This is a genomic window from Plantactinospora alkalitolerans, assembly GCF_015690345.1.
GTDB lineage: Bacteria > Actinomycetota > Actinomycetes > Mycobacteriales > Micromonosporaceae > Plantactinospora > Plantactinospora alkalitolerans.
Map to the genome: position 1 here is coordinate 1 of NZ_JADPUN010000377.1, position 57,671 is coordinate 57,671.

The window sequence follows — 57,671 nt, forward strand, 5'->3', positions numbered from 1 at the left end:
CGGCTGGGTGGAAGCGTTGGTGGTCGCGCCGGACAGATCCTGGCTGGCCAGCGCCAGCTACGACGGGACGGTGCGGATCTGGGACCCCGACACCGGCGGCACCCGCCACACCCTCACCGGCCACACCAGCGGGGTGGAAGCGTTGGTCGTCGCGCCGGACGGATCCTGGCTGGCCAGCGCCAGCCGCGACAAAACAGTACGGATCTGGGACCCCGACACCGGCGGCACCCGCCACACCCTCACCGGCCACACCAGCGGGGTGGAAGCGTTGGTCGTCGCGCCGGACAGATCCTGGCTGGCCAGCGCCAGCCGCGACAAAACAGTACGGATCTGGGACCCCGACACCGGCGGCACCCACCACACCCCCACCGGCCACACCAGCTGGATGGAAGCGTTGGTCGTCGCGCCGGACGGATCCTGGCTGGCCAGCGCCAGCGACAGGACGGTGCGGATCTGGGAGCTGGACACGGGAGGCAGCCGCCACACCCTCACCGGCCACACCCACTTGGTGCGGGCGTTGGTGGTCGCGCCGGATGGGTCCTGGCTGGCCAGCGCCAGCGACGACGAGACGGTGCGGATCTGGGACCCCGACACCGGCGGCACCCGCCACACCCTCACCGGCCACACCAGCGAGGTGGAAGCGTTGGTGGTCGCGCCGGATGGGTCCTGGCTGGCCAGCGCCAGCGACGACGAGACGGTGCGGATCTGGGACCCCGACACCGGCGGCACCTGCCACACGCTCACCGGCCACACCAGCGAGGTGATCGCGTTGGTGGTCGCGCCGGATGGGTCCTGGCTGGCCAGCGCCAGCTACGACGGAACAGCGCGGATCTGGGACCCCGACACCGGCGGCACCCGCCACACCCTCACCGGCCACACCGGCTGGCTGGCCGCGTTGGTCGTCGCGCCGGACGGATCCTGGCTGGCCAGCGCCAGCCGCGACAAAACAGTACGGATCTGGGACCCCGACACCGGCGGCACCCGCCACACGCTCACCGGCCACACCAGCGACGTGGAAGCGTTGGCAGTCGCGCCGGACGGATCCTGGCTGGCCAGCGCCAGCTACGACGGAACAGCGCGGATCTGGGACCCCGACACCGGCAAATGCGCCGGAGTCGCCAGAGTCGACGGAGGTCTAACAACCTGCACCTGGCTGCCAAACAACCAGACCATCCTCTGCGCCGACACGAGCGGATCCCTGCACGCGTACGACTTCTTGCTCACCTAAACACACGTTGGGCCCTGGGCTTCTCGACCAAGCCGCTCCGGGCCAATCAGCAGCACATACCAAAGATCAGGTACACAGTCATGGCGATGAGCGGGTGTCGTCTTGGATGATCGTTTGTGTATTGGGTCGATCGCTTTCCGTGATGACGCGCAATGATGCCGCAGCACATGCGGCGTCAACCGCCCCGACCACTGCGGCAACCACCGGAATACCGCAGTGGCGTGGGCACGTCCCAGTGATCGGGTCAAGACTCCGCTCCGCCGACCGCAGCGGCGCGTCGAGCAGCATGTAGTCGTCACCGAACTGGTGACGCACGTCGACCATCCACCATTCCAGCAGCGGGCTCGCTGCGCGGCGAGAAACCGATCCGCGTCAGCCGGCTTCGCGGTCCACACCGGACTCAGGAAGCGGATGAACTCGAACAACGCCGACCGATCACCGCTGACAGTGCTGTCGCAGATTCCCACGCCTACGCACGCGAGCAGATACTGATCCACCAACTCCAGCTCGTAGTCCGCCTCATCTTCGGCCAACCCGAGCCGACGCGCCGAACTCAACGAGAGCACGACAGTCAGACCACACCCCTCCAACGATCGAAGAGATTGGCAAGACGTCATAAAAATCGGAGCCAAGTCAGAAATCCCGACCATCAGTCAACCGGCCGCACAGTCGACGACCAACGTGAGATCGCCGCACTGGCCACCGCCTATACGCGCCATCCACTGCATCGACGGCAATCAACTATTGGTAGTTCCGGCAACCAACCCGCTGGAACTGGCCGAACCCGACGAGGAGGACGACCTGTGACTCTACCGACCGACGCCTTCATACCAGCACTCGTGCCGCCGTCACCGGCGCCCGGCCCCACACTCGGGCCGGGCGCCGATTTCATTCCGCCTCCTACCGGACCCAGGGCTGCCGTGGTCGACGCGGCGGTGTGGGCGGCACAGCGGCCGTGGTTGGCCGCTGTCGCCGCCGGCCTGCTCGCCGTATGGATCGCAGCCCGCAACCTGGTCGAGATCTGGCGGCACCGCCACCACACCGACGGCCCGCGGCTGGTCACGATCGCGCCGCCGCCCGAGGTCGACCCCCACAGCGCGAGTGCGTTGTGGGCGAACCTGGCCGGCGTGCTGACCCCGTCGCGGCGGCAACGCCTGCTCTACGGCGCGCCGCACGTCGTGTGGCAGTACACCTGGTCCGGACGGCAGCTGTTCATCTCGATCTGGGTACCCGGCACCGTTCCGCCGGGGGCGGTCGAGGCGGCGGTGCGGGCGGCGTGGCCCGGCTCGGCCACCACGACCGACGAGAACCCGCCACCACCGATTCCCCTGCAAGCGCACCGCGCCGCCGGCGGGCACCTGCTGCCGGTGTACGCGGAGTGGCTGCCGCTTTCCACCGACCACAACACCGATCCGCTACGCCCGCTGATGTCCGCCGGCTCCCAGCTCAAACCCGGCGAGTTCGCCTGCGTGCAGATCCTCGCGCGCCCGGCCACGCCACGGCGGGCGGCACGGGCCCGCCGGGCGGCCGGACGGCTGCGGGCCGGCAAGACGGCCGTGTCGGCGATCAACCCGGCCGCACCGGTGCTGTGGCTGCTGGACGCGTTCCTACCCGGCAGCGGGGGCACCGGCCGGACCACGTCGCCGGCCGCCCGTCGGGATCCCACCGTCGAGCGGGACGTGCGGGCGATCCTGGACAAGACGACGCACCCGCTGTGGCAAACCGGGATCCGGTACGCGGTTGCCATCACCAGCCGGCGTGCCGGCGCCGACCCACGAGGTCGGCTGCGGGGCATCGCCGACACCCTCGCCTCCACCTTCGCCATCTACTCCGGCCGTAACCGGCTCACGCATCGGGCCCGGATGCCGACGCCGGTGGCCGTTCTCGCCGCCCGCCGGCTCGGTCCGGGGTTCCTCACCTCCGCCCCGGAACTCGCCGCGCTCGCGGCGCTACCGCAGGACCTCGCCGTACCCGGCCTGGACCGGGCACGGGCCGCGTCGATGCCAGCGCCGGTCGCCGTGCCGGGTGGCGGGCGTGGGGTGAAGATGCTGGGCGACGCCGAAATCGGTGGCCACAGTGTGGGGCTGTCGGTGACCGATGCGAGGTATCACATGCATGTGATCGGTTCGACGGGCTCCGGCAAGACCACGCTGCTGGTCAACCTGGCCCTCGACGACATCAGGGCCGGTCGGGGCACCGTCGTCATCGACCCGCACGGCGATCTCGTCCTGGACATCCTCGATCGGCTTCCCGCCGACGTCGCGGACCGTGTCGTGCTCTTCGACCCAGACCAGCCCAACCCGCCGACGCTGAACCCGCTTGAGGGCGACGACCCCGATCTGGTGGTCGACAACCTGGTGTCGATCTTCGGGAACATCTTCGCCAAGGCGTGGGGTCCGCGGATGGACGACGTCATGCGGGTCGCGTGCCTGACCCTGCTGCGCCACAACAACGTGACCCTGCAGCACATCCCCCCGCTGTTGAACTCACCTCAGTTCCGGTCCGCGATGACGGTGGACCTGGACGACCCGGCCGGGCTCAGCGGTTTCTGGCAGTGGTACGACAGCCTCAACGACAGCCTGCGATCGCAGGTCATCGGCCCGGTCCTCGCCCGGCTGCGAGCCTTCCTGCTGCGCGACTTCGTGAAACGGACCATGCGGTACCCCAAGTCGAGTTTCGACATGGGGCGCGTGTTGGACGGTGGGGTGCTGCTGGTTCGGATCCCCAAGGGTGTCCTCGGCGAGGACACCAGCCGCCTGCTCGGCTCCCTCGTTCTCGCGCAGGTGTGGCAGGCCGCCACCGCCCGCGCCGCGATCGAACCGGACCGCCGCCGCGACGCCAGCCTCATCATCGACGAGGCGCAGAACTTCCTCACCCTGGCCAACTCGCTGGACACGATGCTGGCTGAAGCGCGCAAGTACCGGCTGTCGCTCGTGCTCGCCCACCAGGACCTGGCCCAGTTCCCCCGCGACCTGCTCGCCGCCGCATCGGCCAACGCCCGCAACAAGCTGTACTTCACGTGCGCGCCGGAGGACGCGAAGGTACTGTCCCGGCACACCGTGCCCGAACTGGGTGAGCACGACCTCGCCCACCTGGACGCGTACACCGCCGCCGCGCGTCTGGTCGTCAACGGCCGACAGACACCGGCGTTCACGATGAAGACCCGGCCGCCGAGGCCGGTTGTCGGTGAGGCAACCGCCATCCGGCAGGCAGCAGCGGCGGCGGTACCGAGTCAGGACACCAGCGCCGTCGACGAACTCGTCGAGCGGCTCAGCCGCAGACCCGACGACCGGCGGTCCCGCCCAAAGACGGACCGCGCCTGACGATCTGTCAGCCGGTGGCGTCACCCGGGTCGCGCACCGGCTCGTCACCAGGATCGTGACCGGTGACCGCCAGACACCCACAGCACAGTCCTGACCTGGGCTGTCAGTGCCGCACACGCCCCTGACAGACCCTCCGCACCAACCTCTCCACATCCAGACACCCCTCCCGATCGGGAGGGGACCCCATCCTGCCTAGGAGCAAACCGTGTACTCCCGTGTTCCATCCCCATCCAGCAAACCCGATCCGCTCGCGGTCTTCGGCCGTATCGTCCCCCGTGATCACGCCCTCCTCGGGCTGCTCGCCGAGCACTACCTACTGTCCACCGACCAGATCACCAGCGTCTTCTTCGATGCCCGTCGTACCGCCCAGCGCCGGCTCACGATCCTGCACCGCCTCGACGTGCTGCACCGGTTCGGCCGCAGCGGCGACGCCGGCCGCTACGGGTCGCTGCTCTACACCCTCGGCCCGATCGGACTACAACTGCACCCGACCGTCTACCACGACCCGGCTGGCACCAGCGGCAAGCCGTTGCGCAGCTCGGTGGAACGGGCCAAGCGGATCGCCGCCAGCGGCCAGGTCAACCACTTGCTCGGGGTCAACCAGTTCTTCACCGACCTGCTGGCCACTGCCCGGCACGACGATGGCCTCCGCCTTTCGCGGTGGTGGTCCGAGCAGCACGCCACCACCGTCTACGCCCAGTCCGGCATCCGCCCCGACGGGCACGGCGTCTGGACCGTCGGCGACCACTCCACCGGCTTTTTCCTCGAGCACGACAACGACACCGAAAACCTGGCGCGGGTCGTGGCCAAACTGCGCGGATACGAACGCCTGACGTCGTTCGGCCCCCGCTACCCCGTGCTGTTCTGGGTGCCCAGCCGGCGCCGCGAGGCCAGCCTGCTCGGCGTGCTCGCCGGGCTGCGCACCGCCAGCCCGATCGCGACCGCCGTCCACGGCCCGGATCCCGCTGGCCGAGTGTGGACCCTCGTCTCGGACCCCACCCACCGGCGGTACCTGCACGAGCTGCCCTCCGACCACGGCCCGGACGCCGTCACGAACCCGCAGCGCTTCGACGACCTGTAGGACTCACACCGCAGGTCAACAGCACTGGACAAACCAAACCGAGTACGGCTCCACAGGTCGACTACCGTCCGCGTCTGTCACCAAACAAGATCATCTGTGAGTGTCGTGAAATCTCACAGCGTTCGCACCGACGATGCTGATCCGGAGCCGGAACGTCTAACAGCACAGGTCAACCCCACTTACGGCGATCAACTCGCAGGACCGGCCTGACAGATCAGGTCGCTACCGTTCACGGCACCAACAACACCTCATATTTCTCCACCCCGGTTCGGTCCCACCTCGGAACCACCGCCGCACCTACTCGGTGCGCCACGCTCACCCGCCCACCCGGGCCGGTCGGCATCGCGCCGCGCGGCGACCCCAGGTCGCACCCAACCAACCCGCACCACACCTCTCCCGCAACCGACCCACGCACCCAATGGGCCGGTTATCTCCGCGCGCCCTGACGCGCCCACCCGAAGGAGGACACCCATGGGCAAGACTCCCCGCCCGGTCATCCGCACCACGGCTGTCAAGCCGAAGGCCACGATCCGCACCATGATCCTCTGCATCCCGGACGAGCTGCCCCGCGAGGCGCTGACCCCGCACCAGCTCGACCGCAACTTCGGCGTCCAGGGCACCCTGTCGTCCCAGTTCTGGGCCACGCCCGCCCTGCGCCTCTGGCAGCACCGGCAGATGATCAGCCTGCGTAAGGGCCGCCCGGCCTACTGCGCTGGCGGACCGGTGAGACTGCTCGACCTGGACGGCATGCTCCAAGCCGCTGGCATGGGGGCGGCCATCCGCCACCAGCTGTTCAGCCGGGTCGTGCACGGAACCCGCAACGCCACCCCGTGGCACGTCTACGAGTCCCGCCACCTGGCGGACCCGGACAAGTACCCGTGGGACAAGGCTGTGGCGGACTTCCACAACCAGCCCCGGGTCAACGCGATCCGGATGCACAACGCCGCCACGTACGGCGCTGGGCAGATCTCCCTCCGCGAGCTGGAGATGTACCAGGCCGGCTCCATGGCCTACCAGCACCACAGCGCGCTGACCGCGATCGCGGGCGACGCGCTGATCACCGCTGAGGGAGCCAAGCTGGCTGCGGCCAGCGACGCCATGGCCGACCGGGTGACCTACCTCGAACAGGCCAACCGCCTGTTCGCTGCCATCGGCCCCGACCAGCGACTGCTAGGGGTCGCGCTCTGACCGCGACACCGTCCGAGACCTGGAGGGGTCGATCATCGGCGCCCGCAAGCTCGCGCGTCCGCACCGCCTCTGAGCATCAACCGCATCACCTGGACCGGTCGAGCCAGCCACACCTCCCTCGCACCCAAAGGGACCCGTGTTGCTGCCCGTCCGGCTCCACCCCACCACCGCAGCCGAAGGATGCGCGCTGGCGCCTTATCGGCTCCGCCGCCCCATCTCAACGCTCTCTGAACAGGAGGGACCTACCAGCATGAGTTCGGTCTTCTGGTTCAAGCTCGTCGCCGTCCTGGACCTCGCCGAGCACGCCGTGGCCGCCACCGCGCACGCCGACCCAGTCGACGAGGAACCCACCGGCCCCGCGCTGCTCCTCGTCGCCGACGACGGCGTCTACTTCATGTCCAACGGCCTGCCGCAACCGCCACCGGGCCCGGACCAGCCGGCGGAATCCACCGTGCGGGCGGTGTTCGCCGAGCACCTCGGCCCGGAACAGCCGACCCACGACGGGGACGACCTACTGGTCGCTCTCCCGCTGTGCCAGCCCGGCGAACAACTCATCGAACAGCTCCGTACCGCAGCACGCACCGGAGCCGACGCCTTGGTCGTCACCCTCCTCGACGACCAGCTCGCCGTCACGGCCATCAAGACGCCAGAGGCCCCACACCTCGGCTGAACCCGCCGGCCGCCCCAGGCAGGGGTTGACCAATCGCGCCAACGGCCGGCGAGACGGCCGCCGTTTCCCTCTTCCGCGACCAAACGGCACCGATCCGGCACGCCTGCCCGGCCGAATACGCACGGATTACCGCGTACCCGGGCACGGCCGTACGGCCGTGCCCGGGTCCTTCTTGGGAGGACTCACAGATGGACTACATCAGACCCAACGCCGAGCAGCTCATCGAGGTGCTCACCGAAACTATTCGCCGGCACGACGGCAACCCCGTCATGCAAGAAGGTGTCCTGATCGACATCGGCGGCGCGCGTGTCCCCGTCGACTTCGTCGAGCTGATGGACATCACCGAGGACTGCCAATGGCCGGACTGCCACTGCGCCTACGGCCAGAAGAACCCGCCTGAGGACGCCCCCACCGAGGGCGTCCACTTCGCCGTCGTCATCGGCGGCGACTTTCCCTGATTACGACGGCGACGCCAGCGACACGCCGCCGTCGAGCCCCACTCTCCTCCCAATCACATCACCACTGCCCCGCGCCGTCCCCGGCGTCGGGGTCTCCCGCCTTTTACCTGATGAAGGGAATCCCCATGGCAACCAAGGTGATCTTCGTGGTCACGGACGACATGGACCACAGCAGGGACAACGTCGTCACCGTCCGCTTCGCCCTCGAAGGCCTCGAGTACGAGATCGACCTAGCCCCGCACAACCTCCAGCGGATGAGGGACGCATTCGGCCCGTACACCGAGGCCGGGCGCCGGCTCCCGAAGCACCCCGCCGCCCGGCAGCGCAACTCCGGAACCCGCGGCGGCCGCTCCGCCGACGCCAAGGTCCGCGACTTCTGGGCCACTCACCAGCGGCGGCTGGGACTACCACCGCACCGCAGCCGCGGCCCGATCCCCCCGAAGGTCCGCGAAGCCTACGCCGCCGCCCACTGACCCAATCCCTACCGCAAGGAGACCATAGACATGCGTGTCATCGCTCCGCTGCCGCGACCGGTCGGTGAAATCGAGCCCATCCCTCTGGCTGCGGCCACCGGCCGCGAGTCGGTGGTCGTCAGCTGGTGGCGGGAAATCGCCGCCGACATCGCTGCCTCCGTCGGCAGTGCCTTCGACAACGCCGAGTACCTGCTGCGGCCCTACCCGCACACCTTTGTGCCGGACTCGCTGTACAGCTCCTTCCTCATCGCAGGACGGACAGTGGCGATCTCGGTGCTGTGGGGCGACCTGTGGCGTGAGCCCGGATTCGGCCTCGCCATCGACGGTCAGCCGGTGCCCCTGGACACCACGAGCACCGCACGCCCGGCGGCCGTCATCGCCCACGCCGCCTGGCAATCCATCCTCGCCGCTACCAACCGAAGGGCTCAATGATGGGCCACCGTTTGTTCGCGGTCCTCGTCCGCGCCTCCGTCGCCGTGGCCACCATCGACGCCCACCTGGCCCGCCCGATGCGCCATCTGCTGCGCTCCGGCGCCATCGACGGCTACCGGCTCGGCGGACAGGTGACCGGAGCGTGGAACCCCGACTACAACCCTGCCGCCGACCCGGCGAACTGGCGTACCTGCGGAGCCTGCGACGGCACCACCCGCAGTGGGGATGTCGCGTGCGCAGTGTGCGCGGAAGCCGTACAGGCCGGCCGCAGGCCCGGCACGGTGGTGCCGTGGAGCTGCACCGATTGGGCCCGCTATCCGGGTGACATCGTCGCGCTGCCACGGCTGCTGCATCCTGGCTGGCGGTTTCCGCGAGGGCGCACGCCGATCGCCTGGGTCGACCTGGCTGGCGTCGTCTGGCTCGGCACCGACGAGGCGGTGCTCACTGGCACTGACACCGGACACCTCCCGCCGCGCCTTCGACGGGTCCTCGATGATCTGCGGATCGGTCGCCGTGACCCTGACCCCGGCCGATCGGCGCCACGGACCCGGCCCAGACCAGCCGACTTGGTCACGCCGTGGCGGTACTCCGGTCGAGCTCAACCGCAGGGGGCGCGTTTCAACCCGGCCGAGTGGTCTGTGGCGGTGGTCGATGCCCACTCCTGACTACCAGCCACCGCGGGGCAGCACCGCCGTGTTCTCCGGCCCGTGGTTGCGCTACGAGCCGGTGTCCGGCTTCCACCGCTACTACGAGGGCTACCTGGCGACGGTCATCGGCTGGTGGAACGGCGCCTTCGAGTTCAGCCTCGACCGCGATTCGGTGACCGCGCTTGCCCAGATGTTCGGCGCGATGGCGAACTACGTCGGCGGTGACTGGCGCACCGTCGACTTCGACGGGCGCACCCTCACAGTCGCCCTTCCCCTGTCCCTCGGCGGCGGCGTCCACCTCCTGCAGCCCGCCGGAGGGCGTTACCGGATCGGCTGGGGCCTGTCGTGGCTGCCGGTCGACCCGAGCCGCTGTGACCGCCTCTTCGGCCAGCCGTAGCCACACGCCCCAGCAGTTGGGGCCCCGCCCCGAGCCTCGACGGCGTCCCGAGATCCGGTCATCGCACTTGATCACGAGACGCCGTCGAAGCGTTCATCAGTGCACGCCAACACCAAGCAGACCGAACAGCAGCCAAAGGGGAGATCAGATGGACAACGAACCGGAACAGGCGGCGGCCAGCGCTCTCGACAAGGTCGCTGCCGCTTTGGCGGAACTCGGCCAGGAAACGGCCGCCGTCATCGCGGAGCGCGCCGGCGTGGGGTACTCGACGGCTACCAAGCGACTTCGTGTGCTGGAGGAAACCGGCCAGGCCGAGCCGTTCCGCGTCGACGATGGCCGCACGCTCTGGCGGCAGGCGGCAAACCCGGCCACCACGACCGACGCTGGCGGCGACCCGCGCCACGCACCCGCGCCAATCGACGACGATGCGGGCGTGCCTGAGGCGCCGCATGAGTCCCTCACACCCGCAGAAGAGACCGGCGCCGCCGCGGCGGCGGGACCGGACGACGAGTCATCCGACATGCGATCGGAGGCCGTAAGCCGCTCAACGCCGGACAGCGGCGTGGATCGGCCGCAGGCTCCACAGGATCCGCCGGGTCAAGCGGACAGCATCCCGAACGAGCCGGACGCGACCGAATCCGATGGTGAGAGCGATGAGGCAACCCCGGCCGGTGGCGAGGACTGCGCCGCTGTCGAGACAGTCGGTGAGGCAGATTCCGAGCCGAGCCCGGACCCGGCAGGCAGCAACGACTCCATCCCGCCCGGCAGCCCGACCGAGATTCCGAGCGCGTCGACCGGCGGGAAACCACGCCGGTCCAAGGGCAGCCTGCGCGGGGCGATCCTCGACGTGCTCGAAGCCCACCCGGACCAGCGGTTCAAGACCAGCGAGCTGTGCAAGGCCGTCGACAAGGCGAACGAGGGCAACGACTCGGCCAAGGCCAGCGCGGGCGCGGTTGTCAACGCGGTGCACAAGCTCATCGCAGACGGACTGGCCGTCCAGGTCGTCGAGAAGCCGGCGGCCTTCCAACTCGCTCCGCAGACCGACTAACCCGTTCACCCGGTAGCCCGGGGCGGGCGTTGAACTTGGCGGCTCACGCCCACCCCGGTGCTCCTTCATAGACAAGGAGCGACATCGAGTGTCTCACCTGAACTTCTACCTCACAGCAGCCGGCGGAGTCCTCGCCGGCCTCGCCGCTGCGGCGGCCCCGCTCCCCCGGCAACGGCGACTCGTCCGCCAACAGCGACATGCGCTGGCGACCCTCGAATGGGGCCGGGCCTACTGGCACCACCTTGCCACGCACAACGACACGACCGACCTGCCGAACCGGCGGGCCCTGCGGACCCACCTTGAAACCGCGTTCTCGTTCGGGGAACCGCTCGGGCTCGTCCTCATCGATCTCGACCGGTTCAAGCAGATCAACGACACCTACGGCCATGAGGACGGCAACGACCTGCTGTACGAGGTCGGCCGGCGCCTGGTCGACCTCGGGCCGGCGGTGGTCCTGGCCGCGCACCTGTCCGGCGACGAGTTCGCCCTGGTCGTTCACGGTGATGACACCGAGGTTGAGAATGCTGCCCAGGCGGCCCGCTGGCGCCTCTCCGACCGCCCGTACGGGATCGCCGGTCAGCAGGTGAGTGTGACCGCCAGTGTCGGCTATGCGGTCGCCGAACCGCACATGCTGCCCCGCGACCTCCTGCAGGCAGCCGATCAGGCCATGTACCTGGCCAAACGCACCCGCAGCGGCGCCCACCCCCACGATCCGCGTCACAGTACGCCTCCCGGCCGCGTCATCCGCTACCGCGACCTGCGGTAACACGCCCCTGTAACCAACTGGAGCCCTCGCAGGCCAATTGACCTGCGAGGGCTCCAGTTCGTCAAGGAGCCGATCGCCGCGACGTCCTTCGATCGTCGCGGCAGACGGAGACCACCCAAACACCTTCAGACCAAGGAGCAGCTGTGACCATACGAACCCCAGAGGAGATCGCCGCCCGGCTGCGGGCTGTCCGCGCCACCGGCACCGACCTGTTCGGCTTCTGCCAGGAAGTATTGGTCGAGGCGCTCGACTTCGGCCACGCCCGCCAGTTCCTTGACCCGGACATGACCGCACCGCAGTGGGACCAGCAGCGGTGGAGTCAGCACGCCGACACCGAGACGTACGCCCGCTGGTACCTGGAGTTCGCGATCGACAAGATCCTCGACCACCGTAGTGGCTCGGCCAGCCGCTCCGTGCAGAAGCTCGCGGAACTGGCCTGGCTGCTCGGCCGCGACGACCTCGTGACGGCCATGGACGACGCGGACTACCCGATGTACGGGGCACCCAAGGTCAAGACATTCGCCGACGGGCTCGGCTGGCCGTTCACCGACGCCATCGACGACCCCGAGCTGCGGCAGATGCTCGCCCGGATGGCCGCGGGCCACGAGTGCGACCCGGATGGCTGTGCATGGGGTTGCCGCGACTGACGACCGCCGCGCCGGGAGGCGCCGAGACGGCAGGCCAGCATGTGGGGTGGCGTGCTGCCCCGCGTCGCGTCGGTCAGCGCGCTGGGCCAGCATGTGGGGTGGCGTGCTGCCCCGCGTCGCGTCGGTCAGCGCGCTGCCCCACCCGAGCGCCGTCCGTTGGCTCCCGCCGCCCCCATCACCTGCCGCTGACGGTCACCGCGGCCGGTCGTCAGTCACCGTTCATCACGGCCACCCCCAAGTGGACGACTTGACCTTCATTGAGAGATGAGCGTCGATCAGACCGGTCATCGTCCGAGCCGGCTATCAGGCACAACACAGCCAACCCCGGTCGGACGGTGACCCCTGCCCGCAACCCGATGGAAGGTCACTCGCAATGTCCGCTCGGAGCCGATTCCGCCCGTCCCAGCGCGCCCTGGTACCCAGTGACGTCACCGATCCGCTGCTGTGGCGGCTCGCCGTCGACGTCCTCACCGCCCACCAACCCGGACCCGGTGACCGGTGCGTCAACCTGCAGTGCGTCAACCATGTCGGGCCTTGTATGGCGGCCAGGCAGGCACAACGGGCGATGCGTGCCGCGCGAGCCGCGCGACCGATACCCCTGTCGGTGCCGGCCGTCACTGGCGAACGAGCACCACGGCGGCCTGTCCGCGACTCCGGCGGTTTCATCGGCTGGTTCACCGCCGGCCTCGCCGCCACCGCCACGCACCTGCGATCGCGGATTCCGCAGCAGCTGCCGCGCCGAGTTCCCGGAGCAACCCTGACCGGCGCGTACGCGGCTTAGTTCCAGGCCCTGCCGGAATGACCCACCCATCCGACCCCCTGATCAGGAGGACCATATGACCTTGCGTACCGAGACCACTCTCGCCGGTTATGCCCGAGCCGCCGTCGAGATGAAGACCCGCATGCACGAGTACTGCACCAGCACCGCCAGTGGCGAGTACACCCGGGCCTTCCTCGAATCCCTCCGCACCGGTCTCCCCGAAACCGATCACGCCGACGACGCCCATGTCGACCAGGAACTTGTCGACGTCATCAACCGCGCCAGCAGCGCGGTATGGGCGCAGGGCGAGGCATACGTACTCGCCCCCGCCATGACCGCCATCGTCGCCGCAGCGGCCGAAGCCCTCGATCTCACCGGCGATCTCCTCACCGCCGACGCCGCCCCCACCGACGGTGGCGTGCTCTTCCTGCCCGAACCGATCTACCACCGCAACCTGGGCGGCCAGGTCAGCGGAATCGCGGCAATCACCTGGGCCACCATCTCCTCCCCTAGCGGACGGTCATGGCTGATCTGCGGCTGGGCCGACCGGAACGACCCCGAGGATCCCCACGCCGCCCGCATCCAGGGCTACGCCCAACAGGATCGGACCCTGCTGTCGCGGCTCGGCCCGTACATGATGACGAAACTGGACATGCTGCCGATCGCGGCGCCGGTACCCGCCCTCGAACCTGCGGACAGCGACGACCCCGACCGCGACTGGGAAACAGCACCCGACGGGCGGTACATCCTCGCCGACACCACCGCCCGCACCCACGTCTGCGCGGCGATCGCCTACGCGTTCTGGTGCATCCAGGCCCAACCCCTTGCCGTCGCCGCGCCCGCCCCGCTGGACCGGCCCGCCCGCCGCCGCGCCGTGCGCGCCTCCATCGTGCACGACACCCGCGTCGTGATGCTGCGGCGCACCTCCACCCTGACCGAACCCGGCGACGGACACGCCCGGTGGCACTACCGCGTCCGGTTCGTCGTACGTGGCCACTGGCGCCGCCTCATCGACAAGCACGGGCAGGCGTACCGAATCTGGATTCACGCCTCCATCAAGGGACCGGACGGCGCGCCGCTGCTGCACGGCGAGAAGGTCGCCGTTCTCGCCCGCTAGCCCCAATGCCGGGTAGTTAAGCGTGGTGGTGATCGGTCAAGAGGGCGTGTTGGTGCGGATACGGGCAGCGGGACTCCGGTAGAGAGGTACGTCCGCCAAAGACATGCCTCACCACCGGGAGTCCCGCTGTTGGTTCAGTCTGTCATTACGCGTGTGGTCCGGGTCGCGGCAGGTCCGTTCGCGCCGGGTCATCTGGGTGAGCTGACCCGGCAGGTGCCGTTCGAGATGATCGATGCGGTTCTTGCTCAAACCCTGTGTACTCAGCGGCGAGTTCGGGATCTGCCCTCGCGGGTGGTGGTGTATCTGCTGCTCGCGGGTTGTCTGTTCGCCGAGTTGGGGTATCGGCAGGTGTGGCAGCGCCTCGTCACCGGCCTGGATGGATTGCCGGTCGCGGATCCGAGCGAGGCCGCGTTGACCAAGGCCCGCCGCCGGATCGGCCCGCAACCGTTACGAGCGTTGTTCGACCTGCTTCGCGGCCCGGCGGCCTGTCTGGCTGGGCCGGTGCGCTGGCGTGGGCTGCTGGTCTGCGCGATCGACGGGACCACCTTGTTCGCGGCTGACAGCGCGGCGAACCTGGCCCGGTTCAGCAAACAGCGTGGGGGTCGCACCGGCGGATCGAGCTATCCGATGCTGCGCCTGGTCACGATCATGGCGTGTGGCACCCGGTCGGTGATGGACGCGGTGTTCGGGCCGATCACCTCCGGCGAGACCACCTATGCCAAGGATCTCCTGGCCCGGCTACCCGCTGGGGTGCTGCTGCTGGCCGACCGCAACTTCGCCGCCGGGCACCTGCTCACGATCGTGACCGGCCGTCACGCGCATCTGCTGGTACGGGCCAGGACCGGCCGGGGCGGGCCGAAACTGCCAATGCTGCACCGGCTACGCGTCAACGCCCGCACCGTCAAACGAGCGATCTCCAAATACAACGCCCGCGGCCCGAACATCGACCGACGCACCTACCAGGCCACCACCAGCCTCACCATCCTCGCCGGACCCACCTTGACGACCAGCCCAGACCCTTAACTACCCGGCATTGCCGCTAGCCCAGCGCCCCGAACCCGAAGAACACCGACGACCGTGCGGCCCACCACGACCGCGCGGTCGTCCCCGTGCCCATACCTCGACACCGAATCCAACCCAAGGAGACACGACCCGTGGGAACCCCCTGCTACGTCGGCACCGCCGACCCCGCCCAGCCGACCATCGTCCGCGTCCGCTACGTCCTCTTCGACGGCTACCCCTCATCGCTCATCCCGCAACTGCGCGCCATCTGGGCCAGCACCGCCCGCCGTGACACCAGCGCCCTCATCGACGCGGTCCTCGCCCACGACTGGGAATACCTCGGACCCGACCTCGCCTCAGGCATCCAGCCCTTCCCGAACCAACATCGGGTCGCTGGAGTCGGCACGACGCTCGACGACACCAGCGCGGAGCCGGTCACCGTCTTTCCGCTCAGCTGTGCCAGCGACCTCGTGGCCTCCTGGATCTATCTGATCAACGCGGCTGACGACACCGTCGCCGTGTACAGCGGCGACGGCGAACCCGTCGGTGTCCACAGCCTCGGCTAACCCCGTAATCAGGAGGACCAACCCTCATGCCCGGTCACGCCTCTCGCCTCGTCCAGCGACACGCCACGCCTGGCCGCGCCACCGCCGCGCGGCCCTACCGCGCCCGCCACCTCGACCGCCGGGGGTCGGGATGAAGCTCCGATCCCTGCTGTCACTAGCCGTGGCGCTCGTCGCCATGTTCATCCTCTGCGCCGGCGGTCTCGGCGGATTCCTTCGCGGCAGCGCCGCCGCCGGTTGTATCCCCGTCACCGCCTCGCCGACAACGTCAACGTCCCCATTCAAGCCGCCCACCGTCTGGCCGGCCATCGGTGACTGGAACAGCGACCAAGTCGGCAACGCCGCCACGATCGTCACCACCGGCGCCCGTCTCGGAGTGCCAGCCCGCGGATGGGTGATCGCGGTCGCCACCGCCATGCAGGAAAGCACCCTGCGGATCCTGGTTGGCGGCGACCGCGACTCGGTCGGGTTGTTCCAGCAGCGCCCCAGCCAAGGGTGGGGCACCCCGGCCCAGCTTCAGGACCCCGTCTACGCGGCCGAGAAGTTCTTCGGCGAGTTGGCCACGATCAGCGGCTGGCAGACGATGCCGCTCGCCGAGGCCGCCCAGGCCGTGCAGATCAGCGCCTTCCCCGACGCGTACGCGAAATGGGAGGTACCTGCCACCCAGCTGGTTACCGCGATCGCCGACGCCGCCGGCCTACCCACCGACGGCATGGCCGGGTGCGGGGCCATCGGCCCGTGGACCCAGCCGGTACTCGCCCCTGTCGGGTCGGAGTTCCGCAGCTCGGACCGGCCCGGTCACGACGGCGTCGACCTGAGCGCTCCGCAGGGAACCATCATCCGCGCCGCGTCCGCCGGCACCGTCCGCACCGTCCGCTGCGACGCCTTCTACGAAAGCACGGGCGCCGAATGGGGCTGCGACCGCGACGGCCACCCCGAACTCACCAAAGGCTGCGGCTGGTACATCGACATCGACCACGCCGCCGGTCTGCTCACCCGCTACTGCCACATGGACCAACGCCCGATGGTGACGGTCGGGCAGGCGGTCGCCGTCGGCCAGCCCATCGGCGTCGCCGGCTCCACCGGCCACAGCTCGGGCCCGCACCTGCACTACGAGGTGCACCAGAACAGTGATGCGAGCGCGAACGGCGCGATCGACCCGGTGCCCTTCATGGCCGCGCAGAACGCCCCGCTCGGTCAAGTGAGCTGATGTAGTTCCTCAAATAACATGGCCCATTCTCCAAAGAGCTGTCCACGTTTTGGCCCATGGGACATATCAATGAGAAGATAAGTCGACTCTCGGCTGACATGGCGAATCTCAGTGGATCAACGACGCGCGGCGCGCGTTGCCGGCACTTGAGCCGCGCGACTGACGGCATTTGAGGATGTCGGTCGCCAGCCGGGCTGGCCGCCTTGCCGATTCAACTCTCATCCATCTCGTTAGTTGTTGATGACCGGCCACGCCCCGTCGGCCGACGGGCGTTCGTTGTAGCTACACCTCGCGACCAGAGGCTCGTCCGGAACAACTCTGCAAGCGCTCGGACGAGAACGGCGCGCTCACCTGGTTTACTGTCTCGCAGAACGATCATCAACGCGACGATTTTGGCAATCGCATATATCGCCGCACAAAGGCTGCTAATCAATACAACCGTGTTGCTGACCAGCCCCATACCCGTTCCTCCGGCAAGTGAGCACCACCAGCGCAGGCACCGGAGAGGTGGACGCGCTGTGGGCGTTACGGACAAGTCGGAGGTCTCTTCCATCGGTGGGGGCTGGCCTTGCTCACACCGACCAACGGCACCGGGCCACGTCTCCCTCATCAGTTCGGCGGCCGTGCTGACGACACCGTCGCGGGGAATACTCCCCTCCTGTGTCACTGATTGTCTCGCACTTGCGCCGCCTCCGTCATCTGTGCCGTCTCGGTCCCACTCACCGCCGGGTGCCTGCCCCTATAGATATGGGCAAAAGCCGCACGGCCCACCCGCACAACCACCGTGATAGCAACCGCGATGCCGCCGCTCGCAACAGTCACGCAGCCGCTGGAGCACCTGCCTGACCTCGATGAAGCCGAGGATGCAGCCGGTCCGGCGCCGCTGAGCAGGAAGTAGAGCTGATGCAGGCCCATCACTGCGGACACGTTGGCCTGAAGACCATGTAGGGCTCCTCGGTGATGCCGAAGATGGCCGGAATCGAGTCGAGCGCGAGGATGAGGTGGGTCGTGCCGATCGCGGCCGTCACGAGGAACAGCAGGGTGAACGTCCGCCGCCCTTCGCCGTTGACTGTCGTGAACCGGCCGTTGCCGTAGTCCTGCCGCAGGGCCGATCGCGGTGTAGATCAGGAAACGTGCCGAAGAGGTAGAACACCCAGGCAAACTGGGAGATCAGCGCCGCCCGCCGCGATGAACGCGCCCCCGGCATTACCAGCGCCAGGTGACGCCGATCAGCAACACCTGCTGCTGGTACGTCCGCGGCACCGCGAACCAGCTGATGATGATCACCAAGACGAACAGGTTGTCCACCGACAGGCTGTACTCGGTAGCCAGCCGGCGCAGAACTCACCTGCCGGTCTGACCGACCGTCGCTCGCACTTGATTCACTCGCACTCGGCGTATGAAAAGCGCACGACACGACACCAGGGTCCTACGCGCAGTTCACGGACAGCGGAGCGGCTGCACCCGCCTGAAACGCTCCGCCGTCGCCATGGCCCGCTCCGGCCTTACAGCAGCAGCCACGGCACTGGTCATCGAGCGCACCACGCTGCTGGGGTAACAGCCGGATCAGCGCCACGGGCGCCAACCGGTAGCGCTGCCGTCAACGACCGGCAGCGTTCCCGACAACCCTGCCAAACCATCTTTGGCCCTCACTCAACCCAGCTGCCTTGCCAGCAGAAGCGGCCAGAACGCTGAGAAGAACGCCCGGGACACAACGGCGAGAAGACCAAGCAGACTCTGGCCAGCACCTCTGATCGGGACAACAAGAACGAGAACCTACAGCTGACTGGCTGGCGTCCAACAAATAGCGCACCAGTCATATAACGCACGTTCCCGGCAGCCGCCCGCCTGACCGGCCCGTCACCATCCCCGATCCCCGCTCAACCCGAGCGGCCCCATCCACAGTGGGTTTCCAATAAGGAGCAACCCGTGAGCACCGACGAGGATACGGACCAGGAGGAACTGCTGCAGCGCCTGCTTCAGCATTTCCTTTCCAGCGACGACCTCAACGAACTCTGCGCCGATGCCGGCCTGCCCGTGCTCATCGACAGCAACGGACAGCCGGTGTACGTGCGGGAGGCCGTCTCCTACGACGACGCCGGGGTCATGACCCTCAACCGCGGTGTGGTGATCCGGCTGTCCGACGGCGGCGAACTGCAACTCACCATCGTCACCTCCCGCCACCCCGTGAGCCCGGTCCAGATTCGCCCACCCGGCACCCGGGCCTGAACCGCAGGCCGCGGGGCGTCGCAGCGCCCTCCGGGCACCCCGATCCGGGTGCCCGGCCACCAAGCTCGCCAGCCGCACGCTCACGTGCCGCGAAGCGCCGGAGACCGGCGCAGTCATGTCAGCAATCCGCACCCAAGCAGAAGGAGGCACCACCATGTCCTACCAGCCGGGCGACCCCATCGCCCCTGAGCACACGAGCGGACCGTGCCTGATCGGCCAGCTCGACGACGACGGACACAGCGTCTCCGCCGTCGCCATCACCGACCATTCCGACCCCCACCACGTACTGCCGATTCTGCGGAGCATGCTGGACGCCGCCGCCGGCGACATCCAGATGATGACCGAGCAGATCATGACCCACGGCTGGATCTCCCTCGATCCAGCTCACCAGCTGGCGGATGCCGCACCAGCGTCGGCCGAGCTTCCGCGGCTCCGTTTCGGCCTGGACGAGGCCAGCGTGCCGCCGCACGCCGAGTGGCTGTACCTGCTCGGTGATGGTGAACCGACGGTCCTGGTCTACGAGGCGACCGTGCACGGCACCTGGGCATGGCACAGCCGCCACTGGCTCCCGGCGCCCGGTGACGCGCCGCTGCCGACCGGGCTCGGCATCGCTGGAGACCTCGCCACCGGGCATGGTGACCACGAGTGGCGGCCCGCGACGATCGGTCTCGCCGGGCTACACACCGCCTGGCGGGCCGAGATCTGCTCCACGGAATGGGCGCGCGGGGTCATCGTCGCTCGCCTCGACCGGGAGGTGCTGCGCGACGTCATCGACGTGACGAGGCAGTGGAACGAGGGGCGGCTACCCGGTTCGGGCCTGCCCTCGCTGGCCCTCGTCGAACACGTCCTGATCGTTCTGTGGTTCGACGGCTCGGGCCACGAGCAGACGCAACAGATCATGCCTGGGCTCCGGCTGCGACCCGACGGAGCCGGCTACGAGATGGCGCGGCGGATGCTGCCGGACATCGACGTTCACTACGTCATCGGTCAGCACGTCCTTCCCTGGGTCCTGCCCGCGGAGGAACGGCCCGGGTACCGACGCGACGAGTTGCGCAACGGCGTCCCGCCCATCCGGGAGTGGGTCACCGAGACCGGCGTGCACACGGCCTACCCACCCCTGCGCGGCTATCCGCTGTCGCTCATCGCCTCCGCGTTGGCCGACCTCGCCGACGACGGGCCGGCGGCAGTGGCCAGTTACGACCACCCGCACCAGGTCTGCCTGATCGCCGGCAGCCACGCCCTCGTCGTCACCCCCACCGCCTGGAACGGCCGATCGCACGTGACCTTGCCCCGCCCGCTCGGCGGCACCTGGACCGCCGATCCGCTGGTCCCGGTCTTCAGCCCGTGGCAGGTCGCCACCCGCTGCGGGATCCTCCGCAGCCGCAACCACTGACCCACCCACCAAGGCAGCAACAGCCGGCCATCGGCCCGACGCTGACGAGGGCCCCCTCACCGACCTCGCCGATCGGCCCGTCGCCCGCACCATCGTCGCCGGGTTCTCCAGCCCTGGCTGCTGACCGCACCTCCGGCCGCCGGCTGAAGCCACCCGCCGGACTACCGCACCACCGCACGCGCACCACCCGGCCGTTGCCCGGCCGACCCGCGCACACCGCGCACCCCGGGCACGGCCGTAGAAGGCCGTGCCCGGGTTCCCACCCCCTGCAGAAGGGAACCCCATGGACTCGAACCTCGCTCCGACCGCTCGCACCAGCGGCGTCGGAAACCGCCGGCTAACCGTCGCCGTGATCGGCGGCAGCCTCACCGGCCCCGTCACCGCTCTGCTGCTGCTGCGCGCCGGCATCGACGTCACCGTCTACGAGGCAACACCAGTGTCCGCCCCCCTCGGTGGCGGACTCATCGGCCTGGAACACATCGCACTCGACGTGCTCGACCGTCTCGACATCCCACAGCGTGACTTCGTCGCCTACGACTCCGAGACGATCCGGCAAGTCGCGGTCCGCGACCGGCAGCCCACGCACACCGTGCTGCGCACCTACCCCGGACGGAACACCACCTGGCCCCTGCTGCACCGCGCGTTGGCCGCCCGGCTCCCCGCAGGCGTCCTGCGCAAGGGAATGAGGGTCACCGGCCTGACCCACCACGCCGGTCCCCCTATCCTGCACTTCGCGGACGGGCAGACTGAGCCGGCCGACCTGGTGGTGTTCGCCGACGGCCGGTCCTCGATCGGCCGTCGCCTCCTGGACCCGGACCGGAAGTTGCGCTACGCCGGCTACGTCGCCCACCGCGGCATCGCGACCAGCATTCCGCAGCCCGACATGCGTGACTTCGTCCGGATGGAGCCCTGTCCCGGCGTTCAGTTCAACGTCGCCCCGGTCCCCGGCGGCTGCGACTGGACGTTCTACCTCGGCTGCACACCGGCCACGTACGAGCAGCACTTCGGGGCCGCGCCCACCCGCCGAGTCTTCGCCCTGCCACAGCACATCACCCCGGCCGCCCGCGCCCACGTCGACGAGCACGCCGACCATCTCCTCCCGCCCGACCACGCGGCGGTCGTGCACGCCACGGCCACCCGCATGGCAGTGCCAGTTTTGGACATCGACCCGCCCACCCGCATGGTGTGGCCAGTCGGCGACGGGCACGCCGTTCTGCTCGGCGATGCCCTCGCACCAGTGCGCCCGCACACCGCCCGCGGCGCCAACAACGGCATCGAGCAGGCCGCCGGCCTGGCCGCCGCGCTCACCCAGCACCGCCGGTATGGCGCCAACCTGCCCACCGCCCTGCACGGCTGGCAACGCCGACATCTGCCCACCGCAGTCGCCGCCGTACAGCAAGGCCCCGTCATCGGCGACAAGCTCGGCCTCGGCGCCCGATAGGGCCACCGCCTGCCGTGGCCAGAGCCCCACCGCCCCACCTACACATTCAAAAATAGACCCAGGTCACCCCGCCCGCGCATGAGCGCGCAGTCAGCGCTGAAGAACCTGCGGCATGCGTAGTGATCGGCGACGAACTCGCAACAGCAACTTCGTCGAAAACGAGTGAAGGTTCCGTGGCCATTGGGTTCAGTGAGTCGGTCCGGACGTCTGAGGTGCTCACTGCGGCATCACACTCCCCGGACGGTAGTTTACGAAGCATGAAGTTTTATTCGCTTCCTGCCGTCGCGATTGCAACGATCCTCCTCGCCGGTTGCGGCAACAGCGGCGATGCACCAGCACCCCAGGGTCCGGCCCCGCAGTCCAGTTCGGCCCCGCCGGCGGCGCCTACCGCGAGGACCCCGGCGGCCGCAGACAGTTCGCCAGTCCCGCCCGAGAAACAGGGCCCGGCCCGGCTCAAGATCGGCCAGACATACACCGGCGCCGACGCGGAAGTAACCATCCACTCGGCCAAATTCGGTGGACGTGCCGACTCGGAGCCCGACAAGGGCAAAGTGTGGGTGCCGGCCGACGTGAGAATCTGCAACACCACCAAGGGCGAGGACCTGCCGACCCCGAGTTGGAGCTCCTGGCAGCTCAAGACCACCGACGATTACGAGCTACAGCCTGCCGACATCACTCCCAAGCCAAGGCAGCCCGCCCTGCCTTACTCCGCCACACTGCTGCCGAAAGACTGCGTTCGCGGCTGGCTCACCTTTGAGCTAGACAAAAAAAGCAAAATCAAGGAGATCCGCCTCATTGAGGACCAGCTGTTCGGCCCAGGGCCAGCCATCGCGATCTGGAACTAAACGGACACGTGCTTCGCCAACAGCGAGGGCGACTACTTTTTCGGACCCGTCGGCGCGCACGCCGACGGGTCCGAGGAGGCAGAGCTTGTCCTCGTCGACGTGGACATTGGGTCGGGGCATCTCACCGGGCCGACCTTCTACTTGACGGTGGACACGCCAAGGCGGCCAACCAGCTAATGAGCGTCGGCTACACGGCTTGCGTCGGTCTGGCTTTAGTCAGTTGGACACTTGCCGGAACGCGGAGCCCTTCGCTGTCCGCGCCTCTACTTTCTCGATAATGCGGTCGACGACCCTCGACGAATCTTTCCACTTCATCGCGAGCCGATCGTGGTCCATGCCGTGCTCCGCGACGATGTCACGCAGCTGCTCCAGGTCGAGCTCGGCCAGCGTTGACCGGAGGCCGGCCTCGCCTCGCTCTGCGAACACGGCAAAAGGATCAAGGACTCCAGGCGCACGGCGTCCACTCCGCCGTACAGGGGCAGCTGTCGCTGTGTGGGCGTCCGAGGCGAGAGCTCGTTGTAGCGCAGTGGCGAACCGACCGGTGCGAATCGCTTCGTCGGCTACCACCGAGATGAGCCGGGCGAGCGGCACGGCGACTTCAGGGCGCGCTGCGGCGAGCTGCGAAAGCGAGTCGGAAGCGGCCTGAACCGCGCCGGAGATGTCGTCCGGAAGGGCTTGACTGGTCATGCAGTTTCCTCTACTGCCTCGATGAATTCTTTGGCCAGGTTACGGAAGACCTCGTAGCCACCCTGGTACTGGTATTTCTGGCGTAACGTGGACATAGAGGAAAACTCGGCCGAGGCCGCGATCGCATTACCTTCTGGGACGACAGTCTCGAACACAGGCGGCAGCTCTTCGTCATTCAGTAGCCGGTCGATGGTCGTGCGGTGAACCGTCGACGCTGAACGGTACTTTGTGACGACAATGCCAATTTCGTGAATTGTTTCCCCAAGGTTGTCGGCAAAAGCTTTGACTCTGGCCTGGATCTGCGGAATACCGTAGGTTGAAAGAACGTCCGGGATGGTCGGGATGATATAGCCGTCCGAAATGCGAAGCCCATTGAGTGTCACGATGCCGAGATTCGGGGGGCAGTCGACTAAGACGAAGTCGTAGTTTTCGAGAATTGGCCGGACCGCTTTCCGCAGCAGATCGGTGGGGTTGTTCGAATAGAACCGACCGGACGGCATCGACGCAAGGCGGTCCTGTACATCGATGAGGTCGAGCGAGGAGGGAAGTAGATCAACACTCTGCACCTCAGCGACCGGGCTCACCTTGCGCTGAAGTGTGGCATCGAGATCGAACTCGGCCAACTCGCCATCGGGGCGCAACGCGTCAGTGAAGAGCGTGACCAACGTATGCTTCTGCGCATTCAGGTCACGCCACCGATCCTCGCCGACAAGAACGGTAGTCGCATTCGTCTGTGGGTCTAGGTCGACGACAAGGACTCGCTTGCCAAACTCGACCGACAGCATTTCGGCCAAACCGATGGTGGTAGTGGTCTTTCCAACGCCACCCTTGAGATTGATCGTCGATATCACGTATGCCATGTGCCTGTTCCTCCGTCGAAGATATCGCCTGACAGCATCACGCGCGAAGACCGGCCCCGCGCGCAGCTCCGCCACTGGAGCCGGAAAACGCTCGTCGCGCACCCGCCAGTTGGAGACCACCGTGCGACTGACGCGAGCAAGCTCCGCAATCTCCGCCAAGCCGGCGAGATCAGCCTCATCTGCAGGCATCGCACCCTCCTGTGAATGACGTTCACGGCATCAGACTGAAGTGTGTACATCATCCACACCTCTGTCAAGGTGGTTGAGGATGGAGGCTGCGCGACTCGGGCGGATTGACAGGGGAGCCCGCGCCGCCATACCGGCCGCGGGCTCCCTTCGACCTCGCTGGCTACGACGCCGAGCGGTACAGGGTCCAGGCACCCCACGACGCACCGAAATGGGACGACCTGGCCGATGCCGACCAGGCTGCCGCGATCGACGCCGCCCGCGACGGCTTCACCACCGCTGTCGAGGACGGTGTGGCCACCCGCTGCGCGGCCCTTCGCGACGGCGACACCCGGCCCGCCGAATGACCGCCTTCGTCTGCCACCCCGGCAGGCGCCGCCCGAACCCCCATTGCCCTCGGCCATCCGGCCCGAGGGCATTTCCATGCCCAGAAGGAGTTACAGGTGAGAAAGCTCTGGTTTGAACTGCGGAGATCCCTCCAACAGGCCGAAGAAGCCATCGCCAGCCACCAGGCCAGCGAATTGAAAGAGCCATGGCTCATCTTGGACGTCCGCAACGCGCGGCTGTGGTTCACCCCCGCCAACGCGCCACGCCCCCGCAGCGTGGCCGTCCCGGCCGCTCACGGCGACGGGCCGATGTCCGCCGGCGAATTGTGGCCGCTGTACCGGCAGCCCTTGACCGAGCCCGACCCGGACCACGAAAGCATGCTGGACCAGCTGCGCGCCGCCGCAGGGCAGGGGCACCGCTGGCTTGTGGCTGACCTGTCCACGCCGACGCGGCTGTACACCGCCGCCGCCTACGACACCGACACCGTTCCGCAGACAGCGCACTGGACCCCGGCCTGGCTCGCCACCGGCGACCTCGGCCCCTACCCGGGTCAGACCGCGCACGGCTACCAGCACAACGGCTCTCTCGTCGCCCGCTTCACTCGACCGACGGTGCAGCGGATCGCGTCCGACGCCAACGCCCGCGCCCTTCGCTCCCCCGATCGGGACGCCGACCTGCTCGTACTGCGCCACAGCGACAGCAGCATGGAGATGTTCGTGGTCCGCGCACCCGCCGCGCCCACCGACGGCCTCGCCCCTGCAACGTTCGTTGTGGGCATGCGGCGACTCACCGCCGACTCCGACGGCTGGTACCGACTCACCGACGACCGCTGGCCCTGGCGGCAGGCCATCCCACCCACCCTGCCGCCGAGCCGCAGGCGAGGTGAGCGCCACCAGCACGAACCGGACGTGTTCGAGCCCGACGAAGGGCCGACTGGCAGCAGGTGCACGGTGTGTGGGGCGACCGGCTACGACATCGCCTACCTGGAGCTTCCGTCGATGGCCGGAGCCGGCACCGACACCACCGAATCGTGCCGGATCTGCGGCTCCTCGGAGAGCTTCGCCCAAGAGGTCGGCTGGAGCAGTCGCCGGGCGATCTGGCCGCCGGTCCTCACGGCGACCGCAGCGGACAGGGAGGCGACGCGGCAGTGATCGACGACGACTACATCCCCGGCGAGGGCGACGTCATGCCGGCGGTCTGGTGGCGGGTCGCGGACCACTTCGACCTCACGAAGCGGCTCCGCAGCAGCGAGATCCCCGGCCATCCGCTGATCGCGTTCGCCGACGAGTTCACCTCAACGCTGCGTACCGCCGGTCCGCTGTACGTCGACCTGGCCAGGTACACGGCCTGGGACACCACCTCGTCGAGGAACCCGATCGAGCGGCAGATCTCCCAGGCCCTCACCGACACCTTCCCCGGCATGTTCAGCATCGTCATCGGTGCCGCAGGGCCGGACGTGTCGCTCGCGCTGCGCCTGACCCGGCTCACCGACGGGATCGCCACCGCACTACTCGAGCAGCACGGGCGCTACCAGGCCCACCGCCGGAGCCCGTCGCAGTAGCGGTCACGGCTGCCCCGGTGCGGCGCCTTCGCCCGAGCCCGCCTGGTCGGCGGACGCTTTCGACAGCTCCACGATGCGCACCTGGCTGCGTGGCTGGCTCCATGTGGACGGGCGGCGCTGCATCGGCTTCGGGGTGGTCTTCGAAGCCTGGCTCGGCGAGGCCCGTCCCGGTTTCCGGCACGGCGATCTCGCGCAGGCTCCTGAGTCCGCCCGCGTCCAGACCCGCGTCGTCGCCGCCGTCGATATCGACCTGCGGTTCTACCGGGCCATTCGGATGCGCGGCGCTCACGCACCGGCCGTCACCACCTGGGCAGCTCCGCCGCCACAGATCCGCGGCACCCGGATCGCCGCCGGCCTTACCCGGATGGTGGACCGGGCCCGCGCCCTGAAACCCCTCCGTCCGGCCGATCACCGGTCCGACGATGTCCTGATCCGATCGCGCCGCCCGAGCGGTAGGCGCCCGACCTGAACACCGCTCCGCGTAACCAAGTACGGCTACGCGCGCTCGGCAATCCAGCACCCGAGCCTCAATTCGACTTGATCGATTGGGCTGGGAGGCGTTCCATCGTCGGCGCCGACACCGCCCGCGCGACGTCGACACCGACCAGCAGGCACCAGCGGCGGACCTACGCGTCGCCGTAACCCTTCAGCACCACCGGGGTGTGGTCGCCCACCCGCCCGGCCCGAACAGGCCGGCAGGGGTTGGCCCCATCCGTCTCCGCTGTGCGGTACCCACCGCCCGCGCACCCGGAGACGGGTGCGCGGGCCCGACCTTCGAATCGAGGCAATCACATGACCACACCACACCCCCCTGTCCCGCCAGCCGGTTCACCGCAGAACGACCCGGCCGTGGCCGGCACCGGCGAGACGCCCACCGCCGAGGCCGCCTCCGGCCGGTCCGGCTACCTCTACCGCAAGGTCGCCCTGCATTTGGCCGACCACCCCGATGACATCGTCAAGGTCGGCGAGATCACTCGGGCGATCGGCGCACCGTCCTCCGGGGCGGTGTTCGAGGCGCTGAAGAAGATGGCCACCGCCGGGCACGCCACCCACCACCGCGACCCGCACCGCTTCCAGATCACCCAGGCCGGCATCGACGCCGCCGGCGCCCTACCACCGGCCGCGCCCCGCACCCGCTCTGGCGGAAGTGGTGGTGGCCGTCAGTCCCGGCCCGCGCCGGTGCCGCGACCGAACGGGACGCTGTATCACCCGCGGCGGCTCGGCAGGGGCTGGGACGTCGAGGAACTGCGGCGGCTACGGACCCAGCAGGTGCCCGTGCTGCTGTACGGGCCGCCCGGCACGGGCAAGACCGCCATGGTCGAGGCCGCGTTCCCTGACCTGCTCACCGTCGCCGGCACTGGCGACACCGTCGTCGATGACTTCCTCGGCTCCTACAATCCGATCCCCGGCGGCGGCTACGAGTTCGTCCACGGGCCCCTCGTGACCGCTATGCGCGAGGGGCGCGTGCTGCTGGTCGACGACGCCACCCTTATTCCGCCCCGCGTACTGGCCGTGCTGTACCCGGCCATGGACGGCCGCGGTGTCATTGCCATCCCCGCCAACGGCAACGAGACCGTGGAGGCCGTCGACGGGTTCTACATCGTCGCCGGCCACAACCCGGGCGTGCACGGCGCGGTGCTGACCGAGGCTCTGGCCTCTCGGTTCACCGTGCACCTGCATGTCACCACCGACTGGGACCTTGCCCTGCCACCCCGTGGCTCTGCTCTCCAGTTGTAACACCAACGGCTCGTGAGTCTTGACTCCATTGATCGGTTCGGCCGTTGATCAATCTCCGCGGGTTTGACCGCGCTTCCGTCCGCTGACGCGGGTTGTAGGGGTCGGCGGAGGTTGCAGGCGCAGTCGGTGAGCGCGAGCATGTCGATCAGCCAGCCGTGGCCGTCGGTGACAGCGTGGGTGCGCGCCGCACATAGGCTTGAGCCATGAGTGGCCCTTCTCCCATCATCGAACGTAGCAACGGCCACCGCGAGTTCCTTCTGACTGGGGAGGGCCGGCCGCCGTACGTCGAGTCGAGGTCTGAGCCGTTCCCTGACGCTGCGTCCATCGAGACCGTGCTGAACGCCCGCCGCAACATGGACGACTGGCAGGAGCAGTACGGCACCGCGCGTACCGCGAACAATCTGGCGGCGGTCCACATCTGCACCGGCGATCTCGAGGCAGCGTTGGCGGCCTGCCAGGAGGCGGAGTCAAAACTGGTCGACATGCTCCAGGAAGGCAACCCGCACCCCGAGCCGCTGACGTTCGCTGGGTTGGCGATGGTGAAGTACAACGCGGCTGTCCTGTTCTGGGCGGCGGGCGACTCTGAAAACAACTGGGCGTACGCGGACGACAACCGGCTGGGTGCGCACGAGGCGCTCATGGAGGTCGGTGAAGACGCGGATGAGGACGTGGAGTTCATCCGGTCGGCGGTGATGGCGTTCCCCGCGTTGAGGTAGCCGATGCCGGACTGGCTGTGGCTCCGCTCCAGTTGGTCGGACGAGTAGTCCGGCCCGGGCGTCGGGGTAAGGAAGGCTGCGCCGCGGCGGTTGATGCCGGGCGAGGACGGTCAGCGGACCAGGACAGACGACAGCGCGCCTGCGAGCGAAGTCTGCGGCAACCGCATCGGATTCTGGTAGGCGGGCGAAGGGCTGGGCAGGTGGGCTGAGGTAGGGGCGTTGGGCCAGGCTGACCTGGCCTGGGCCTGTCAGCTAACCAGGCCTCCGCGTGGGTTTGGCAGCTGCCGGGAACGGCGATCGCCGGCTCCTCGGATAAGTGCTACCGCTGCCGCGTCTTCGAGAAGGACAATGTGGTGCGCACGGGCCGGGACGGCAGGAGGTGGGGTGAGCATGTTCGCTGACGTGGCGGAGGCGGATGAACGTACGCTGTGGTTCACCCCCGGCGGGCTGAGTCCCGGAGGGATGCTGAGCCCGGACGACGCCGCCGCGTTTCAGGCGTCTCTCATCGCGGATGCCACGCTGGTCGACGCGGTGCCGGACAATCTGCGCAACAGCTTCGAGCGACTTCGCCGTAGGCACGCGCTCGGCGTAATCGACTATGAGCAGTTCACCGAGGTCGCTGACGACGCCGTCAGGCTCTACGAACCCGCCCTGCGGTACCGGTTCGTCGAGTTCTATCACGGCCAGCCGATCCCCTTCACCGACAAGGAACGCCGCCCGCGGCCGTTGACCAGCGACAGGTACGACGACATCGCCGAGCGGCTCCGCAAAGACAAGCTGTACCTGCCCACGGGCGACGGCGGACAGTGGCGCTTCAGCGGGATGCTCACCGACCTCATGCGCTGGGCGCGGGACCAGGGGCTCCTGCGGGGGCAACGGGCCCGCCACCAGGAGCGGCTGATCGTCAAGATGCGTAACCGCCTCAGTCACGGCCGTCAGTACCACGTCGATCTTCCGGGCGCGGCGACGATGGAGATTCGTGATCTCGCGGAGTTCATCAACCAGCTGTGGGGTGTCGCGACCCCGGGCGGCAGGCGGTACCCCGCGCCGGTACGCCGTGACATCATGGTCATCGGCTGGGATCCGACGACCCGAAGCCGGGTGATCGACCGCGCGGACGGTCTCCGCCCGGACGAGGACCCGTCCTGGCAGTGGATGCTGCTCCGTGGGGTCGCGGACGTGTATGACGTCGAGCGGTTCGACTCCCGGTACGCCACCAGCCGGTGGCCGGCCGAGTATCTTTGGGGGCCCGGTCCGGTCGCCGGCGCGCTCACCTGGCTTTCTGGCCACCGGCCGTCGGCCGACGAGGTCGATGCCGTCGACCGGCTCTATCTTCTGCGCCAGGACGGCAACCTGTTGCACCTGCCGCAACACCCGGAGGTCTTCGCCGCCGCCCCGCCGCACGAGCGCGGCGGCAGCTGGCACCTGCTGCGCGCCGACCACCCCAACGATGCCTTCGGCTGCGTCCGCAGCCAGCACGACACTGGCACGGGCCACGACACCTACGGCTGTCCGGCACAACCGATCACGTCCGGTCCGTGGGGCGACGTACACGAGGAACTACGCCGTCTTCAACCGACCCTCATGCCACATCTACCGGTCGACGTACGGGCGCCGACGCCGATTACCTGGCCCCGTACCGTCGAAATCCCAAACGGCTAACCGCCCCGAAGCAGTCGGACTCGTTGCTTCGTAACGGAGTACTGGTCGTGCTCCCAGTCGTCGGCGGTGGCTTGCTGCTGGTCTGGTCTCCGAACGTGACAGGCTGGCCGGCGGCCGGTGAGGATCTACTCGGCTGGCGGCCTCGCCGGCCCAGCGACCGGCCATGCATCGTCGATGGGTGGTCAGAAAATTTGTGTGCCCGTTCGCCTCTACCCGCTGACCACACCAGAACTACGCTGAAAATTTCTGTAGACGTTCTGGTGCGGTCAGGGGGGCACACGGCGTCCAAGATCGGCAACGAGACAACGCGCGCGGGAGCCGTCACTGTTGCACCTGGCGCTGCTGCTCGGCAGGCCGGAGAGGGCCCTCCCGCCCGCCATCGACCCTAGGAAGTTGGACGGCGGACGGGAGCCCATACCGATCGGAGAATGACACATGCTCGGCCTCGATGACCAGCACGGGTGGCTCGCCGCCGTCCTGCTGGTCACCCTTCCCACTGTGCTGGTGTCGCTTGGCGTTGTCCTGGTGGCGGTCCTAGCACTGGCCGCCCGCCACCCGCGGACTCGCCGCCACTGCATCGATGTCCTCGGCCAGCTCACCCGGTACGTCGGTGCGCTGCGGGGCAAGCGGTGAACGTCGTCTCGCCCGGTCCGGCCGGGCCGCCCCAGGGCGGCCCGGCCGGACCGGGCGGCCATCAACGCCCGGCTGCTCAGCGCCTGCGACGGCCCCCAGGGCAGCACCTTGCTGCACGAGGAGGTCCGGCAGAACCTGGAGGACCTCTGGCAGTACGGCGGCAATCGCGACGGCAAAACCCCGGGAATACGCCCCAACTGGATCAGGATTCGGCCGCCGTTCCTGATGCGGCAGCCCGAGACCGATCATGGACCGATCCTCCCGCACCTGGTTCCGACCAGAGGGCTGCCGCTACGCCTGGAACTGCTCATGCTCTTCGACGCGCAGTGCCGGTACGGCCCCAAGGACCGGGTCCGCATCGACCGTACCTTCGAGGCCGTGGAGGCGAACGCGCCGATCAAGAGCTGGCAGAAGGTGGTGCTCTCCGATACCAACTCCGACTACCGCGAAGCCGCCGCCCTGCGGGGCCGGCAGATTAAGGAAGCGCTGCGGGTGCTTTACGACCAGCATCTGGTGAACATCGAGCCGGACAGGAGCCGCCCCGGCCGTCGTGACCTCAGCCGGATCACACTGCTGTCCGAGGCCAGTACCCCGGTGAACCGGCCCAGGTACACCGTGCCGACGGCCGGGGTGTACATCTCGCGCCACTTCTTCACCAGCCTCTGGGTATTTGCGCTGACGAACACCGAGATCGCCACGTTCCTTGCCCTCTCCGCGCGACGCGCGATCTTCCCCACCGCCCACAGCGACTCCGGCGTCTACGTGGTGCAGAGGCACCGCGGTCAGTTCGGCCTGAAGGACAACACTTGGCGCAGCGCTCGCGAGTTGCACGCCTTCGGCCTGGTAGATCGCGTCCACGATGCGCATCGTGACACCGAGACCGGCAGGATCAGCGACCTCGGCGCCCGGTGGAAGAACCACGAGGTCATGCCGACCCACTTCACCATCATCGACGACGCCATGGTGCAGCCGGCCCTACCCGCCATCGACCGAGTCTTGAACAACCCCACCCCCGAAGACGAAATGAGGAGCTAGCTGTACTGACCAGGCACGTTGGTTAAGGTTGTGTGACGACACGACGTAGATAGACGTGATGACGAAGGCCTCCGGTTGTGGAGCTGTCTAGGAACCGCTCCGCCGCGGACATCCTCGATCGAGTCCTCACACGCGCAGCCGCGGGCAGCCCTTCAACATTCGTTCGGCGCACGACCCCGCCGGTGTCAAGCTGGTTTGTCGGGTGCGCCGATGCGTTTTGTGTCCAACTCACTCGTGTTGGCCGAGAGATCCTCGATGCCCATCAGGCCGTCCTCGATTGCCCGAGCCATCAGCGCGGCTTTGGTGGGTGCGGGGCGGCCGGCGCTGGCGTACCGTACCCGAGCGCGCTCGATGTAGGTTTCGAGGGTGCTCACGGAGATGCCGAGGGACCGGGCCGCCATAGATTTCGAGCGTGATCCGCACCAGGCCCGCAGTGCGTCGATCTCCCGCGGTGGGAGTTGGGGGCGGTTCGGGTCGTCGTCGGCGGCGATAGCGCCGCTGAGGGACGGCGGCGTGTATGACAGGCCCTGTGCCGCCGCGCGGATGGCAGCGACCAGGTGCTGCGGTCCTTCGTTTTTGGTCACGTAGGCCAGGGCGCCGAGGTCGATGCATTTGATCGCGGTCTTGCTACTGGCGTCCTGGGTGAAGACGACGACGTGGCGGCGGGACTCGTTGAGTCGGCGCAGTTCGTTGAAGGCCTGGCGGCCGTGCTGTAAGCCGAGGTCCAGGATGACCACGTGGGCTTGTGCGCCGGGCCCGGTCCACGCAGCGCTGATCTTGGTAGCGTGGTCGACGATGCGGATCGGTGGTTTGGCCTCGTCGCACCAGACCCGGATGCCGACGGGTATGACCTCGTGGTCGTCGATGACTACGGCGGTGATGACGTTGTCGTCCACTGTGCCTCCACCCAGGTGAACCTGTCTTCGCTGAGGCTGTTGACCCGTACTGCGGAGCCGCCGTCGGCGGTGTCGACCGGTGCGCAATCGGCGACGACGTTGACCGACACCACGCCTGGGGTGCCGACGACAGTGATCCGCGCTTCGGAGATGGCCGTTGACATGGCCTTGACGATCGGTTCGGTGAGTGCCCGCCGGATCGGCACTGGCATCTCCGGCCAGATACCACGGGTCTCCAGGTCGACGACCACGCCCTTCCGGCCGGCCACGTCCGCGGACTGCGTCAGCTCGTGGACGAGCGGGTCGGCAGCCGTGTCGGTTTCGGCGAACAGTCGACGCATCCGCGCCGCCTCGACGGCGCACCGGTGCTGTGCGTCCGTGGCTTCCAGATCGATGGTTCGTTCGGCTAGAGCCTGTAGCAGCGGGCCGGCTGACTCGTACAGGTCGGCGAAGCGGCGTTGCCGGTGTGCATGGACCTCAGCCTCGATGGCATTGGCGGTCCGGGCCTGCTCGGCTTGCTGGGACGCGCGGTCTGCGGCAACGGCGACCCGCCGTAGCGCGAGAGCGGCCATGCCGCTGGCGAGTGGGTATCCGATGGTGCCCAGCGAGCCGGCCGCCAGGTTGAGCAGCACATCGCTGGTGGCTGGGCCGGTGACGAGTACCTTGACGACTGTGCACGTCTCGTGGATGGCCAGGAATGCGACGAGGTACCACAGCGACCGGCCCAGTAGCAGGATCGCGGCCGTCCATCCGAGCGCGCCGAAGATCCAGTCGGCGGCGGATACGGTCGCCCCGGCCGGCAGGAACGCCCGGGAGAGCAGTGCGGCACCGAATACCGCAGCGAGTGCCGCCCAACGAATCACGGGCCAGGCCCTGTGTCGCACGATGAGGACGGACTCGGCCGCGACGACTGCCAGCAGGGTGCCGTAGGCGAGTAGTTGTGGCCACAGCGGCTGATAGACGTGCAAGTGGCGGATGAAGCTGAGCGGGAGCAGCAGGACCGTCGCGGCGATCGCGAGCACGGCCAGCCTGAGGCCTCCCAGCAGTTGTCGTGTGGTGCGTTCGAGGCTCTCGCTTGTCGAGGGCTTAGGCATGGCGCCACTCCAGCCGTACGAGGGTGCCATGGCCCGTGGCGGATTCGACGACGGCGACTCCACCGACTGCGGCGACCCGGGCGATGATCGACTCGCGGACGCCGCGTCGGGTGCTAGGCACTGTGGCAGGGGCGAACCCTCGGCCGGCATCGTGGATCTCGACCCGGACTCCGTCGGCCAGCCTGGTGACCGACAGGGTCGCCGAGGTCACGCCGGAGTGGCGTGCGGCGTTGGTCAGCGCTTCGCCGGCGGCGTCGGCGAGCGAGTGCGCGACCGTCGGGTCGAGAGGCATCCGCTCGTCAGCGATCCACCGCACGTGGAGCGGGATGACGTCGACCATGACGCGAAGCAGGTCGATCAGGTCCGACTGGGCCGGGATCACATTGCTGCGCAAGGCACGGAGGAACTCCAGGTCGCGCGCGGCGCGTTTGCTCAGCAGATTGGCCACAGATCGGGTCTGCCCGAGGCCGGCCAGCAGCAGTGTCGTGGCGGACGTGTCGTGCAGTTTCCGGTTGGTGAACAATTCGTCAGCCCGGATTCTGGCCGAGACCTCGCGCTCACGGCTGGCCTGCGCCGCGTCGGCGACCGCCGCGTCGGCCTGCGCACCGCCGCGGCGAACCAGGGTCCACAACAGCCGGGCAAGTGCGGTGATGACCAGCGACCAGCAGGCGGTGACGAGCCCGTCGATCACCGCGCCGTCCGGTCGACCGACCGCAGTGCCGGTGACCATGCCCGCCGCGACGGCGAGCGCTATGCAGCCGCCGAGTAACCAGCGCTCGTAGTACTGGTAGGCGACGCACGCGAAGGTGCAGAACGGCACGACCCACGACTTGCCGGTGCTCAGCCACGTCTGTGGCACGGTCCACGGCGTGGCGAGCGCCAGTCCGGTCAGGACCAAGCCGTCGACAACTGTGGGCCAGCGTAAACGCGTCCGGATTACCACCGGCGCATATACGACGCTCCACAGGCCGACGGCCGTCCACGCGAGCACGGCGGCGGCCCGGGTGGACGGGCCACCGGCGGCCGCGACTGCAACAGCGGCCGCGACCGGCAACGTGGTCAGTCTGATGACCACTGCGGTCCGTCGGCCGGCGCGGCGCAGACCAAGGGTCGCGTCACCTTCCACAATTGGCACAGTAACGTGCATCGAGCGGCTTCCTGTCGGTCGATCAACCGACAGAACCAGTCGGTTGATGATGCAATATCTGATCGCATGGATTACTACGCGATGATCGGCCGGTTTCGCCGCACCGGCCACTCCTTGATCGTATTGCTGACGGCCGGGATGATCATTTTCGCGGCCGGTGCCGCGTATGCTGCCACAAGGTCGCACCGAATAGATCCTCTGCAGTAGCTGTTGCGAATTGAGGGGTGAACACCCGACCCGCACTCCCTGAAAGTCGCCACATACTTTCTCCCACCACGCAATGACCGGAAAGGACGTGGAGATGGCTATTAAGTCCGGAATCCCAGCACTGACGAAACGCGCACTGCTCATGATCCGCGTACTCCTGGCCGCGCTGGCCCTGACGGCCGGATGGCTCGTCGTCGCCGCACAGCCAGCCGCCGCGAGCGCCTCCGGATGCACCTACGGCGGTCGGCCCGTCGACCGCTGCGTCTACGTCAACGGCAGCGGCACCTATGTGAACTACATCGTCGGGACGATCCGCTACACGACCGGGCAGTACCTGGAGATCGAGGTCTGGGGCGATGGGGTCTACTACCGCGGTCACGGCGACCCCACGACACCGTCGGACACCACCCAGGTCCGGCTGAACATCAATCGCAACCTCGGCAACGGCACCTGGGTGTGCGTCGCAGCCCGGTGGACCGACGGCAGCCAGGTCTCACCCGCCTGCGTGCAAATCAAACGCTGAAGCCCGGCCGGCGGACCACCCCGGTCCGCCGGCCGCCCCAATCCCCGAGAGGAACCTGACCGTGAGAAGGATCAGTCGCCTCGCGACCACAATCGCCGTCCTCATCGCCATCGCCACAGTGCTCACATCACTGCCCGCACACGCCGGCACCGGCCTGGTCTACCAGGCCGTCGACGCCGACAATGACCCATACAGCGGCATCTACCTGCGCGACGGCACGAGCATGGGCAACGTACGCCGCATCACCCAACGCTACATGTACTACGGCAACTCATTCGAGCTGATCTGCGGCATGAACGGCGAAGCCGTCGGACCATACAACAACCGTCGCTGGCATAAGGTCACCGTCCTCAACGGCCCGGCGACCGGGCAGGTCGGCTGGATCGCCGACCGGTATGCCAACACTCCCAACACAGCCAACCAGCCCACGCCCGGCGAGCCCGAGTGCGACGCCAACGGCAACCCGCCAGCCATTCCTCCGCCGGCCACGTACGACGGCTCCGTGTATTTCGAATCAGACCGCGCTGGCGACGAGTCATCGCCGGCGTCGATACACCGGGCGTTCAACCAGTGGACCAGCACAACAGCCTGCAACGCCGCCAACGCTAACGGCTTTCCGTCATGGCAGGCCCCGAACAACAAGTACATCACCACAGCGGCCGGCTGGAGCCTCAGCCGTCTCGGACCGGTGTACATGCTCGAGGCGACCCAGAGCAATCCCGGCGGCGGGCGATGGCAGGAGATCGACTACATCCTGTTATTGGACCCGGGCAACCACGCCGACCTGGTCAGCAACGCCTGCGATACGCAAAACAACCGCGGTCAGCTGTTCACCAAATGGCTCAAGGCGAACCCGAACGCCAAGCTCGTCGTGCTCGCTGGAGCGCGGACCGGCGAGAGCAGCCATCGCGGCATCCAGACGCTGTACTTCGACTACCTGCGCGCCAATGGCGGCCCACGCGACCGCGTACTCGTCTGCAACTACGACGGCATGGCACACCAGACGGTGTACAACAATTTCAAAGGCGCCATGACCAGCCCGCCGACACTGCCACTCGACCACAGCGACTGCCCAGGCACCGAAAACTGGGCATGGCACCCGTAGTCTCACCCCACCAGGCCGGGCCCAGCCGCACAACACCCACACGCCTGCTGAGTTCTGCCAACGGTGTCGTTGGCAGACTCGGCAGGCGTGTGGGACCCAGGCAAGACACTGTCCGGCCACGTCGCCCCAGAATCCATGCGCGGATCTGACACGACGGCCCGACTACGATTTGCCACGCCAGATGCGCGAGGTCCTTAATAGACTCATTCATCTGCCGAGAAGAGTGCGCCGAACTCATGCCGGCTAGGACAGCAATGCCGCTCCTTGAAGGGACGCGGCGGAGAGGCATTTCTATGTGCGACCGACTCAATCTGCATACGCTCGATGGCAGCAGGAGCAAGGCAGCCCTTCAGCCCTGGAACGCCCTGTAGAACCCTGACCGAGATCGCCCTCAGCGGGATTCCCGAACGTCAGCCCTGAGGGCTGTTGGGTCGACGACACTCGGCTGCCATGCCGGCGGCTATCTCCGGCCGGATCTTCGCCAGTTCCGGGAGGCAGTCATGCCAGTCCCCGACGCACAACGCGTCGGCCATCATCCGGACCCCGTTTAGGGCGTCGGCCCGGGCCGCCACCTGTGCAAGGTGCTTGGTGTCGGGAACGCCGCCCGAGGAAAACAGGGATCGGGCCAGGGCCTCGGCTTCAAGTAACAAGTCCGTGGACTCCTGGCCCGGGATGATCTGCCCGATCAGCTTGGCGGCCTCAGCGAGGGCGACGCTCCGGTTGCCCGGCAGCGGGATCGAGCGGGCCGTCGTCACGGCACGGCGGCACGCCGCCTGTGCCTTGGCGGAGTGCCCACATGCCTCGTGAGCGCGAGCGACCGCGGCTAAGGCTTCCATTCGCCAGCTGGGGTCCGGCACGGAATCGGCAAGGCGGTCGGCATGGTCGGGACGAACCGGTGCATAGGCCGCGGCGACCCGGGCCATGGCCCGCGACCGTGCGGCCAAGTCGACGGTGGCGTCCAGCCCGGCCTCCGCTTCGGCCGCCAACGTCGCGGCGGCATCGACTTGTCCCGCCACTGCTCGAACGCCGGCGATCTCGGCCAGGAGCAGGATCCTGCCGTCGCCGTCGTAGGAACCCCGGACGACTCGCTCCGTCTCCGCCGGGTCAACCGTCGCCAAAAGAGGCACGGCTCGCTGATATGCCGTGAATCGCTGCTTCGTGTCTTCAATCGACCTCACCGCTGCGATGGCGGCTTGTAGCAGTTCCTCGGCGGTGGCCTGATCGCCAGATTGTGCGGACGCGGCCGCTATGTGTGCCAAAGCGGCCCCTCGTATTCCGAGGTCGTCGATCGCCAGCGCCAGTATGCGGGCTTGCTCCGGGTCACCCGTAACCGCCATCGCGGTGACGATGTCCGCACAGGCCTGGTCATCCTGGACGCTGCGATTCACCAGCCGGGTGCACGTCTCGGCCCGCACCATCAGATCGGCGGCGGTGTCAGGGTCACCGTGGCGTACGGCCGTAGCCGCCAGGCGCGCTAGTGCCTGCGCGCGGGGGCCCGGTTCGGTGATCTCCTCAATCGAGGCCAGCGCCCTGATCGCGGACTCGGTGGCCGCGCGGGTGTCTCCGGCCGCGGCTAGCACCGATGCCGCCTCGGCCAGTATCCGCGCTTGGAGGCCAGGGGCCGCCACTGAGTCGGCCAGCCATTGTGCCCAGCGTGGGTCGGCTGCGGCAAGTGCCGGCATCGCTTCCACCAGCACGGCCGATCGCCGATCCACGGTGGGGATCGCTTCCGCCGAGTCCAGAGCCTTTCGGAAGTGCCTGGTCGAACCCTCCCGGTCTCCGATGGCTGCGAATGCCGCCGCAACTTCGGCGAGCGCCCTCACCTGATGATCGGCCGGCATCGCGCCCTGGGCGATCCTTTCCGCGAGGTTGGCATTGACGCGTGCCTGCTCGAGGCGTCCCGCGTGGCTGAAGACGATGGCCGTCCTGGCCAATACCGTGCACCGGCTCAGTGGTTCCTCGGGCGCGCCGATCGGCGATAAAATCTCCTCGGCGAGGTGCGTCGCCTCAGTGGCTGCGGGGGCCCCCGCAGCCGCCATCTCCGCCAGAGCCGTCGCGCGGCGGGCCGGGTCTTCGATCGACCGGGCCAGAAGGTCCGCATGCGACGGCCTCTCCAGGAGGATCCATGCTCCGGCGAAAGCGGGTGGCAACTGCTCATTTCGTCGGCGGAGGCGGTCGCGGTCGACAGCGAGCCGGAGCAGCACGTCGAGATCGAGATCGCCCGCCGCAGCGGCCACGGCGGTGGTGGTGGCAATCTCCATCAACGCGAGGTTGTCGCCGCCGGTGAGGTCGAGCAGCCGATCCTGGCGGCGACGGTCGCCGGCCAGGGCGATCATGCGGGACACATCGCCGGTCGACTCCAGCAGACGGAAATAGGAGCCGAGAAGGTACTCAGGCGTGTCCGCCGGCCAAGCCCGCTCCCGGAAGTCGTCCGCCCAGGCGTGCAATCGCTCGCGGTACGTCGCCAGCCGTTGTTCGCCCAGGTAGCGGACGGCGGTCGTCATGAGCTCCTCGTGCGCGAGTAGATAGACCGTCGAATCAGGCCGTATCCGACCGGCTCGGGCCGCGAATGTCCGACCCGACACTCCGGCCAGCTGCTCTTCGATCTCCCAATCCGTTCGCCCGGTAAGGTACGCCAGGTCTGAGATCGACAATCCGCCGGCCGCGGCGACCAGCTGGCCCAGCACGTCCTGGTCAGCGGCGGTGCCGACCAGCAGGCGTCGGAGTTCGCTCTGCGCGCCACGCCTAATCACCGCCGCATGCGCAGAAGACTCAAGATTACGCACGATTGATTCGTTGCGTAGGGGATGGTCGTGGGGGACATCGGCCGGAAGTGGCGGGTTCGGCCGGCTGGTGACGATCACCCGCATACCGGACGGCGGCCGGTTCGGCAGCGACGCGGCAATGCTCCTGACGTCAGGCCCCGGGGCGACTCCGCGGTCCTCATCCAGACCGTCGACCACTAGGACCAGACGACGCCCCTCGTTCCTGCTCTTCTCGGCCGCGCGGTGCAACGTCGATGCGAAAAGGGCGGCCTTCAGGGTAGCGGTCACCACCGGCATCGGCTCGCCGAGGAGGACCGCAAGTTGTTCCAGCACAGCTTCCATGAAGGCATGCACGTCGTCTTGAGCGGCCAAGCGGGCCGTCACGAAGAAGGCGACCAGGTCGACTCCGGCCGGCGGGTGCTGTGCGAATGACGCCATCAGCGCCGACTTTCCCGACCAGGCGGAGCCCAGCAGCAACAGGTAGCTGTTGCGGCCCGGTTCGGTCGCGAAAGCCGCCAGCTCCGCCAGCTCCTGTTCCCTGGCAATCAGCTCGGTGGGCGCGATGTTCCTGATCAGTTGCGCGTACGCCGAGCTAACTTGAGACTCCCCGGCCAGCTCACCTCGATCCGAGCCGGTGTACACGTCGATGTCCCCCGCGACCTGGCTTTCCAGGTACGCGGTCAGGCGGGCGAGGAGTTCCCGGCCGGAGTCGTCCGGGACTCCGTAGTAGTCGGCGTGAGGCAGCACCGCCGTGGCATGACGCGCGAGGACGGCACACAGCGCTTGCTCCTGCGTCGTCGCTGGCCGCTCTGGAAACAAGCTGTTCAGCAGTGCGGCCGCACGGCCGGTCCAGGTACTAGCCGCCGACGGCTGCATTTCTTCGTTCACGTCGAGCTGGAGCCGGGTGACCTCGGCGACCAGCCGGTGCAGGCGGATGTGCCGGCCGGCGGGCCGCGTCACGAGGCCGGTGCGGCTCAGCGCACCGATCGCCTGTTCCGCAGCGAGCGGATCAGCGACGACAGCGGCGAGTCGTGCCGGGAGCGCGGCACGGGCGGAGAGTAACACGTCCAAGTCAATGTCCTCGACGTCGAGGAAGCTGCACAGCCGCAATAGCTCCAAGCTCGCCGGCTCGTCTCGTTCCAGCTGCTCGTAGTGCAGCAGCCAGGTTGTGGCGACACTGGCGGGATAGCCCTCGACCTTCTCGGCTAGCAGTTGCCCCGCCGCGTCGCGGTTGCGGTAGAGCTCGACGTAAGCGGCGATCGACAGATCGTGGATGTCCATGTAGCCGGCCGCCTGCGCCAACGCCAAGGGCAAGTCGCCGAGCATTGCCGCCAGCCGGTCTGCCGCGGCCGGATCGCCCCGAGACGTGGCACGGCCGAGAAAGGCCATGGACTCCGCTCGATCGAACTCGGCGAGGTCGAGCTGGACAGCCAGGTGTCGCCAGCCTCGGAGCCGGCTGGTGATGAGCGTGCTTCCCGTGTTCGGCAGAAGCCACCGCCGCACGTCACCGGGCGCGGCGACGTTGTCGAACACCAGTAGCCAATCGTCGCGGCGCCGCAGTTCGGCCAGGAGGATCTCAACGGTTCGGTCCTGGTCGACTGCGGGTGGTTGCCCGAGCCCTGCCGCGAGATCGATCAAGTCCTCGACTAGGGTCACCGCCGACTCGGCGCGGATCCACCACGAGATCCGGAAACGGCCGTCGAGCAGTCCTCGATGAGCGAACTCCAGGGCGATCGCCGACTTGCCGAGACCGCCGAGACCGCGCACTGCGACAACCGCGATCGGGCCTCTCACCAAACCCTCGCTGATCTGTTCGAGCAGATCGGTGCGCCCGATGAACGATCGGTTGCGAAGGGGAAGGTTGGACAACGGACCCATGATCGTCAGCGACTCGTCCACCTGGGGCGCCGCTGCGGGTTCTGATTCAGAAACCGGCGCGGCGGTCGTGTCAATGGACGACAGCCGCTGCAGCATGCCGGCGACGGCCACGACCGCCACGAGCAGCAAGACCACGGCTCCCCAGGTCCAGCGTGGATCTTCCGTCCACTTCCTCAGGCTCGGGGGCACCGCGTTGGTAGCCCAGTTGGTGGCGACTGCAAGCAACGCCACCAAGGCGGCGCTGAGTCCTGCCAGGGCGGTCACCAGCCAGGCCCGTCGCCGAGTGCTGATCCGAGGCCTGGCCGCCATGAGACGGCATCATGTCAGACTGCGCGTCCCGCGACGAATAACTGCGCGGCTTCGCCGCCGGCTTGGTCAGCGACCGCGACGCCGTCGTCGCCGGCCTTACGAGGTGTTCGGGTACATAGCCGCGCAGGTCGTCCCGTACCGCATCGGCGTCCCCACCGGGCGAAGTTCAACGACCGCTTCTTCGGCGACGCCCGTAGCTCAAAAGGGGGATTCACATGCAAATACATCACATAGATGCTGATGTCTAGATTTGAAAGACAGTGGGTTCGGTGGAGGAGGCCAGCCGGATGACTATCCGCAGCGAATCGATACGCAAGAGGTGCTACTGCAAAGACGAGTCCGGCCGGCGGCTGGGCGCGCGGTGCTCCCGGCTGAAGCTGGCCAGCGGCGCTTGGAGCAGTGGTCATGGGGTGTGGGCGTTCCAGATCGAGTTGCCTCCCGCACCTGGGGGCCGGCGGCGGATCCTGCGCCGCGTGTCAAACACGCAGCCAGGCGCCCGGGCGGACGTGGCAGCGGAACTGGCGCGGGTGTGTGAGCTGATGAGCCTGGCCGACGGTGACGAGGCGCTCGCCGACGAGATCGCCGAGGTATTGATGGCGTGCAAGCTTGGCCGGCCCGCTGCCCGATCCGCGTCAGTTGACCCGCCAGCTGCGAAGTGGCGTGCCGAACGCCTCATCGATCAGCGTCGGGGAGTATCTGACGTGGTGGGTCGCGCACCGCAATATTGACGAGCACACGCGCATAGGTTACGCGTCGCATGTGCGTGTCCACCTTGGCCCGCACCTGGGACATCTGCCACTCGCACGGCTGAACAGCACGCACATCGAGGCGATGTTCGCGACGATCACCGAGCGCAACCGGCAGATCCTCGATGATCGCACCAGCGCCGACCCGGCCAGGGCCGGCGCGGCGACGGCTACCAGGCTGACGACCCCGGCGACGATCGCCCGGGTGCGGGCCACACTGCGCAAGGCGCTCAACGACGCGATGGCCAAACACCGGCTGATCGACTTCAACCCGGCCGTGCACGCGGAACTGCCCGCCTACGATCCGCCGAGGGTGCGGGTCTGGACCGAACGCGCGGTCGCGCATTGGAAAGCCGGCGGTATCGCCCCGAGCGAGGTGATGGTGTGGACACCGGAGCAGGCCGGCGCGTTCCTCGACCACGCCCAGCGTCACGATCCGCCGTTGTATGCGATGTTCCTGCTGATCATGCTTGGCGGCCCGCGGCGCGGTGAGGCGGTGGGCGTACGTACCGACCAGATCGATTTCGACGACCAGACCGCGACGTTCAGCCACCAACTCGCCGAACACGGTTATCAACCGGTGTACAAGAAGGTCAAGACCCGAAGCGGCGACCGGGTGATCTTCCTCGACTCGGCGACCGTCGACGATCTTCGCGCTTACTGGGAGCTGCGGGAGTCCTGGCGCATCGCGGCCGGGGCCAGGTGGCCGCGGACCGTGACCGTGCTGACTCCGATGCCGGGCGGTTGCATGCCGATCGAGGTCGATCTGTTCTTCCGCCAGCCAGACGGGCCGGCCTGGCATCCCAGCAGCGTCACCGACCGGTTCCAGCGCGACTACGCCGCGGCGGGTCTGCCGCCGATCCGGCTGCATGACGGCCGGCACTCCGCCGCGACCTACATCAAAGCCGCCGGTGCCGACCTGCTCGACACGCGCAAGAAGCTCGGCCACGCCAGTGTCACCGTGACCGGCGACATCTACCCCGCCAGCCTCGACGAGATCGACCGGGTGGTCGCCGAACGCACCGCCGCCCTCACCCCCCGCAGCCGACCGGCCGGTCCGCGGACCGGCACGGGCCCCACCGGGTCGGACAGTCCCAGAGCAGTCCCACCGGCCACCGACCCCGCGCAACGGACAAAAGACCAGGTCCCGGCGCAGGAGGATGCGGGACCACCTACGGATTCCCCCACACCCAGGCCCCCGGCCACCGGCACGGCCGGAGCCGTACCGTGGCCGCGACGAGGCCGCCGCCGCGACAGATACCCCCGGGACGTACGGTGAGCGATCAGGTAGCCTTTGTCGCGACGGGCTGTTAGCTCAATTGGCAGAGCAGCGGACCTTTAAAAAAAATCATCGGCAGCGGTCTTTGTCTCCCGCTACCGAACGTAAAGCAACTCATCCGGATTCTCGCCTACGAATCCGGGAGAGTGTCGCCGAGTAGCGGCAGGTCAGAATGATTGTTACACAGTGTAGCTGCCCTGTCGAAGGTCACTCTGAACCAAAATCCAGATTCTAGGGGCGGAATCCGTCCGGGGTCGCTGACATCTGAGCGCCCACGGAGCACCCACGACCGCGCCAGCTGTCTCCTTGTCCCCGTCGGTGGTACGGCCGTGGCGGCGGTCGTCGGCGCCCGGCACACGCCGCTCGCTGTGTCGTGCCACCCGCCTGCCTCCCGCCGTAGGTGCGGGAGGGACCTGGGGACCCGCGGCGTCACCTCGGTGACCCTGGTCGGCAACAGCGCCGTCCTCGGTGACGGCGTCGAGCCGCTCACTCCGTGCCCGCCACTCCGTCGACACTCCACACCAGAACCAGCCGCCCAGCACCAACACACCGACACCTTTGATTCCTTACGGCTCCACGCGATCCGCAACATGTTCCGGCTGACGTCACGCAGGTACTGGGACGAACTGAAACGCGACGTCAAACCGATCTACACCGCGGTCAACGCCACTGTAGCCAGGGCGGCGTTCGACGACCTCGCCGAGAAGTGGGGCGGGCCGCTGACGCCGGCGTCGGTGCGGGCCTGTCGCCAGGCGGTCAGGCGGGGCGCGATCAGGGCCCAACGGGCGTCGGACAGGTCGGATGGGTAGGCTCGCCGTGCGGTCATGGTGCGGTCGTACGGTGTTTCGAGGCCGGCTCGACAGACGTTATGTCCGTTGATTCCAGGGCGTTAGTGAATCAGACACGATCGCAAGGTGAAATGCGTTGATTCCGGTCGGAGCAGAGCTGGATCGGATGTGTTCATTCCAGGTCAGGTCCGGCATTCGGTGTCACCGAGGTCGAGAAGGGAATCGGTCGCTACCGACGCGAACGCGAAGCAAACGTCCAGTTAGAGCATCCTCCATGTCGTCGACGAGCACGTCGGATGGCCGCTTACACTCCTGCACGGCGTCGTCCGCGCCACGTGAGTGGAGCAGGTAGACACGATACGGCTAGAAAGGGCATGCGGTGGATACGGATCCAGGGCCGACGTGGAAATCGATGGAAGTTGTCCGTAAAGAGCTGGACGCCGAGCGGGAGTTACAAGCGAAGGTTGCCGATACGGCGGACTCGCGCGCAGGAGTGGTCCTGGGATTTTCCGGGGCGGTCGCCGCACTTGCGGTCAACTCAAAGATGCTGCTCGCAATACCCGGCGCCATTCTGACCACGGTCGCTGCGGTGGTGGCAGCAACGGTTCTGTGGCCCCGACCAAAGAGCACCATCGACCCGATGTACCTCACGACGCACTACGCCGCACAGGACGAGGACAAGACTAGGAAGGAAGTCCTCCAACGCCGTCTCGTGGACTACGAATCGAACAAGGACATCCCGCGGTCCAAGCTACGCCGGTTGAAGGCTGCCACCGGTATGCTTGCTGGCGCGATCGCCCTTGTGGTCGCGGGCGCCACCACTCAGATGATCATCGACGCCACCACGAAATAGGGGTCCTCCACATGACTACACCGGCTGAGTCGGTCCCACCACAACCGGCTCCCGAACCCATCGAGACCCAGCACATCGTCGTTGAGGTCAACCCTGACCCGATGACCTCGCAAATTATCGAGCACGGGGACAAAGTCACCGGTCGGGAGATTAAGTGACAAGCCCGACCAGCGATGCGCCTCCACCGGCGGACGCGGCGGCTGCGCCTCCACCGACCGAGCCTACCCCCGCAGAACCGCCGATCGTCGAGATCAATGCCGACCCGATGATGATGCAGGTCATTCAAGGTAGCAGGAGCCCAAGCGCCGTGACCTTCGCCGGCTCGGACGACGATCACTGACTGCGAGCGATGCGGACTCGTCACGTACAGACGCCCTCATAGCCACCGCGGCGGGAACAGGACGGCTCAAGAACCGAGAACCTGCGGCCGAAGGCGGCTGGAAACGAGGAGTGGCTTATTTCGACAGTTGCCCAGTTTCGCTCTTGGCATGGCCAGCGCCACGCTTGCGGCCACGACCTTCGCCAGCGAGCCGGCCGCGACCGCAGACCGCATCCAGCAGCTAACGAGCTACATGGGCGAGCACGTCCTGGACCGCCCGACGGGCTGCCGGGATCGCGAACTTCGCGAACCGCTGCCGAGCGCCGCCCATCTTGGCGGCCCGGAACTCCGGATGTGGGGGAGCTGACGCGTAAGCCATCGGCATCAGGACAGGCTCACGCGGAAGCAGCGCGCCTGCGCCGGGCCGAGGTAGGTTGCTCCCGTTCTGGCGTTCGGCGCTCTCGCGTAGTCCGGCGCCTCAGCGGCCCGCCTTGACCTGGTATTCGTCGACGATCTCCTGGGGGATGCGGCCGCGGTCTGAGATGTCCCGGCCCTCTTTCTTGGCCCAGGCGCGGATCGCCTTGTTCTGCTCTCGGTCGGCCGTCGCGCTGCCCCGGCCGCCTGTGGCACGAACGCCGACGAGCACGGCGCCGCGACCCATTTTCTGGCCTGAGGCCGTGTACGGGGCGAATTGGTCCCGGAGCTTACCGGCGTTTTCGCTGGACAGGTCGATTTCGTACTGCACGCCGTCGAGCGAGAACTTGACGGTCTCGTCAGCGTCTCCGCCGTCTAGGTCGTCAACCAACCTGTGAATGACTTGCTTGGCCATCGTGGGGTTTCCCTTCGAGAGGTTATCCGTGCAATAGAAGTACATTAGCGTGTAGGGCGTCGCGGATCGCTGCCGGTCGCCCGGGTGCGTCTGGCAGTCGAGGGATTTACTGTGGGCGCCTGATCGGCGGGGTTGCGTCGACTGGGCGCGCGGTTCGGTGGACCGTGTCGCGGGTAAATCGCTTTGCGCTCAGCTCGTTGTTCATCCCGCGCGGACCCGGAACGGCGTGTTCGTTGACGCCCAGGGTGGTGGGGGGAACTCCGCCGCGACGGCGTCCTTGGTCTCGACGTCGAGGTCGAGTTCTTCTGGTTCGGCGCCCCGGATCCTGTCGAGCAGGGCCATGATGCGGGTGAGTAGGGGTCGCATGAGGTGCCGGCTGTGGGGCGCGGATTGTTGTTGGAAGTGCTCGAGCATTCGCGCCCAGGCGTCGGCTTCGTTGTCTGGCTCTACCTGGCCGGTTAGTCGTCCGCGTCGCCGGCCCCGTATCGGGGTGACAGTGCCCGCTGCCGCGATGCCGTTGACCAGGCGTCGGAGGCGTTTCATGTGATCCTCGATCTCGGCGCGTTGTCGGGCCAGGTCGTCGACTTCGGCGCGTGCGGTGTCGATGATGACCCTGACGTCGGCGCGGGCCTGCCTGCGCAGTTGGTCGGCCTGCCGGTGTGCGGCGGCGATGATCTCCTCGGCCGCTTCGGAGCCGGCGGCTGTCTCCACTTGTGGGCAGCAGTCGAGGGCCATGGGTGGGGGGTCGACATGTTGGCCATCGTCCGCGGTGGCGTAGCCGGCGGCGGCACCGACCCGGTACCAGTAGCGGGCGGCGGTCAGGTCGTCGTCGTCGGTGGGGGTGGTGGTGCTGATGGTGGTGTTGGCGGCCAGGACCGACCGGTATTCGTACAGCATCGCCAGTCGCACCGCGGCGTCGGCGATGTCGCGGGCCGCGGCGATCCGCAGCCAGTGTTCGGCCCGGTCGGGTCGGCTCTGGACCTGATAGTGCACGCCGAGGCAGTAGGCGGCCATGCCGAGTTCGCTGTCGGCGACGGCTTCGTCCATCCGCCGGCGATGCCCCTCGTCGGCGGCGTGTCGCCGGTAGAGCGTCAGCAGGCGTCGCGCCTCGGTGGACGGGTTGCGTACGGGGCGGGGTCCGAGGCAGGTGTCGACCGCCCTGCGGAGTTCTTCCGAGACGCTCATGTGTCGTCGCCTCCTGCCGGATCGGAGTCGGCGCTGGTCAGCCGGGTGACCAGCCGGGACTGCAGCGCCCGCAGCCCTCGCGCCTTGTGCGTCTTGAGGGCCGAGACGCTGATGCCGAGGATCTCGGCCGCTGTCGCCTGTTCGAGATCACACAACTCGGTCAAGACGATCACCTCCCGCTGCCGGGCTGGTAGCCGCCGTAACGCGGCGAGTAGATCGAGTTGCCCATCGACATCCAGCGCCTGCCACGCCGGCACCTCCTCGGACCTCTCCCGGTACTGGTCCAGCGACTCGACCTGGACCGGAACAGCGGAACGGCGGCGGGCCAGCTGCTGACGTGCCTGCCGGTACATCAAGATCTCGGGTCGCTCGTAGCGGCCCCAGTAGTGCCGGACCAGCAGCATCACGTCCTGGACGACGTCTTCGGCGGTGTGCCGATCCCCCGTCCAGGCGACCACAGCCTTGAACAACTTGCCGCGCCACGCCGTGTAGAAGGAGATGAACTGTTCATCGGCGTCCTCACCGTCCTTCACCGCCCGGATCCCACACCCGCGGCCGGCACGCCGATCGTCCGCCGGGACGCCGTCGACCACTCGCACAGGTCGTGCGACCAGTGCGGACTGTCAGGACCCCACAGATCGACACATCGTCCCAGCAGGCACGCGTTGGCGTGCCACGGTGTACCACGCACGGACATCCTCCTCATCGACATGAGTGGCGCAAACGCCGCCAATCAGAAGAGGCTCACGACCCGTGACGAGGTCTACACACCTAATCAGTTCGTGATCGTGTCGTGACGCTGCGCCCCGCGCCTGAAAGACGTGCGCATCCCCGCCCACACCGTCCACACTCCCACCCAGGCCGACCAGACCCGCGCCGTTCGGGCCACCGTGATGCCGATGCCGATGCCGATGCCGGTCGTCAGCGTCGCTCACCATCCTCGGCAGCCCGCCATCGGCCCGGCAACGCTCGTAGCGCTGCGGCGCACACCGTTACCTCAGGTCCGACCGGCCCGCCAGCCTAGATGACGGACGCCCGGTCATCCGTACGTCGAGGTCGTTCGAGCTATGGACCACCGTCGACGACGACACCGAGGTCCGACCCGGTCGCGCCGCCGAGCCGACCCGGGAACCCCGGTCCCACGTCCAGCGGAAGTAGTCGGTGCGAGACAAGGTACGACGGGGAGCGGTGCAGGCCGCGTCGCACCGCCGGAGGGAGCGAACGCGGCAGGTGCCAGACAAGAAACGAGCAGGAAGGAACCCGTCCGTCCACGCCACTCTGTCCGACCACCGCTCGCAGCGACGCCTGCTATCCAGCACAGGCGCGCTCCCATGGACAGGACGCCGACGACGGCTCAGCCTTTCGCCGTGCGTCGATGTCTGGTTACGTGCCTGTTGCGGAGCGGTCACACCCGCCCGCGATGGTATTGCTCCCGTACCCCCAACGCCTCGGGAGGCACCCGTGCTCGATCGTCGACGCCGTACCCGGCTCATCCTCACCGCCGTACTCGCCACCGCGACGGTGGCCGCGACCACTCTCATCGCGGGCCCCGCGGTCGCCGCCCCACCAGGTATCCCTTCGAAGGCCACGGCCCAGTCGAACCTGAACGCGCTCACCGTCGCCGCCGAGTCCGGCAGCGGCTACAACCGCGACCTCTTCCCGCACTGGATCACCATTTCCGGTGCCTGCAACACCCGGGAGACGGTGCTGCGGCGGGACGGCAGCGGGGTGAGTGTGGACAGTTCCTGCTACCCGACCTCGGGTAGCTGGTACAGCCCGTACGACGGGGCGACCTGGACCAACCCGGCCGACGTCGACATCGACCACATCGTCCCGCTCGCCGAGGCGTGGCGTTCCGGCGCCAACTCGTGGACGACCAGCCGGCGGCAGTCCTTCGCCAACGACCTGAGCGGCCCGCAACTGATCGCGGTGACCGACAACGTGAACCAGGCCAAGAGCGACCAGGACCCCTCCACCTGGCAGCCGAGCCGGACCGCCTACCGCTGCACGTACGCCAAGATGTGGATCCGCACCAAGTACAACTGGAGCCTGCGGCTTCAGTCCTCGGAGAAGACCGCGTTGCAGACCATGCTGAACACTTGCACGTCCTGAGCAGGGAGTCGCAGCGGAATCCGGCCCCGGCCTCACCAGACGAGGCGGGGGCCGGATCGTTGTTCCCGGTCGCGGCGCAGACGAACACCGCCTGCTGCTCCGGCCTCACCGGTTCCCGGCGCGGTGCGGTGCGGTCTACAGCACGCGAGGCGGTGGTCCGCTCTGTCGGCGATTAATTTCGGAGATGGTCGACCGCTGCTGGTATCGGCACAACCGTGCGTGCGCAATGACGACGTGGGCGCCAGCTCGGCGAGGTCCGCCGTGGTGCCGCTTCGGCGTCCGAACCTGCTGCCGCGTTAGGGCCTTGCGGTGGACTCGGCCCGATACCTCCATCGACACAGCGCGGGGGCGACCGTGTCGGCGAATGCGTCACATCCTGCCCGTTGGGGCCGTGCGGTGTGGCGCGTCCGGGTAGGTGCAGGCGTGGGCCACCCTGATGTCCATGAGTGCGATCTCCACCCTGCTGTCCGGTGTCGTCGATGTGCTGCCCCAGATCGTCACCGGCGGGTGCACCCTCGGCGCGGCGTGGCTGGCCTACCGGTTCGGTGAGCGTCAGCGCGCCCGCGAGCGTGCCCGCGACAAGGTCGCGAGCACGAACAAGAAGATCGAGGAGCTGGGCCAGGAGCTGTTCGAGGCGGTAGGCGCCCTGCACCTGGCGCTGCGGGTGTACGTGCCGGCGCACAACTCGTGGCAGCCGAAGCTGATGACGCTGGGCAGTGCGTTCCTCGAGTACATGGCGGCGAAGACCACCAGCGGTCACGCGCTCGGCGCGGCCCAGCTCGGCCGGGTGGCGACCGAGGCTAACCAGCGGGAGTTGGCCGCCGCGATGGGTTTGCAGGCGCCGCTGGAGCGGGTGCTCGCGGTCGCCGGCCGGGCGGCGGTACTGGCCGATGGCGAGGTCCGCGAGGCTGCGTTGAAGCTCGGGCAGGTCGCGGCCGAGTCCAGCCAGGCGTACGGGCAGGACAACCTGTGGCGGCGGAAGAAGGCCAAGGCCGCCCGGGACCGGGCCGACGCCGAGCTGTACGAGGCGATGGACGTGCTGTTGACCGCGGTGAAAGCCCACCTGTCCCCAGCTGTCGAGACACCGCGGCGATCGTGGCGGCCGCGGCTGCGCCGCCGGGCCGTGGTCGCGCCCGCGGCCGCCGCGATCCAGGCGAAGGTGCCGCAGCCACGAGCCGGTGAGCGCGACGAGCGCGCAACGCCGTCGTTGCCTGCCGGGCGCGCCGCGCTGCGGTGACCTGAGCTGGGTTCTGTCGTCCCGGAGGGAGACGCTGAACGCTCGTAGACTCGCGCAGTGGACGCGACGTGGGCTGCCGATCAACTCAATGAGTTCGCTCGAATGATCGACCGGCTGTCTGAGTTGGAGATGAGGTCGCGCAGCGACACCGAAGAGGAGCGCGACGACCTCGACCGCGAGGTACGCCGTCAAGAGCCGATCATGCGTCTGGCCGAGAACGCGATCCGACCGGGCTCGGGTGACTACTCGTCGGAGTACGACGAGTGGCGCGAGCGGTGGTGGAACGCGCGCAATGCGGCGTTGCAGGCCGCGGGGCTGTACCAATATGGCGAGGAAGCTCGCCGCCGGTTGCGGCCCGACGCACCAGACCTGGTCGCCGACCAGTTCCATCCGTGGGTCTGGGAGGCGGCGCGTCCGTTCTGGGAGAGCGATAACCGGACCGAGGCCGTTTGGGTAGCCGCGCGGGCCGTCAACGGCCGGCTCCAGCAGAAGCTCGGCCGGCACGACCTTGGAGAGACGAGGCTGTGCCGCAGCGCCTTCAGCACGAACGATCCCAAACCGGGTGAACCTCGGTTGCGCTTCGCTGGTGACCGCACATCCGATACGTGGAAGAGCCGCCAAGTGGGAGCCGAGAACTTCGGCGTGGGGTGCTTCAGCGGGATCCGCAACCCGGTCGCGCACGAGTCCGACCTTGTCTTGGACGAGCCGGTGGTGCTTGAACAGCTCGCCGCCCTGAGTCTGTTGGCGCGGTGGATCGACGAGTGCGTCGTGGAGCACGTGGCCTAGCTGGCGCGGCGACGTCGGTGGTGCCCGATGCAGGCCGACTGGGTCAGCGCCACCAGGGCGTCCAGTCCAGCCAGGTGAACAATCCGAGCACGGCGGCGGCGACGCCAGCGATCCCGCCGAGGATCGTGGTGAGGGCAACCATCCAGCCGCGCCTGCGGAGCCTCGCCCACCGACCCTGCCTGGCCGAGGGGTCTACCGCGGCGCCGTCGCGGCCGGTGAGGGAGTTGTGGCTGCCGCTTGCGAACTGGCTGCCGACCACGCTGGACCCGGCGCCGCTGGCGGTCTGGCTGCCGATGGCGGTGCCCGCGCCGGACACCGTCACGCCATCAGAGGGGGCGACGGCGATGTTCACGCCGCTGCCGTGAGCGTGCTGGGAGGTGACGTGGACCGTGGCGCGCTCGCCGGTGATGACGTACTGCACGGCCTGGTCCGCGGCTGCTTTGTCCGGCACGTCCTGAGACTCCGGTGTCGACGCGATCAGCTCGGCGATCAGCTCGGCCAGGGCAGTGCGGACCTTGACCAAGAGGCCGCGGAGCGACGCGTCGGACAGCGGCCAGTAGACGACCTTCACGCGGGTGTCCGGCGTAACGAGGTGCTTCTGCAGCGTGTCGACCATGACGTCTCCCCATGGCGGCATGAGGTGGTGCTCGCCTTCGTCGCGCTTGGCCAGTGCCTCCAGCTCGCCGATGCCTCCGGCCAGGACTGCGGTCTCCATGTCGACGCCGAGCTCGGCGAGGATGTCGCGGATCTGCTGAGGGAACATCGTCGGGACGATCCGCTGGTGCATCCCGTTGAAGCCCGCCCGGTTGGTGAAGATGGCCATCAGGCCGGTGTGGACGTGCCGGTACGGCGGGACCATGTCGACCTTGTAGCCGTTGAGTTCCTGGCGGGCCCAGTCGCGCATCTTCTCGGAGCCGGCTTTGCCGCCGAGGACGATGCACTTCTGCAGCAGGGAGGCCACCGGCACGCTGTCGTCGAGCACGCCTGCCTCGATCTGGGCCAGAAGGCTTTCCCGCTTGTGCGCCATGCCGTACATCTTGTCACCGCGGCGCATGCGCCGAGTGAGGCGGTGCAGGCGCGATACTCGTTGCGTGCGGTACTTGCACATCCTGCAGTTCTGCTCTCGGCGTCACTCTCTCATAAGTGGCTAGATGCAGCCGCGTAGTCCATACGAGCGGTGTCTACCATGCGTGCTCGATCTACCGCTATCCGTGCCGCGGCCAACTAACCATCGCAATGGCCAACTGACGGTCGCAGTCACATCCGGCCCGGCGAGCGCGGCGGTGGAGGAGAGTGAGTGCCGGGGCCAACGGTCGGGGCGCCGGCCCGGCGCAGCCAGGTGCGCATGCCTGGCTCCTCCGGCAACTGGTCGATGACGAGCCGGACGGGACCGGCAATGTCTCGCTCCCGAACAGCGGCGGACATCAGCGCGTCGTCGCAGACCGCTGCGACGTCGAATAGCGGGCCAAGGATGATCAAGTTTCGAAACGCTCGGCGCAGGTAGACGTACAGAGGCTTGGGCAGAATCCCGAGGAGTTGGTCCGGCGGCAGGTCTCCATGGGCCACCCTCGAACGGACGCCGTACGCCTGGGTAATGGCCTGTCGGATCTCGAGGCGCTCTTCGTCGTTGGCGCCGATGAGTATCGCAGTGCGCTGGGCGACCTTGCGGCCGAAGTCGCCGTCCGGACGCTCGGTGATCAGGAGATTCTCGAGAGCGGACATGTACCAGAAGATGATTTCGGCACGGTCGCGCTCGTACACGACGTCGCCGTCAGTTCCGAGACGTGGGCCGAGCGCGAGAAACCGGTGGGCGCTGCGCCGAAGCCGCTCACTGGCCAATTTCGCTCTCTTCCGGTCGGTCTGCGGGAGGCTCTGCCAAGCCTGCCACTGCTCCAGCAGCGGTGACATGATGTCGGTGAACCTCAGCACGTCAGCCAGTTCTTGCTGGTCGAGCTGACAGGGACCCCAGCCCGGCTCCTCAAACTCCTCGATCCCGTCGAACGTGGCGGGCATTAGGTCAAGGCCAGTGCCTCGGACGCGTTCGACCATGCGGCCCGGCTCGATCTCGTACTCGGCGGCGACAATCACGCGTTCCGCTTGGGCGAGGTTGAGCAGCAGTAGCGGCTCCCACGCCGGGATTTCGAGTTCTGGCTCGAATAAGTTCCGCAGAATGCCGGTGCCCCACACGGACGGGTTGCGCGCCTGGAGGTCGTTGCTTGCCCGGCGCAGAACGCAGCAGCCACCGAGACGCAGGGCCGGATCCCAGGGGTCGGTGGCGAACTGGCTGCTCGACGGCAGAGGTGTCACCGCGTCGAGGTCCGCGGCGGTGGGCTGCGTCAGCTGCCAACCGCTGATCTCGTGGGAGCCGTCCACGGGCAGGCGAGCGTCGAGGACGACCAGGTGCTCGGAGGGAGTCGGCGGACCGGCAAGATAGGCCGCCAGGTCAGCGGGGAATTGTGCGGGTATCGCCCGCATACGCAGAACATCCAGGATGCCGAGGGTGCGGAGATTGTTGCGGGTGAGTCGGCGGCCCCAACGATCGTCGACGCCGTCGTTGTCGTAGTGCAGGTATCCGACGGTCCGGGCAGCGGCGGAGGCGGCGTCGTTCACCGCCACGGTCTCCGCCCAGCCGGCGACTTTCTCGGCCAATACGGTGTTGTCGATGCTGGCGAGTTGATCAGACATACCTCGGGCACGTCGGAGTAGATCGGCGATAGCCGACGTGAGGGTGAGTTCGGCTGAAGGGTCGGTCACCGTGACATGGTGCACCAGTACTGCGGCGAGACGCGGGATCTTTGAGGCGCGACAGTCGTCTGTAGGGTGCCAGGCTTCAACACTCCTGCCATCTACGGATACCCATACTGACCGTCCCGCGCAGAATCAGCGCGACACCCCGTCTCGTGTCCGCTTTCGCCAGATGCGGTTGCCGAGCGGCTTGCCGTACTCGCGGCGTTCGTCGCCGCAGGTGACTTACCGGCGTCGGCGCGAGACCTGGCTAGCGAGGCATCGACAGTCGGTGGTCGTGTGCCTACGGTAATGGGATGTCGTTGAGGCCCTCGTTTCGTCTGCGGAGTGCCTACGGATACAACCTTGGTGGTCCCCGTGCCTGGAACCTGCATCGGTTCACGGTGGGTGACGAGTTGCGGAAGGGCTGGTACGACGAGAGCCGATCCAACGCACGAGTTCGCGATGCGTGCTGCGGAGACGGCCCGTGATCGTCTTGGCTTCGGTCCGGCGGTCTCCCTGCCGCTGTGGATCTACCGGTGGTGTTCGTGGAGGCGCTCGAGGTCGCTCCACCGGACTGGTCCCGGGAGGCCAGCGCCCCACCGACACCCAGCCTCAGCCTGCCGGCCACGTCGGAGCTGCGCTCGTGGGATCGGGTCGCGGTCGCCCAGTTCGTTCTCGTCATCGCCGACTCATTGTTCGACCGTGACGCGGAGGACGTCGCGTTCCACAACGGTGACGACTACATCCTCGATCCGGCGGTCGGCGTTGGCGGTGATTCCGACCTCGACTGCGACCAGGTCCTCATCGGCACGCTGACCACGCTAGGTCTGGAGCCGGTTGGTATGCCGGACTGGCTGTGGTTCCGCTCAAGTTGGTCGGACGAATAGTCCGGCCTGGGCGCTGGGTCGCGGAAGAGGCTGCGCCGCAGCGGCTGCAGACGGGTCCGTAGTCGGTCGCCGGTGTCTCTACGACCGTCGGACCGTACGAGAACCTCGTCCGCTGTGGGTAACCGGGGCCGGCGGGCGCGCGCCGCGCCGTAGAAATCCGGTTGTGGACGGCCCGAGAATAGCGGCATGGACCTGAGCCTGGAGTCGCTGCCGCAGCGATCGGACGGCCGTGGCCGCAATAGCTGCAGGGTGACCCAACGATGACCGCTACCCCGCTGGAGACGACCGCCGGGCGGTTCGCGAACAACTCCGAGCAGGCGACGAGGATGTTCTGCGTCCCGCAGACCGCCGTGGCGACGTCAACGGAGTCGGAACGGATCCTCCTGCTGCTGGCGGTCGCGTTGATGGAGTCGTTCGGCACCGACGTGGCAGTCACCGACGAACCGGAGTACGGCGCGCTTCCCGGGACGGTCCTGACCCGGCAGCGCGCGATCGTGGCGAACTGGATCCGAGCCGACGGTGTCTGGCACGTCGACGTCACCGACCACCGTGCCACCCTCGCGGAATACCGCCACGCCGTCGAACATGTACAGGCTCACTCCGTGATCGCCGCAGACACCGTAGGCGGCCGGCTCCACGCCCTCGCCGACTTCCTGGACCTCAACTGGCCGTGGCTCCGAACTCGCTGTGCCGAACTCGGAGAGTACGGCCTGGCCGGAATCGCCGAACCCCGAAGCCGTCTGCTCTGTCTCGACGGCGTCGACCGCGCGTGTCGCTTCGTCGCCGCCCTGCCGTAATAGGCTGCCCGCACCACCGCGAACCATCGGAAAGGACCCCGCGTGCCCGCGACATCGTCCGCACGACGCGTGGTGGTGTTCGGCCTCGGCGGCACCATCGCCATGACCAGCAGCAACGGCGGCGCTGTCACTCCAGCCATGTCCGCCCAACAGCTCATCGACGCCGTACCCGGACTCGCCGCGACCGGGATCGAGATTGAGGTGGTCGACTTCCGCCGCCGCCCCGGCGCGTCTCTCACCTTCACCGACATCACCGAACTCGCCACCACCGCCACCCGAGCCCTTCACGGCGGCGCGGCCGGCGTCGTGGTCACCCAGGGCACCGACACGATTGAAGAGACCGCATACCTGCTCGACCTGCTCCACCAGCGGCCCGAGCCGATCGTCGTCACCGGCGCGATGCGCAACCCCACCCTCGCCGGCGCCGACGGGCCCGCCAACCTCCTCGCCGCCATCCACACCGCCGCCGCCCCGGCCACCCGACGGCAGGGCTGTCTCGTCGTCCTGGCCGATGAGATCCACGCCGCCCGCTGGGTCACCAAGACCCACTCCACCAGCGGCGCCACCTTCCGCTCCCTCGACAGCGGCCCGCTCGGCTACATCCTGGAAGGCGAGGTGCGGATGCTCACCCGGGTGCCGTACCGGCTCACCGTCCCCGCTCCCCGTCCCCGCGAGCACGCCACCGTCGGCCTCTACACCGTCACCCTCGACGACGACCCCATCCTCCTCGACGCCATCGGCGCCCGCGTCGATGGGCTCATCGTCGCCGGTTTCGGCGTCGGCCACGTCCCCGAACCCCTCGTCGATACCCTCACCACCCTCGCCAGCCGGATCCCGGTCGTCCTCGCATCCCGCACCCCCGCCGGGTCAACCCTCACCC

General features: G+C 68.0%; 55 protein-coding genes and 3 pseudogenes (1 of these 58 running past the window's edge). 43 read left to right on the forward strand and 15 right to left on the reverse strand.

Annotated elements, in window-relative coordinates; all coding sequences use genetic code 11:
- On the forward strand, positions 1-1,228 hold a 1,228-nt coding region (locus tag I0C86_RS38165; protein WP_230395495.1), incomplete at its 5' end, for a WD40 repeat domain-containing protein.
- A gap of 78 nt (positions 1,229-1,306) precedes the next feature.
- Here the strand turns inward: I0C86_RS38165 and I0C86_RS44145 are convergent.
- Complete coding sequence (locus I0C86_RS44145) at positions 1,307-1,552, reverse strand: hypothetical protein (RefSeq protein WP_230395496.1); 246 nt, start codon at positions 1,550-1,552, stop codon at positions 1,307-1,309.
- 566 nt (positions 1,553-2,118) lie between these two features.
- Here I0C86_RS44145 and I0C86_RS38175 point away from each other — a divergent pair.
- The 12 genes from I0C86_RS38175 to I0C86_RS38230 all read left to right on the forward strand — a co-directional run bounded on the left by I0C86_RS38175 (position 2,119) and on the right by I0C86_RS38230 (position 12,358).
- Positions 2,119-4,551 (forward strand): type IV secretion system DNA-binding domain-containing protein, encoded by a 2,433-nt coding sequence (locus I0C86_RS38175; RefSeq protein ID WP_196206239.1) that lies wholly within the window; start codon positions 2,119-2,121, stop codon positions 4,549-4,551.
- A 205-nt stretch (positions 4,552-4,756) separates the two neighbouring features.
- Entirely contained in the window at positions 4,757-5,632 is an 876-nt protein-coding gene (locus I0C86_RS38180; protein ID WP_196206187.1) for a replication-relaxation family protein, read from the forward strand.
- A 471-nt stretch (positions 5,633-6,103) separates the two neighbouring features.
- The gene (locus I0C86_RS38185; RefSeq protein ID WP_196206188.1) at positions 6,104-6,820 is read left to right on the forward strand and encodes a hypothetical protein; all 717 of its coding nucleotides are present in this window, start codon (positions 6,104-6,106) and stop codon (positions 6,818-6,820) included.
- Between the two features lie 250 nt (positions 6,821-7,070).
- Positions 7,071-7,490, forward strand: a complete 420-nt coding sequence (locus I0C86_RS38190; protein WP_196206189.1) for a hypothetical protein — start codon at positions 7,071-7,073, stop codon at positions 7,488-7,490.
- 188 nt (positions 7,491-7,678) lie between these two features.
- Positions 7,679-7,948 (forward strand): hypothetical protein, encoded by a 270-nt coding sequence (locus I0C86_RS38195; protein WP_196206190.1) that lies wholly within the window; start codon positions 7,679-7,681, stop codon positions 7,946-7,948.
- A gap of 125 nt (positions 7,949-8,073) precedes the next feature.
- Entirely contained in the window at positions 8,074-8,421 is a 348-nt protein-coding gene (locus I0C86_RS38200) for a histone-like nucleoid-structuring protein Lsr2 (protein WP_196206191.1), read from the forward strand.
- Positions 8,422-8,451: 30 nt separating this feature from the next.
- Entirely contained in the window at positions 8,452-8,853 is a 402-nt protein-coding gene (locus tag I0C86_RS38205) for a hypothetical protein (RefSeq protein WP_196206192.1), read from the forward strand.
- Positions 8,850-9,518 (forward strand): hypothetical protein, encoded by a 669-nt coding sequence (locus I0C86_RS38210; RefSeq protein WP_196206193.1) that lies wholly within the window; start codon positions 8,850-8,852, stop codon positions 9,516-9,518. The genes I0C86_RS38205 and I0C86_RS38210 overlap by 4 nt, the downstream gene beginning before the upstream one ends.
- Complete coding sequence (locus I0C86_RS38215) at positions 9,505-9,897, forward strand: hypothetical protein (RefSeq protein ID WP_196206194.1); 393 nt, start codon at positions 9,505-9,507, stop codon at positions 9,895-9,897. Before I0C86_RS38210 ends, I0C86_RS38215 begins: the two co-directional genes overlap by 14 nt.
- Before the next feature lie 148 nt (positions 9,898-10,045).
- Positions 10,046-10,945, forward strand: coding sequence for a helix-turn-helix domain-containing protein (locus tag I0C86_RS38220; RefSeq protein ID WP_196206195.1), 900 nt, complete (start codon positions 10,046-10,048; stop codon positions 10,943-10,945).
- Between the two features lie 88 nt (positions 10,946-11,033).
- Positions 11,034-11,711 carry a GGDEF domain-containing protein gene (locus tag I0C86_RS38225; RefSeq protein ID WP_196206196.1) on the forward strand — a complete coding sequence of 226 codons (678 nt, stop codon included), beginning with the start codon at positions 11,034-11,036 and terminating at the stop codon, positions 11,709-11,711.
- 143 nt (positions 11,712-11,854) lie between these two features.
- On the forward strand, positions 11,855-12,358 hold the full coding sequence (locus tag I0C86_RS38230; RefSeq protein WP_196206244.1) for a hypothetical protein: 504 nt from the start codon (positions 11,855-11,857) through the stop codon (positions 12,356-12,358).
- A 364-nt stretch (positions 12,359-12,722) separates the two neighbouring features.
- On the opposite strand, the gene I0C86_RS38235 is transcribed toward I0C86_RS38230, so the two are convergent.
- On the reverse strand, positions 12,723-12,884 hold the full coding sequence (locus I0C86_RS38235) for a hypothetical protein (protein WP_196206197.1): 162 nt from the start codon (positions 12,882-12,884) through the stop codon (positions 12,723-12,725).
- A gap of 310 nt (positions 12,885-13,194) precedes the next feature.
- On the opposite strand from I0C86_RS38235, the gene I0C86_RS38240 reads away from it, so the two are divergent.
- The 4 genes from I0C86_RS38240 (at position 13,195) to I0C86_RS38255 (ending at position 17,010) form a co-directional block, all read left to right on the forward strand.
- Positions 13,195-14,235: a hypothetical protein gene (locus I0C86_RS38240; RefSeq protein ID WP_196206198.1), complete on the forward strand. Its 1,041-nt coding sequence runs from the start codon at positions 13,195-13,197 to the stop codon at positions 14,233-14,235.
- Between the two features lie 153 nt (positions 14,236-14,388).
- The gene (locus tag I0C86_RS38245; RefSeq protein ID WP_196206199.1) at positions 14,389-15,258 is read left to right on the forward strand and encodes an IS4 family transposase; all 870 of its coding nucleotides are present in this window, start codon (positions 14,389-14,391) and stop codon (positions 15,256-15,258) included.
- Positions 15,259-15,389: 131 nt separating this feature from the next.
- Positions 15,390-15,803 (forward strand): hypothetical protein, encoded by a 414-nt coding sequence (locus tag I0C86_RS38250; RefSeq protein WP_196206200.1) that lies wholly within the window; start codon positions 15,390-15,392, stop codon positions 15,801-15,803.
- Between the two features lie 130 nt (positions 15,804-15,933).
- Positions 15,934-17,010, forward strand: a complete 1,077-nt coding sequence (locus I0C86_RS38255; protein WP_196206201.1) for a M23 family metallopeptidase — start codon at positions 15,934-15,936, stop codon at positions 17,008-17,010.
- 817 nt (positions 17,011-17,827) lie between these two features.
- Here the strand turns inward: I0C86_RS38255 and I0C86_RS45300 are convergent.
- A pseudogene (locus I0C86_RS45300) lies at positions 17,828-18,365 on the reverse strand (TerC family protein); the annotation flags it as partial.
- 574 nt (positions 18,366-18,939) lie between these two features.
- Between I0C86_RS45300 and I0C86_RS38270 the strand changes: the two are divergent.
- The 4 genes from I0C86_RS38270 (at position 18,940) to I0C86_RS38285 (ending at position 22,918) form a co-directional block, all read left to right on the forward strand.
- A complete protein-coding gene (locus I0C86_RS38270) occupies positions 18,940-19,239 on the forward strand; it encodes a hypothetical protein (RefSeq protein WP_196206203.1) in 300 nt (99 codons plus the stop codon).
- 154 nt (positions 19,240-19,393) lie between these two features.
- A complete protein-coding gene (locus tag I0C86_RS38275; RefSeq protein WP_196206204.1) occupies positions 19,394-20,632 on the forward strand; it encodes a hypothetical protein in 1,239 nt (412 codons plus the stop codon).
- Positions 20,633-20,915: 283 nt separating this feature from the next.
- Positions 20,916-22,073 carry an FAD-dependent monooxygenase gene (locus I0C86_RS38280; RefSeq protein WP_196206205.1) on the forward strand — a complete coding sequence of 386 codons (1,158 nt, stop codon included), beginning with the start codon at positions 20,916-20,918 and terminating at the stop codon, positions 22,071-22,073.
- 257 nt (positions 22,074-22,330) lie between these two features.
- Positions 22,331-22,918, forward strand: coding sequence for a DUF4352 domain-containing protein (locus I0C86_RS38285; RefSeq protein WP_196206206.1), 588 nt, complete (start codon positions 22,331-22,333; stop codon positions 22,916-22,918).
- A 216-nt stretch (positions 22,919-23,134) separates the two neighbouring features.
- Here I0C86_RS38285 and I0C86_RS38290 read toward each other — a convergent pair whose 3' ends face one another.
- Together I0C86_RS38290 and I0C86_RS38295 are read right to left on the reverse strand one after the other, a co-directional pair.
- Positions 23,135-23,605: a hypothetical protein gene (locus I0C86_RS38290; protein ID WP_196206207.1), complete on the reverse strand. Its 471-nt coding sequence runs from the start codon at positions 23,603-23,605 to the stop codon at positions 23,135-23,137.
- Entirely contained in the window at positions 23,602-24,654 is a 1,053-nt protein-coding gene (locus I0C86_RS38295) for a ParA family protein (RefSeq protein ID WP_230395497.1), read from the reverse strand. The genes I0C86_RS38290 and I0C86_RS38295 overlap by 4 nt, the downstream gene beginning before the upstream one ends.
- Before the next feature lie 104 nt (positions 24,655-24,758).
- On the opposite strand from I0C86_RS38295, the gene I0C86_RS38300 reads away from it, so the two are divergent.
- From I0C86_RS38300 to I0C86_RS38340, 9 genes are all read left to right on the forward strand, one after another.
- A complete protein-coding gene (locus I0C86_RS38300; RefSeq protein ID WP_196206208.1) occupies positions 24,759-24,998 on the forward strand; it encodes a hypothetical protein in 240 nt (79 codons plus the stop codon).
- 96 nt (positions 24,999-25,094) lie between these two features.
- A complete protein-coding gene (locus I0C86_RS38305; protein ID WP_196206209.1) occupies positions 25,095-26,129 on the forward strand; it encodes a hypothetical protein in 1,035 nt (344 codons plus the stop codon).
- On the forward strand, positions 26,126-26,539 hold the full coding sequence (locus tag I0C86_RS38310) for a hypothetical protein (protein ID WP_196206210.1): 414 nt from the start codon (positions 26,126-26,128) through the stop codon (positions 26,537-26,539). Before I0C86_RS38305 ends, I0C86_RS38310 begins: the two co-directional genes overlap by 4 nt.
- A gap of 73 nt (positions 26,540-26,612) precedes the next feature.
- Complete coding sequence (locus I0C86_RS38315) at positions 26,613-27,008, forward strand: hypothetical protein (protein ID WP_196206211.1); 396 nt, start codon at positions 26,613-26,615, stop codon at positions 27,006-27,008.
- A gap of 323 nt (positions 27,009-27,331) precedes the next feature.
- The gene (locus I0C86_RS38320; RefSeq protein ID WP_230395498.1) at positions 27,332-28,276 is read left to right on the forward strand and encodes an ATP-binding protein; all 945 of its coding nucleotides are present in this window, start codon (positions 27,332-27,334) and stop codon (positions 28,274-28,276) included.
- A 203-nt stretch (positions 28,277-28,479) separates the two neighbouring features.
- The gene (locus I0C86_RS38325) at positions 28,480-28,992 is read left to right on the forward strand and encodes a hypothetical protein (protein WP_196206212.1); all 513 of its coding nucleotides are present in this window, start codon (positions 28,480-28,482) and stop codon (positions 28,990-28,992) included.
- A 384-nt stretch (positions 28,993-29,376) separates the two neighbouring features.
- Positions 29,377-30,654, forward strand: a complete 1,278-nt coding sequence (locus tag I0C86_RS38330) for a hypothetical protein (protein ID WP_196206213.1) — start codon at positions 29,377-29,379, stop codon at positions 30,652-30,654.
- 435 nt (positions 30,655-31,089) lie between these two features.
- A complete protein-coding gene (locus I0C86_RS38335) occupies positions 31,090-31,287 on the forward strand; it encodes a hypothetical protein (RefSeq protein ID WP_196206214.1) in 198 nt (65 codons plus the stop codon).
- 309 nt (positions 31,288-31,596) lie between these two features.
- Positions 31,597-32,322, forward strand: coding sequence for a hypothetical protein (locus tag I0C86_RS38340; protein ID WP_196206215.1), 726 nt, complete (start codon positions 31,597-31,599; stop codon positions 32,320-32,322).
- Positions 32,323-32,507: 185 nt separating this feature from the next.
- On the opposite strand, the gene I0C86_RS38345 is transcribed toward I0C86_RS38340, so the two are convergent.
- The 3 genes from I0C86_RS38345 to I0C86_RS38355 are packed head-to-tail and all read right to left on the reverse strand — an operon-like array spanning position 32,508 to position 35,570.
- Positions 32,508-33,218, reverse strand: a complete 711-nt coding sequence (locus I0C86_RS38345; protein WP_323374113.1) for a response regulator transcription factor — start codon at positions 33,216-33,218, stop codon at positions 32,508-32,510.
- On the reverse strand, positions 33,191-34,312 hold the full coding sequence (locus tag I0C86_RS38350; protein ID WP_196206216.1) for a hypothetical protein: 1,122 nt from the start codon (positions 34,310-34,312) through the stop codon (positions 33,191-33,193). The genes I0C86_RS38345 and I0C86_RS38350 overlap by 28 nt, the downstream gene beginning before the upstream one ends.
- On the reverse strand, positions 34,305-35,570 hold the full coding sequence (locus I0C86_RS38355) for a sensor histidine kinase (RefSeq protein ID WP_196206217.1): 1,266 nt from the start codon (positions 35,568-35,570) through the stop codon (positions 34,305-34,307). The genes I0C86_RS38350 and I0C86_RS38355 overlap by 8 nt, the downstream gene beginning before the upstream one ends.
- A gap of 169 nt (positions 35,571-35,739) precedes the next feature.
- Between I0C86_RS38355 and I0C86_RS38360 the strand changes: the two genes are divergently transcribed.
- Together I0C86_RS38360 and I0C86_RS38365 are read left to right on the forward strand one after the other, a co-directional pair.
- Complete coding sequence (locus tag I0C86_RS38360) at positions 35,740-36,189, forward strand: hypothetical protein (RefSeq protein WP_196206218.1); 450 nt, start codon at positions 35,740-35,742, stop codon at positions 36,187-36,189.
- Between the two features lie 61 nt (positions 36,190-36,250).
- Positions 36,251-37,294, forward strand: a complete 1,044-nt coding sequence (locus tag I0C86_RS38365; RefSeq protein ID WP_196206219.1) for a hypothetical protein — start codon at positions 36,251-36,253, stop codon at positions 37,292-37,294.
- A gap of 410 nt (positions 37,295-37,704) precedes the next feature.
- Here the strand turns inward: I0C86_RS38365 and I0C86_RS38370 are convergent, their stop codons facing one another.
- Positions 37,705-42,201 (reverse strand): P-loop domain-containing protein, encoded by a 4,497-nt coding sequence (locus I0C86_RS38370; RefSeq protein ID WP_196206220.1) that lies wholly within the window; start codon positions 42,199-42,201, stop codon positions 37,705-37,707.
- A gap of 332 nt (positions 42,202-42,533) precedes the next feature.
- Here I0C86_RS38370 and I0C86_RS38375 point away from each other — a divergent pair, with 332 nt between their 5' ends.
- The 3 genes and pseudogenes from I0C86_RS38375 to I0C86_RS38385 all read left to right on the forward strand — a co-directional run.
- Positions 42,534-42,974: a hypothetical protein gene (locus I0C86_RS38375; RefSeq protein WP_196206221.1), complete on the forward strand. Its 441-nt coding sequence runs from the start codon at positions 42,534-42,536 to the stop codon at positions 42,972-42,974.
- Between the two features lie 31 nt (positions 42,975-43,005).
- Positions 43,006-44,271, forward strand: a complete 1,266-nt coding sequence (locus I0C86_RS38380; protein WP_196206222.1) for a tyrosine-type recombinase/integrase — start codon at positions 43,006-43,008, stop codon at positions 44,269-44,271.
- 575 nt (positions 44,272-44,846) lie between these two features.
- Positions 44,847-44,984: pseudogene (locus I0C86_RS38385) on the forward strand (transposase); the annotation flags it as partial.
- Here the strand turns inward: I0C86_RS38385 and I0C86_RS38390 are convergent.
- Positions 44,981-45,097: pseudogene (locus I0C86_RS38390) on the reverse strand (IS5 family transposase); the annotation flags it as partial. The pseudogenes I0C86_RS38385 and I0C86_RS38390 overlap by 4 nt on opposite strands.
- A gap of 341 nt (positions 45,098-45,438) precedes the next feature.
- On the opposite strand from I0C86_RS38390, the gene I0C86_RS38395 reads away from it, so the two are divergent.
- Both I0C86_RS38395 and I0C86_RS38400 read left to right on the forward strand, forming a co-directional pair.
- Positions 45,439-45,912, forward strand: coding sequence for a hypothetical protein (locus tag I0C86_RS38395; RefSeq protein WP_196206223.1), 474 nt, complete (start codon positions 45,439-45,441; stop codon positions 45,910-45,912).
- A gap of 488 nt (positions 45,913-46,400) precedes the next feature.
- Positions 46,401-46,598 carry a hypothetical protein gene (locus I0C86_RS38400; protein WP_196206224.1) on the forward strand — a complete coding sequence of 66 codons (198 nt, stop codon included), beginning with the start codon at positions 46,401-46,403 and terminating at the stop codon, positions 46,596-46,598.
- 111 nt (positions 46,599-46,709) lie between these two features.
- On the opposite strand, the gene I0C86_RS38405 is transcribed toward I0C86_RS38400, so the two are convergent.
- From I0C86_RS38405 to I0C86_RS38415, 3 genes are all read right to left on the reverse strand, one after another.
- Positions 46,710-47,060 carry a histone-like nucleoid-structuring protein Lsr2 gene (locus tag I0C86_RS38405; protein ID WP_196206225.1) on the reverse strand — a complete coding sequence of 117 codons (351 nt, stop codon included), beginning with the start codon at positions 47,058-47,060 and terminating at the stop codon, positions 46,710-46,712.
- A 201-nt stretch (positions 47,061-47,261) separates the two neighbouring features.
- On the reverse strand, positions 47,262-48,245 hold the full coding sequence (locus tag I0C86_RS38410) for a hypothetical protein (RefSeq protein WP_196206226.1): 984 nt from the start codon (positions 48,243-48,245) through the stop codon (positions 47,262-47,264).
- Positions 48,242-48,778 carry a sigma-70 family RNA polymerase sigma factor gene (locus I0C86_RS38415; RefSeq protein ID WP_196206227.1) on the reverse strand — a complete coding sequence of 179 codons (537 nt, stop codon included), beginning with the start codon at positions 48,776-48,778 and terminating at the stop codon, positions 48,242-48,244. Before I0C86_RS38415 ends, I0C86_RS38410 begins: the two co-directional genes overlap by 4 nt.
- A 958-nt stretch (positions 48,779-49,736) precedes the next feature.
- On the opposite strand from I0C86_RS38415, the gene I0C86_RS38420 reads away from it, so the two are divergent.
- The 3 genes from I0C86_RS38420 to I0C86_RS38430 all read left to right on the forward strand — a co-directional run bounded on the left by I0C86_RS38420 (position 49,737) and on the right by I0C86_RS38430 (position 52,380).
- Positions 49,737-50,357 carry an HNH endonuclease family protein gene (locus I0C86_RS38420; protein ID WP_407676395.1) on the forward strand — a complete coding sequence of 207 codons (621 nt, stop codon included), beginning with the start codon at positions 49,737-49,739 and terminating at the stop codon, positions 50,355-50,357.
- A 442-nt stretch (positions 50,358-50,799) separates the two neighbouring features.
- Positions 50,800-51,594, forward strand: a complete 795-nt coding sequence (locus tag I0C86_RS38425) for a hypothetical protein (RefSeq protein WP_196206229.1) — start codon at positions 50,800-50,802, stop codon at positions 51,592-51,594.
- A gap of 57 nt (positions 51,595-51,651) precedes the next feature.
- Positions 51,652-52,380, forward strand: a complete 729-nt coding sequence (locus tag I0C86_RS38430; protein WP_196206230.1) for a TIGR02391 family protein — start codon at positions 51,652-51,654, stop codon at positions 52,378-52,380.
- Between the two features lie 43 nt (positions 52,381-52,423).
- Here the strand turns inward: I0C86_RS38430 and I0C86_RS38435 are convergent, their stop codons facing one another.
- Entirely contained in the window at positions 52,424-53,488 is a 1,065-nt protein-coding gene (locus I0C86_RS38435) for an AbiTii domain-containing protein (RefSeq protein WP_230395500.1), read from the reverse strand.
- Between the two features lie 149 nt (positions 53,489-53,637).
- Entirely contained in the window at positions 53,638-55,065 is a 1,428-nt protein-coding gene (locus tag I0C86_RS38440) for a HEPN domain-containing protein (RefSeq protein ID WP_196206232.1), read from the reverse strand.
- A gap of 578 nt (positions 55,066-55,643) precedes the next feature.
- Between I0C86_RS38440 and I0C86_RS38445 the strand changes: the two genes are divergently transcribed.
- The 3 genes from I0C86_RS38445 to I0C86_RS38455 all read left to right on the forward strand — a co-directional run.
- Entirely contained in the window at positions 55,644-55,994 is a 351-nt protein-coding gene (locus I0C86_RS38445; protein ID WP_196206233.1) for a hypothetical protein, read from the forward strand.
- 260 nt (positions 55,995-56,254) lie between these two features.
- Positions 56,255-56,791: a hypothetical protein gene (locus tag I0C86_RS38450; protein WP_196206234.1), complete on the forward strand. Its 537-nt coding sequence runs from the start codon at positions 56,255-56,257 to the stop codon at positions 56,789-56,791.
- Between the two features lie 42 nt (positions 56,792-56,833).
- On the forward strand, positions 56,834-57,671 hold the 5' portion of the coding sequence (locus I0C86_RS38455) for an asparaginase (protein ID WP_323374114.1). Its footprint extends 242 nt past the window's final position; only the first 838 of its 1,080 coding nucleotides appear in the window; it begins with the start codon at positions 56,834-56,836; the stop codon falls past the right edge of the window.

Bases quoted from the DNA above. Each gene is read 5' to 3' on its own strand.
- I0C86_RS44145 (WP_230395496.1), bottom strand. From the start codon at position 1,552: ATGGTCGACGTGCGTCACCAGTTCGGTGACGACTACATGCTGCTCGAC.
- I0C86_RS38185 (WP_196206188.1), top strand. From the start codon at position 6,104: ATGGGCAAGACTCCCCGCCCGGTCATCCGCACCACGGCTGTCAAGCCG.
- I0C86_RS38190 (WP_196206189.1), top strand. From the start codon at position 7,071: ATGAGTTCGGTCTTCTGGTTCAAGCTCGTCGCCGTCCTGGACCTCGCC.
- I0C86_RS38195 (WP_196206190.1), top strand. From the start codon at position 7,679: ATGGACTACATCAGACCCAACGCCGAGCAGCTCATCGAGGTGCTCACC.
- I0C86_RS38200 (WP_196206191.1), top strand. From the start codon at position 8,074: ATGGCAACCAAGGTGATCTTCGTGGTCACGGACGACATGGACCACAGC.
- I0C86_RS38205 (WP_196206192.1), top strand. From the start codon at position 8,452: ATGCGTGTCATCGCTCCGCTGCCGCGACCGGTCGGTGAAATCGAGCCC.
- I0C86_RS38210 (WP_196206193.1), top strand. From the start codon at position 8,850: ATGATGGGCCACCGTTTGTTCGCGGTCCTCGTCCGCGCCTCCGTCGCC.
- I0C86_RS38215 (WP_196206194.1), top strand. From the start codon at position 9,505: ATGCCCACTCCTGACTACCAGCCACCGCGGGGCAGCACCGCCGTGTTC.
- I0C86_RS38220 (WP_196206195.1), top strand. From the start codon at position 10,046: ATGGACAACGAACCGGAACAGGCGGCGGCCAGCGCTCTCGACAAGGTC.
- I0C86_RS38235 (WP_196206197.1), bottom strand. From the start codon at position 12,884: ATGGTTGACGCACTGCAGGTTGACGCACCGGTCACCGGGTCCGGGTTG.
- I0C86_RS38240 (WP_196206198.1), top strand. From the start codon at position 13,195: ATGACCTTGCGTACCGAGACCACTCTCGCCGGTTATGCCCGAGCCGCC.
- I0C86_RS38255 (WP_196206201.1), top strand. From the start codon at position 15,934: ATGAAGCTCCGATCCCTGCTGTCACTAGCCGTGGCGCTCGTCGCCATG.
- I0C86_RS38275 (WP_196206204.1), top strand. From the start codon at position 19,394: ATGTCCTACCAGCCGGGCGACCCCATCGCCCCTGAGCACACGAGCGGA.
- I0C86_RS38280 (WP_196206205.1), top strand. From the start codon at position 20,916: ATGGACTCGAACCTCGCTCCGACCGCTCGCACCAGCGGCGTCGGAAAC.
- I0C86_RS38285 (WP_196206206.1), top strand. From the start codon at position 22,331: ATGAAGTTTTATTCGCTTCCTGCCGTCGCGATTGCAACGATCCTCCTC.
- I0C86_RS38290 (WP_196206207.1), bottom strand. From the start codon at position 23,605: ATGACCAGTCAAGCCCTTCCGGACGACATCTCCGGCGCGGTTCAGGCC.
- I0C86_RS38295 (WP_230395497.1), bottom strand. From the start codon at position 24,654: ATGCCTGCAGATGAGGCTGATCTCGCCGGCTTGGCGGAGATTGCGGAG.
- I0C86_RS38315 (WP_196206211.1), top strand. From the start codon at position 26,613: ATGCGCACCTGGCTGCGTGGCTGGCTCCATGTGGACGGGCGGCGCTGC.
- I0C86_RS38320 (WP_230395498.1), top strand. From the start codon at position 27,332: ATGACCACACCACACCCCCCTGTCCCGCCAGCCGGTTCACCGCAGAAC.
- I0C86_RS38325 (WP_196206212.1), top strand. From the start codon at position 28,480: ATGAGTGGCCCTTCTCCCATCATCGAACGTAGCAACGGCCACCGCGAG.
- I0C86_RS38335 (WP_196206214.1), top strand. From the start codon at position 31,090: ATGCTCGGCCTCGATGACCAGCACGGGTGGCTCGCCGCCGTCCTGCTG.
- I0C86_RS38340 (WP_196206215.1), top strand. From the start codon at position 31,597: ATGCTCTTCGACGCGCAGTGCCGGTACGGCCCCAAGGACCGGGTCCGC.
- I0C86_RS38350 (WP_196206216.1), bottom strand. From the start codon at position 34,312: ATGCCTAAGCCCTCGACAAGCGAGAGCCTCGAACGCACCACACGACAA.
- I0C86_RS38360 (WP_196206218.1), top strand. From the start codon at position 35,740: ATGACCGGAAAGGACGTGGAGATGGCTATTAAGTCCGGAATCCCAGCA.
- I0C86_RS38375 (WP_196206221.1), top strand. From the start codon at position 42,534: ATGACTATCCGCAGCGAATCGATACGCAAGAGGTGCTACTGCAAAGAC.
- I0C86_RS38400 (WP_196206224.1), top strand. From the start codon at position 46,401: ATGGCCAGCGCCACGCTTGCGGCCACGACCTTCGCCAGCGAGCCGGCC.
- I0C86_RS38405 (WP_196206225.1), bottom strand. From the start codon at position 47,060: ATGGCCAAGCAAGTCATTCACAGGTTGGTTGACGACCTAGACGGCGGA.
- I0C86_RS38410 (WP_196206226.1), bottom strand. From the start codon at position 48,245: ATGAGCGTCTCGGAAGAACTCCGCAGGGCGGTCGACACCTGCCTCGGA.
- I0C86_RS38425 (WP_196206229.1), top strand. From the start codon at position 50,800: ATGAGTGCGATCTCCACCCTGCTGTCCGGTGTCGTCGATGTGCTGCCC.
- I0C86_RS38435 (WP_230395500.1), bottom strand. From the start codon at position 53,488: ATGTGCAAGTACCGCACGCAACGAGTATCGCGCCTGCACCGCCTCACT.
- I0C86_RS38440 (WP_196206232.1), bottom strand. From the start codon at position 55,065: ATGTCTGATCAACTCGCCAGCATCGACAACACCGTATTGGCCGAGAAA.
- I0C86_RS38450 (WP_196206234.1), top strand. From the start codon at position 56,255: ATGACCGCTACCCCGCTGGAGACGACCGCCGGGCGGTTCGCGAACAAC.